The organism is Delftia sp. CH05, from assembly GCF_009827015.1.
Classification (GTDB): domain Bacteria; phylum Pseudomonadota; class Gammaproteobacteria; order Burkholderiales; family Burkholderiaceae_C; genus Comamonas; species Comamonas tsuruhatensis.
Window position 1 is genome coordinate 1 of the sequence record NZ_WUMG01000029.1, and the last position, 56,005, is coordinate 56,005.

51 protein-coding genes (1 of these 51 cut by a window edge) are annotated in these 56,005 nt (G+C 67.4%); 30 read left to right on the forward strand and 21 right to left on the reverse strand.

Annotated features, from left to right (window positions below; all coding sequences use genetic code 11):
* The 9 genes from GRX31_RS20050 to cydX form a co-directional block, all read left to right on the forward strand.
* Window positions 1–514 (forward strand): electron transfer flavoprotein subunit alpha/FixB family protein (locus GRX31_RS20050; RefSeq protein WP_202396653.1); only part of this gene is annotated, 514 nt, incomplete at its 5' end.
* Between the two features lie 157 nt (window positions 515–671).
* Window positions 672–1,814: an ABC transporter substrate-binding protein gene (locus GRX31_RS20055; RefSeq protein ID WP_016450177.1), complete on the forward strand. Its 1,143-nt coding sequence runs from the start codon at window positions 672–674 to the stop codon at window positions 1,812–1,814.
* Between the two features lie 97 nt (window positions 1,815–1,911).
* Entirely contained in the window at window positions 1,912–3,702 is a 1,791-nt protein-coding gene (locus GRX31_RS20060) for an acyl-CoA dehydrogenase (protein WP_026062604.1), read from the forward strand.
* 60 nt (window positions 3,703–3,762) lie between these two features.
* Window positions 3,763–4,722: an NAD(P)H-dependent flavin oxidoreductase gene (locus GRX31_RS20065; RefSeq protein WP_012204314.1), complete on the forward strand. Its 960-nt coding sequence runs from the start codon at window positions 3,763–3,765 to the stop codon at window positions 4,720–4,722.
* 292 nt (window positions 4,723–5,014) lie between these two features.
* Window positions 5,015–6,664, forward strand: a complete 1,650-nt coding sequence (gene cydD, locus GRX31_RS20070; protein WP_160854475.1) for a thiol reductant ABC exporter subunit CydD — start codon at window positions 5,015–5,017, stop codon at window positions 6,662–6,664.
* Window positions 6,661–8,346 (forward strand): amino acid ABC transporter ATP-binding/permease protein, encoded by a 1,686-nt coding sequence (locus tag GRX31_RS20075; RefSeq protein ID WP_160854433.1) that lies wholly within the window; start codon window positions 6,661–6,663, stop codon window positions 8,344–8,346. The genes cydD and GRX31_RS20075 overlap by 4 nt, the downstream gene beginning before the upstream one ends.
* Before the next feature lie 41 nt (window positions 8,347–8,387).
* Window positions 8,388–9,974: a cytochrome ubiquinol oxidase subunit I gene (locus GRX31_RS20080; protein WP_016450181.1), complete on the forward strand. Its 1,587-nt coding sequence runs from the start codon at window positions 8,388–8,390 to the stop codon at window positions 9,972–9,974.
* Between the two features lie 18 nt (window positions 9,975–9,992).
* A complete protein-coding gene (gene cydB / locus GRX31_RS20085; protein WP_160854435.1) occupies window positions 9,993–11,144 on the forward strand; it encodes a cytochrome d ubiquinol oxidase subunit II in 1,152 nt (383 codons plus the stop codon).
* A 49-nt stretch (window positions 11,145–11,193) separates the two neighbouring features.
* A complete protein-coding gene (gene cydX / locus GRX31_RS20090; protein ID WP_012204319.1) occupies window positions 11,194–11,319 on the forward strand; it encodes a cytochrome bd-I oxidase subunit CydX in 126 nt (41 codons plus the stop codon).
* Window positions 11,320–11,522: 203 nt separating this feature from the next.
* On the opposite strand, the gene GRX31_RS20095 is transcribed toward cydX, so the two are convergent.
* A complete protein-coding gene (locus tag GRX31_RS20095; RefSeq protein WP_026062606.1) occupies window positions 11,523–12,119 on the reverse strand; it encodes a GbsR/MarR family transcriptional regulator in 597 nt (198 codons plus the stop codon).
* A gap of 168 nt (window positions 12,120–12,287) precedes the next feature.
* On the opposite strand from GRX31_RS20095, the gene GRX31_RS20100 reads away from it, so the two are divergent.
* Window positions 12,288–13,445, forward strand: a complete 1,158-nt coding sequence (locus GRX31_RS20100) for an acyltransferase family protein (RefSeq protein WP_160854437.1) — start codon at window positions 12,288–12,290, stop codon at window positions 13,443–13,445.
* A gap of 73 nt (window positions 13,446–13,518) precedes the next feature.
* Here GRX31_RS20100 and rnk read toward each other — a convergent pair whose 3' ends face one another.
* Window positions 13,519–13,923 (reverse strand): nucleoside diphosphate kinase regulator, encoded by a 405-nt coding sequence (gene rnk, locus GRX31_RS20105; protein ID WP_160854439.1) that lies wholly within the window; start codon window positions 13,921–13,923, stop codon window positions 13,519–13,521.
* 294 nt (window positions 13,924–14,217) lie between these two features.
* Between rnk and GRX31_RS20110 the strand changes: the two genes are divergently transcribed.
* The gene (locus tag GRX31_RS20110; protein WP_016450186.1) at window positions 14,218–15,360 is read left to right on the forward strand and encodes a PA0069 family radical SAM protein; all 1,143 of its coding nucleotides are present in this window, start codon (window positions 14,218–14,220) and stop codon (window positions 15,358–15,360) included.
* Between the two features lie 37 nt (window positions 15,361–15,397).
* Here the strand turns inward: GRX31_RS20110 and GRX31_RS20115 are convergent, their stop codons facing one another.
* A complete protein-coding gene (locus GRX31_RS20115) occupies window positions 15,398–16,264 on the reverse strand; it encodes a LysR family transcriptional regulator (protein ID WP_160854477.1) in 867 nt (288 codons plus the stop codon).
* Between the two features lie 106 nt (window positions 16,265–16,370).
* On the opposite strand from GRX31_RS20115, the gene GRX31_RS20120 reads away from it, so the two are divergent.
* The gene (locus GRX31_RS20120; RefSeq protein WP_065347633.1) at window positions 16,371–17,495 is read left to right on the forward strand and encodes a mandelate racemase/muconate lactonizing enzyme family protein; all 1,125 of its coding nucleotides are present in this window, start codon (window positions 16,371–16,373) and stop codon (window positions 17,493–17,495) included.
* Between the two features lie 35 nt (window positions 17,496–17,530).
* A complete protein-coding gene (locus GRX31_RS20125) occupies window positions 17,531–18,505 on the forward strand; it encodes a Bug family tripartite tricarboxylate transporter substrate binding protein (RefSeq protein WP_013803447.1) in 975 nt (324 codons plus the stop codon).
* 30 nt (window positions 18,506–18,535) lie between these two features.
* Here GRX31_RS20125 and GRX31_RS20130 read toward each other — a convergent pair whose 3' ends face one another.
* A complete protein-coding gene (locus GRX31_RS20130) occupies window positions 18,536–19,387 on the reverse strand; it encodes a LysR substrate-binding domain-containing protein (RefSeq protein ID WP_160854441.1) in 852 nt (283 codons plus the stop codon).
* 181 nt (window positions 19,388–19,568) lie between these two features.
* Here GRX31_RS20130 and phnD point away from each other — a divergent pair, with 181 nt between their 5' ends.
* From phnD to phnX, 5 genes are read left to right on the forward strand one after another with little or no spacing between them, the layout of a single operon-like run.
* Entirely contained in the window at window positions 19,569–20,456 is an 888-nt protein-coding gene (gene phnD / locus GRX31_RS20135) for a phosphonate ABC transporter substrate-binding protein (protein WP_016450188.1), read from the forward strand.
* Window positions 20,453–21,331: a phosphonate ABC transporter ATP-binding protein gene (gene phnC, locus GRX31_RS20140; protein WP_160854443.1), complete on the forward strand. Its 879-nt coding sequence runs from the start codon at window positions 20,453–20,455 to the stop codon at window positions 21,329–21,331. The genes phnD and phnC overlap by 4 nt, the downstream gene beginning before the upstream one ends.
* Window positions 21,331–22,176 carry a phosphonate ABC transporter, permease protein PhnE gene (gene phnE, locus GRX31_RS20145; RefSeq protein WP_160854445.1) on the forward strand — a complete coding sequence of 282 codons (846 nt, stop codon included), beginning with the start codon at window positions 21,331–21,333 and terminating at the stop codon, window positions 22,174–22,176. The genes phnC and phnE overlap by 1 nt, the downstream gene beginning before the upstream one ends.
* Window positions 22,177–22,223: 47 nt before the next feature.
* Window positions 22,224–23,312, forward strand: a complete 1,089-nt coding sequence (gene psrA, locus GRX31_RS20150) for an iron-containing alcohol dehydrogenase PsrA (protein WP_046240397.1) — start codon at window positions 22,224–22,226, stop codon at window positions 23,310–23,312.
* Between the two features lie 54 nt (window positions 23,313–23,366).
* Window positions 23,367–24,215: a phosphonoacetaldehyde hydrolase gene (gene phnX / locus GRX31_RS20155; protein ID WP_160854447.1), complete on the forward strand. Its 849-nt coding sequence runs from the start codon at window positions 23,367–23,369 to the stop codon at window positions 24,213–24,215.
* Window positions 24,216–24,359: 144 nt separating this feature from the next.
* Here phnX and fghA read toward each other — a convergent pair whose 3' ends face one another.
* Window positions 24,360–25,232, reverse strand: coding sequence for an S-formylglutathione hydrolase (gene fghA, locus GRX31_RS20160; protein ID WP_160854449.1), 873 nt, complete (start codon window positions 25,230–25,232; stop codon window positions 24,360–24,362).
* Between the two features lie 248 nt (window positions 25,233–25,480).
* Window positions 25,481–26,590, reverse strand: coding sequence for an S-(hydroxymethyl)glutathione dehydrogenase/class III alcohol dehydrogenase (locus GRX31_RS20165; protein ID WP_012204334.1), 1,110 nt, complete (start codon window positions 26,588–26,590; stop codon window positions 25,481–25,483).
* Between the two features lie 238 nt (window positions 26,591–26,828).
* Here GRX31_RS20165 and GRX31_RS20170 point away from each other — a divergent pair, with 238 nt between their 5' ends.
* Complete coding sequence (locus GRX31_RS20170; protein ID WP_016453932.1) at window positions 26,829–27,866, forward strand: GlxA family transcriptional regulator; 1,038 nt, start codon at window positions 26,829–26,831, stop codon at window positions 27,864–27,866.
* A gap of 11 nt (window positions 27,867–27,877) precedes the next feature.
* Here GRX31_RS20170 and GRX31_RS20175 read toward each other — a convergent pair whose 3' ends face one another.
* From GRX31_RS20175 to GRX31_RS20220, 10 genes are all read right to left on the reverse strand, one after another.
* Window positions 27,878–29,194 carry a DEAD/DEAH box helicase gene (locus tag GRX31_RS20175; RefSeq protein WP_202396655.1) on the reverse strand — a complete coding sequence of 439 codons (1,317 nt, stop codon included), beginning with the start codon at window positions 29,192–29,194 and terminating at the stop codon, window positions 27,878–27,880.
* 292 nt (window positions 29,195–29,486) lie between these two features.
* Window positions 29,487–29,999, reverse strand: a complete 513-nt coding sequence (locus GRX31_RS20180; RefSeq protein ID WP_046987324.1) for a hypothetical protein — start codon at window positions 29,997–29,999, stop codon at window positions 29,487–29,489.
* Window positions 29,996–30,658 (reverse strand): peptidoglycan recognition protein family protein, encoded by a 663-nt coding sequence (locus GRX31_RS20185; RefSeq protein WP_237426735.1) that lies wholly within the window; start codon window positions 30,656–30,658, stop codon window positions 29,996–29,998. The genes GRX31_RS20180 and GRX31_RS20185 overlap by 4 nt, the downstream gene beginning before the upstream one ends.
* Before the next feature lie 240 nt (window positions 30,659–30,898).
* The gene (locus GRX31_RS20190; RefSeq protein WP_016450198.1) at window positions 30,899–32,209 is read right to left on the reverse strand and encodes a citrate synthase; all 1,311 of its coding nucleotides are present in this window, start codon (window positions 32,207–32,209) and stop codon (window positions 30,899–30,901) included.
* 25 nt (window positions 32,210–32,234) lie between these two features.
* Window positions 32,235–32,534 carry an FAD assembly factor SdhE gene (locus GRX31_RS20195; protein WP_012204343.1) on the reverse strand — a complete coding sequence of 100 codons (300 nt, stop codon included), beginning with the start codon at window positions 32,532–32,534 and terminating at the stop codon, window positions 32,235–32,237.
* Complete coding sequence (locus GRX31_RS20200; RefSeq protein ID WP_012204344.1) at window positions 32,534–33,238, reverse strand: succinate dehydrogenase iron-sulfur subunit; 705 nt, start codon at window positions 33,236–33,238, stop codon at window positions 32,534–32,536. Before GRX31_RS20200 ends, GRX31_RS20195 begins: the two co-directional genes overlap by 1 nt.
* Before the next feature lie 27 nt (window positions 33,239–33,265).
* Entirely contained in the window at window positions 33,266–35,071 is a 1,806-nt protein-coding gene (sdhA, locus tag GRX31_RS20205; protein WP_016450199.1) for a succinate dehydrogenase flavoprotein subunit, read from the reverse strand.
* Window positions 35,072–35,104: 33 nt separating this feature from the next.
* Window positions 35,105–35,470, reverse strand: coding sequence for a succinate dehydrogenase, hydrophobic membrane anchor protein (sdhD, locus tag GRX31_RS20210; RefSeq protein WP_012204346.1), 366 nt, complete (start codon window positions 35,468–35,470; stop codon window positions 35,105–35,107).
* 35 nt (window positions 35,471–35,505) lie between these two features.
* Window positions 35,506–35,928, reverse strand: a complete 423-nt coding sequence (gene sdhC / locus GRX31_RS20215; protein ID WP_016450200.1) for a succinate dehydrogenase, cytochrome b556 subunit — start codon at window positions 35,926–35,928, stop codon at window positions 35,506–35,508.
* A 134-nt stretch (window positions 35,929–36,062) separates the two neighbouring features.
* Entirely contained in the window at window positions 36,063–36,851 is a 789-nt protein-coding gene (locus tag GRX31_RS20220; protein ID WP_016453929.1) for a GntR family transcriptional regulator, read from the reverse strand.
* 218 nt (window positions 36,852–37,069) lie between these two features.
* Here GRX31_RS20220 and GRX31_RS20225 point away from each other — a divergent pair, with 218 nt between their 5' ends.
* From GRX31_RS20225 to acnB, 5 genes are all read left to right on the forward strand, one after another.
* Complete coding sequence (locus GRX31_RS20225; RefSeq protein ID WP_012204349.1) at window positions 37,070–38,056, forward strand: malate dehydrogenase; 987 nt, start codon at window positions 37,070–37,072, stop codon at window positions 38,054–38,056.
* Between the two features lie 14 nt (window positions 38,057–38,070).
* Window positions 38,071–38,877 (forward strand): trans-aconitate 2-methyltransferase, encoded by an 807-nt coding sequence (gene tam, locus GRX31_RS20230; RefSeq protein WP_013803434.1) that lies wholly within the window; start codon window positions 38,071–38,073, stop codon window positions 38,875–38,877.
* On the forward strand, window positions 38,874–39,893 hold the full coding sequence (locus tag GRX31_RS20235) for an HpcH/HpaI aldolase/citrate lyase family protein (RefSeq protein ID WP_012204351.1): 1,020 nt from the start codon (window positions 38,874–38,876) through the stop codon (window positions 39,891–39,893). Before tam ends, GRX31_RS20235 begins: the two co-directional genes overlap by 4 nt.
* Window positions 39,894–39,924: 31 nt before the next feature.
* On the forward strand, window positions 39,925–40,506 hold the full coding sequence (locus GRX31_RS20240) for a hypothetical protein (protein ID WP_016450203.1): 582 nt from the start codon (window positions 39,925–39,927) through the stop codon (window positions 40,504–40,506).
* Between the two features lie 63 nt (window positions 40,507–40,569).
* The gene (gene acnB / locus GRX31_RS20245; protein ID WP_016450204.1) at window positions 40,570–43,161 is read left to right on the forward strand and encodes a bifunctional aconitate hydratase 2/2-methylisocitrate dehydratase; all 2,592 of its coding nucleotides are present in this window, start codon (window positions 40,570–40,572) and stop codon (window positions 43,159–43,161) included.
* A 76-nt stretch (window positions 43,162–43,237) separates the two neighbouring features.
* Here the strand turns inward: acnB and GRX31_RS20250 are convergent, their stop codons facing one another.
* The gene (locus GRX31_RS20250) at window positions 43,238–44,056 is read right to left on the reverse strand and encodes a helix-turn-helix domain-containing protein (protein ID WP_160854455.1); all 819 of its coding nucleotides are present in this window, start codon (window positions 44,054–44,056) and stop codon (window positions 43,238–43,240) included.
* 131 nt (window positions 44,057–44,187) lie between these two features.
* On the opposite strand from GRX31_RS20250, the gene GRX31_RS20255 reads away from it, so the two are divergent.
* Window positions 44,188–44,610, forward strand: coding sequence for a hypothetical protein (locus GRX31_RS20255; protein ID WP_160854457.1), 423 nt, complete (start codon window positions 44,188–44,190; stop codon window positions 44,608–44,610).
* 175 nt (window positions 44,611–44,785) lie between these two features.
* On the opposite strand, the gene GRX31_RS20260 is transcribed toward GRX31_RS20255, so the two are convergent.
* A complete protein-coding gene (locus GRX31_RS20260) occupies window positions 44,786–45,058 on the reverse strand; it encodes a hypothetical protein (RefSeq protein WP_034368143.1) in 273 nt (90 codons plus the stop codon).
* A 455-nt stretch (window positions 45,059–45,513) separates the two neighbouring features.
* Between GRX31_RS20260 and GRX31_RS20265 the strand changes: the two genes are divergently transcribed.
* Window positions 45,514–45,933, forward strand: a complete 420-nt coding sequence (locus GRX31_RS20265; RefSeq protein ID WP_160854459.1) for a hypothetical protein — start codon at window positions 45,514–45,516, stop codon at window positions 45,931–45,933.
* A gap of 177 nt (window positions 45,934–46,110) precedes the next feature.
* Window positions 46,111–48,996, forward strand: a complete 2,886-nt coding sequence (locus GRX31_RS20270) for an aconitate hydratase (RefSeq protein ID WP_160854461.1) — start codon at window positions 46,111–46,113, stop codon at window positions 48,994–48,996.
* Window positions 48,997–49,138: 142 nt separating this feature from the next.
* Here GRX31_RS20270 and GRX31_RS20275 read toward each other — a convergent pair whose 3' ends face one another.
* Window positions 49,139–50,038: a LysR family transcriptional regulator gene (locus GRX31_RS20275; protein WP_034368145.1), complete on the reverse strand. Its 900-nt coding sequence runs from the start codon at window positions 50,036–50,038 to the stop codon at window positions 49,139–49,141.
* A gap of 136 nt (window positions 50,039–50,174) precedes the next feature.
* Between GRX31_RS20275 and GRX31_RS20280 the strand changes: the two genes are divergently transcribed.
* From GRX31_RS20280 to GRX31_RS20290, 3 genes are all read left to right on the forward strand, one after another.
* The gene (locus GRX31_RS20280; RefSeq protein WP_160854463.1) at window positions 50,175–51,878 is read left to right on the forward strand and encodes an acyl-CoA dehydrogenase family protein; all 1,704 of its coding nucleotides are present in this window, start codon (window positions 50,175–50,177) and stop codon (window positions 51,876–51,878) included.
* Window positions 51,879–51,953: 75 nt separating this feature from the next.
* Window positions 51,954–52,958, forward strand: a complete 1,005-nt coding sequence (locus GRX31_RS20285; RefSeq protein ID WP_016450211.1) for a Bug family tripartite tricarboxylate transporter substrate binding protein — start codon at window positions 51,954–51,956, stop codon at window positions 52,956–52,958.
* Window positions 52,959–53,115: 157 nt separating this feature from the next.
* Entirely contained in the window at window positions 53,116–54,231 is a 1,116-nt protein-coding gene (locus GRX31_RS20290) for a CaiB/BaiF CoA transferase family protein (protein ID WP_017407017.1), read from the forward strand.
* Between the two features lie 14 nt (window positions 54,232–54,245).
* Here GRX31_RS20290 and GRX31_RS20295 read toward each other — a convergent pair whose 3' ends face one another.
* Window positions 54,246–55,901 carry a GDYXXLXY domain-containing protein gene (locus GRX31_RS20295; RefSeq protein WP_160854465.1) on the reverse strand — a complete coding sequence of 552 codons (1,656 nt, stop codon included), beginning with the start codon at window positions 55,899–55,901 and terminating at the stop codon, window positions 54,246–54,248.
* Window positions 55,898–56,005 carry the final stretch of a DUF2157 domain-containing protein gene (locus GRX31_RS20300; RefSeq protein WP_126311703.1) on the reverse strand. The gene runs 864 nt beyond the window's last position, so only the last 108 of its 972 coding nucleotides appear in the window; the start codon falls outside the window, past its right edge — the gene reads right to left on this strand; it ends in the stop codon at window positions 55,898–55,900. Before GRX31_RS20300 ends, GRX31_RS20295 begins: the two co-directional genes overlap by 4 nt.

A 56,005-nucleotide genomic window follows, 5' to 3' on the forward strand; every position in this document is an offset into this window, starting at 1 on the left:
CAAGATCAAGGTCATCACCGTGCGCGGCACGGGCTTTGACGCAGCGGCCACCACGGGCGGCAGCGCCCAGGTGGAGCAGCTGGCGGCCGCTGGCGACAGCGGCAAGAGCAGCTTCGTGGGCCGTGAAGTGACCAAGAGCGACCGCCCCGAGCTGACGGCCGCCAAGATCATCGTCTCCGGCGGCCGCGCGCTGGGCAGCAGCGAGAAGTTCCAGGAAGTCATCACGCCCCTGGCCGACAAGCTGGGCGCGGCCATCGGCGCTTCGCGCGCTGCGGTGGATGCGGGCTATGCGCCCAACGACCTGCAGGTCGGCCAGACCGGCAAGATCGTCGCGCCGCAGCTGTACATTGCCCTGGGCATCTCGGGCGCCATCCAGCACTTGGCCGGCATGAAGGACTCCAAGGTGATCGTGGCGATCAACAAGGATCCCGAGGCACCGATCTTCTCGGTGGCCGACTACGGCCTGGAGGCCGACCTGTTCCAGGCCGTGCCCGAGCTGGTGCAGGCGCTGTAAGCGACCAAAGCTGAAAAATGAGGGGCACAAGGCCCCTCTTTTTCCGTCACGGATGCCGGGATGGCCCGCTGGTCATGGTTTGCGGCAACGACTACAACAACGGCTTTGGCCGCGCCAGCGGGTGCTGGCAATGGCATGAACCGAGAGGGAGATTGAAATGAAGATGATGCGCTTGCGCCTGGCCCGCACGGCCGTGGCCTTTGTCTGTGGCGCCATGGCGCTGGCCGCCGAGGCCAATGCCTGGGTGGTGGGGCAGGTGGCACCCATGTCGGGAGCCGGCGCGACGCAGGGCCGGGCCTATGCCCAGGGCATGCGCCTGTACTTCGACCAGATCAACAAGGCCGGCGGCGTGCAGGGCCAGCCCGTGCAACTGGTCACGGTGGACGATGTGGGCCACCCCGATGAAACCGTGGACAAGACCCGCAAGCTGCTGGACGAGTCCAAGCCCGTGGTGCTGGCCGGCTACTTCGGCAACCGCAACATGGCTTCGCTGCTGGACAGCAAGCTGCTCGACCAGTCCCAGATCTCCCTGGTGGGTTACCAGAGCACGGACACGCGGGTGCTGAGCCATCCCCAGATCTTCAGCACCCGCGCCAACCTGCCCGAGGAAATGGCCAAGATCGCCTCGCACCTGGCCACCGTGGGCATCACGCGCCTGGCCCTGCTGCATGACGAGCGCCCGGATGCCAAGGCCGTGGCTGAACTTGTGGACAAGGCGATTGCGCCTTCCAAGGCCAAGCTGGTGGTCAGCGCCTCGCTGAGCACGGGCAAGGGCGCCATGGACAAGGCCGTGTCCCAGTTGCAAAAGGCCCAGCCTTCGGCGCAGGCCGTGATGGTGGTGGCCTCCAGCCCCGTGACCTCGGCCTTCGTCGAGGCGTACCGCATGGCGGGTGGCACGGCCCAGATCTACGCGACGTCCGAAGCCGATATCGAGCAACTGGCCAAGCGCCTGCCCGTGGAGTTCATGAGCGGCCTGTCCATTGCCCAGGTCGTGCCCAGTCCCTACAAGGTGACCATGCGCCTGAACAAGGAGTTCAGGGACGCGGCCACCGCTGCCGGCAAGTCGCTGACCGTGCCGGTCAGCTACGCCATGATGGAAGGCTATGTGAACGCCCGCGTCATCGTGGAGGCCATGCGCCGCACCCAGCCGCTGACGCGCGAGAAGCTGGCCGCTTCGCTGCGCGGCCTGGACGCCTTCGATCTGGGCGGCTACTGGGTTACCTATCGTCCGGGCTCGCAGGCGGGCTCGAAATTCGTGGATTTGTCCATCGTCAACGCATCGGGCCGCGTCACGCAATAACGCAGCAATGCAGTAGTGCCGTGGCAGCGCGCCCGCTGTCCCAGGTCGCCGCGCGCTGCGCGCCGGCGGTCCAGGCTCTGTTCAGGAAGGTTCAACAATGACTTACTCGGCTCCCCTCAAAGACATGCTGTTCGCCATGGAGCATCTGGCGCAGATCGACCAGGTGGCACAGTTGCCCGGTTTCGAGGAGGCTGGCCTCGAGACCGCCCAGGCCGTGCTGGAGGAATGCGCCAAGCTGTGCGAAGGCGTGGTGGCGCCGCTGAACCTGCCGGGCGACGTGGCGCCTTCCAGCCTCAAGGACGGCGTGGTCACCACCACGGCGGGCTTCAAGCAGGCCTTTCGCCAGTACGCCGAAGGCGGCTGGCAGGGCCTGCAGCATCCGCAGGATTTTGGCGGCCAGGGCCTGCCCAAGACGATTGGCGCGGCCTGCGTGGAAATGCTCAACAGCGCCAACCTGAGCTTTGCGCTGTGCCCGCTCCTGACCGACGGCGCCATCGAGGCCCTGCTGACGGCGGGCAGCGATGAGCTCAAGGCCACCTATCTCGAGAAGCTGGTGACCGGCGAGTGGACCGGCACCATGAACCTGACCGAGCCCCAGGCCGGCTCCGACCTGGCCCTGGTGCGCACCAAGGCCGATCCGCAGCCCGATGGCAGCTACAAGGTCTTCGGCACCAAGATCTTCATCACCTATGGCGAGCACGACATGGCCGAGAACATCGTCCATCTGGTGCTGGCCCGCGTGGCCGGGGCGCCCGAGGGCGTCAAGGGCATCAGCCTGTTCGTGGTGCCCAAGTTCCTGGTCAACAAGGATGGCTCGCTGGGCGCGCGCAACGATGTGCACTGCGTGAGCATCGAGCACAAGATGGGCATCAAGGCCTCGCCCACGGCCGTGCTGCAGTACGGCGACAACGGGGGCGCCATCGGTTACCTGGTGGGCGAGGAAAACCGTGGCCTCGAATACATGTTCATCATGATGAACGCGGCCCGCTACGCCGTGGGCGTGCAGGGCATTGCCGTGGCCGAGCGCTCCTACCAGCATGCCGTGGCCTATGCCCGCGAGCGTGTGCAAAGCCGCCCCGTGGACGGCAGCGTCAAGGCCAGCGCCACCATCATCCACCACCCCGATGTGCGCCGCATGCTCATGACCATGCGCGCCTACACCGAGGGCTGCCGCGCCATGGCGGCCACGGCCGCCGCGGCCTACGACGCATCCCACCACCATGCCGATGCCCAGGTGCGCGAGGCCAATGCGGCCTTCTATGAATTCATGGTTCCCCTGGTCAAGGGCTACAGCACCGAGATGAGCCTGGAAGTCACCAGCCTGGGCGTTCAGGTGCACGGCGGCATGGGCTTCATCGAGGAGACGGGCGCCGCCCAGTACTACCGCGACGCCAAGATCCTGACCATCTACGAAGGCACGACCGCCATCCAGGCCAATGACCTGGTGGGCCGCAAGACGGCGCGCGATGGCGGCCAGACCGCGCTGGCCATCGCGGGCCAGATCGAGAAGACCGAGGCCGAGCTGGCCGCCAGCGGCACGCCCGAGGCACTGGCCGTGGCCCGCCAGCTGGCCGCCGCGCGCCAGGCCTTCGTGGAGGCGGTGCACTTCGTCTCGGGCCAGGCCAAGGCCGAGCCCAATGCCGTGTACGCCGGCAGCGTTCCCTACCTGATGCTGGCGGGCAACCTGGTGGCAGGCTGGCAGATGGGCCGCGCCCTGCTGGCGGCCGAGCAGCTGTTGCACAAGGGACAGGACGAGGCCTTCATGCGCGCGAAGATTGCGACGGCGCGCTTTTATGCCGAGCACATCCTCGTCAAGGCGGCGGGCCTGCGCGATGCCATCGTGCACGGCGCAGGCAGCGTGATGGCACTGCCCATGGACGCCTTCTGACCCGGCGCTCCCGCACGGCACAACGCAGACAGAGACACCGAGAACCAACGGAGACAACGCATGTCCAAGCTTCCCCCGGCGCTGAAGAAACTGGCCCTGCCAGTGATCGGCTCGCCGCTGTTCATCATCAGCAACCCCAAGCTCGTGATCGCCCAGTGCCAGGCCGGCATCGTGGGTTCCATGCCCGCGCTCAACGCGCGCCCGGCCGAGCAGCTCGAAGACTGGCTGGCCGAGATCACCGAGACCCTGGCCGCCTGGGACAAGGCCCATCCGGACCGGCCCTCGGCGCCGTTCGCCATCAATCAGATCGTGCACAAGAGCAATGACCGGCTCGAGCACGACATGCAGATGTGCGCCAAGTACAAGGTGCCCATCGTCATCACCAGCCTGGGTGCGCGCGAGGACGTGAACCAGGCCGTGCACAGCTGGGGCGGCGTGGTGCTGCACGACATCATCAACAACAAGTTCGCGCACAAGGCCATCGAAAAGGGGGCCGACGGCCTGATCGCCGTGGCGGCGGGCGCGGGCGGCCATGCGGGTGTCAAGAGCCCGTTCGCGCTGATCCAGGAGATCCGCGAATGGTTCGACGGCCCCGTGGCGCTGTCGGGCTCCATCGCCTCGGGCGGTGCCATCCTGGCGGCCCAGGCCATGGGTGCGGACTTCGCCTATATCGGCTCGGCCTTCATCGCCACGCATGAGGCGCGTGCGCACGACGCCTACAAGCAGGCCATCGTGGACGGCACGTCCGACGACATCGTCTACAGCAACCTGTTCACGGGCGTGCACGGCAACTACCTGGCGCCGTCCATCCGCGCGGCTGGCCTGGACCCCGACAACCTGCCCGAGTCGGACCCCAGCAAGATGAACTTCGGCGGCGACGCCAAGAAGGCCTGGAAGGACATCTGGGGCTGCGGCCAGGGCATTGGCGCCATTCGCGAAGTCACGGGTGCGGGCGAGCTGGTGGAGCGTCTCAAGCGTGAATACAACCAGGCGCGCGACCGCCTGCTGTCCACCCCGTAAGGTCGGCAGAGCCCAGGACGGGCTCTTCTCCTACTCTGCCAGACGGCGCCTTCGGGCGCCGTTTTCTTTGGGTATTACCCACGCTGTGCGGGTCCGGTCCTCGAAGTTGTTTGCGCAAAACCTCTTGCGCACGCTTGACTGCTTCACTCGGCTTCCCCCTACGAGCGACTTGCCTGGAGCAAGTTTGTTTAGAATTCTTTGCGTAATTTCAGTAAATACTGAAATTACAGAATAAATGAACAAACCTTGTACCCCGTCATTGCCTGAGTTCCACCAGCTGGCGCGTCGTCCGATGGCGGGTACGGGGCGCCTGGTGCTGGCCTCGCTGCTGTGGCTGCCCCAGGCGGCGCTGCTGGCGCTGGCCGTGCAGTCCATGGCCGATGGCGCAGGCGTGGAGCCGCTGTGGCCACTGTGGCCACTGTGGCAGCTTGCGGCCGGCGTGGCACTGCTGGGCGGGTTGCGCGCCTGGTGCGATGCCAGCGGCACGCGCCGCGCCAATCTGCAGGCGCGCAGCCTGGTGAGCGCGCTGCGCGCGCAGGTGCTGCGCACGCTGGCGGGCACCTCGCCGCTGGACCGCCAGCGCGCGGCCTCGGGCCAGGCGGCCAGCGCCATGGCCGAGCAGGCCGAGGCCATCGTGCCCTGGCTGTCGCGCTACCAGACCGCCATGTGGCGCGTGCGCACCGTGCCGCTGGTGATTGCGCTGGCCGTGGCCAGCCAGAGCTGGGTGGTGGCGCTGATCCTGGTGGTGGCCGCACCGCTGATCCCGCTGTTCATGGCCATCGTCGGCTGGCGCGCCAAGGCGGCCAGCCAGGCGCAGATGGTGGAGCTGGGCGGCATGAATGCCTTCCTGCTCGACCGGCTGCGCGGCCTGTCCACCCTGCGCGCCCTGGGCGCGGTGGATGCCACGGCGCAGCGGCTGCGCGCCAATGCCGAATCCCTGCGCGAACGCAGCATGCGCGTGCTGCGCATCGCCTTTCTGTCCTCTGCGGTGCTGGAACTGTTCTCGGCCCTGGGCGTGGCCATGGTGGCCGTCTACGTGGGGTTTCACCTGCTGGGCCATCTGCCCTTTGGCAGCTGGGGCCAGACACTGAGCCTGGGCCAGGCGCTGTTCGTGCTGCTGCTGGCGCCCAGCTTCTTCGATCCCCTGCGTGAGCTGTCTGCCGTCTGGCACGACCGCGCCAGCGGCGAGGCCGCACTGCAAGCCCTGGGCGAGCTGGGCCGCGATGCGCAGCCGCTGCCGGGCGCACTGGCTGCGCCCGGCAGGGCGGCCGGCCAGGCCTGCGCCCTGCACCTGGAGCAGGTGCGGCCCCAGGCGCCAGGCGGCGCGGTCACGCTGCCGGCGCTCACGCTGGACGTGCGGCCTGGCGAGCATGTGGCGCTGTGGAGCCCCAGCGGCAGCGGAAAGTCGCTGCTGCTGGCGCAGATTGCCGGCCTGCTGCCGGTGGCCGAGCCTGGGCGCATCCATATCGACGGCCAGCTGCTCGACGGCGAATCGGCCGGACGGCTGCGCGCGCGCATGGCCTGGATGGGGCAGAGCCCCCATGTGTTCGCCGGCTCGGTGGCCGAAAACCTCCGGCTGGGCCGCCCGGGATTCACCTTCGGCGAGCTACGCCAGGCCTTGCGGCTGGCCGGTCTGGGCAAGCTGGCCGAGGCCCGTGCCGGCGCCACGCTGGGCGAGGGCGGAGCCGGCCTGTCGGGCGGGGAGATCGTGCGCCTGGCACTGGCGCGCCTGGCCCTGTCGCGCGATGCAGGCCTGCTGCTGGTCGATGAACCCACGGCCCACCTGGACCCGGCCACGGCCGCCCAGGTCACCGATGCCCTGCTGCAACTGGCACGCGGGCGCACGCTGATCGTCGCCACCCACGATGCCGAGCTGGCCGCCGCCATGCACCGCGTGGTGGAGCTGGCGGGCCATGCCGCCCCGCAGGAGCTGGCCGCATGAAGCCCCGCTCCACCCTCCGGCCCGTGCTTGCCGCCCTGGCGCGCATGGCGCCCTGCCGCCTGTGGCTGGGCGGCGCGCTGCTGGCCCTGCTCACGGTGCTCATGGGCATGGCGCTGCTGGGCCTGTCGGGCTGGTTCATCACGGCCACGGCGCTGGCCGGGCTGGTGCCGGCCACGGCCATCGTCTTCGACGTCTTCATGCCCTCGGCCGGTATCCGCCTGCTGGCCCTGGGCCGCACGGGCACCCGCTATGCCGAACGGCTGGTCACCCATGACGCCACCCTGGCCGTGCTGGCCGCCCTGCGCGAGCGGCTGCTGCGCAGCTGGGCCACTCCCGCCGCCGCCCTGAGCCTGCGCCTGCGGCCCGCGCGCCTGCTGCAGCGGCTGACGGCCGACGTGGATGCGCTGGACAGCCTGTACCTGCGCCTGTTCGTGCCCTTGCTGGCCGCCACGGGTGCCACGCTGGTGGCCGCCCTTGCGCTGGGACTGATGCGCTGGTGGCTGGGCCTGGCCTTGGCTGCGTGGCTGCTGGCCACGGGCCTGGGCAGCGCCCTGTGGCTGGCCCGCAGTGCGCGCCGGCCCGCCGTGCGCCGCGCGCTGGCGCTGGAGTCCCTGCGCGCCCGCACGGCCGACCTGGTGGCCGGGCAGGCGGAGCTGGCCATGGCCGGCACCCTGGCCGCGCATTGCGAACGCATTGCCGCCCTGGACGCCCGCGTGGCCGAGGCCGACGCCGCACTCCACGGCCTGGAGGCCCGAACTTCCTTCGTGCAAGGCCTGTGCGGCGCCCTGGCCCTGGCCGGTGTGCTGCTGGCCGTAGGCTGGCTGGCCGAGGCCGGCCTGCTGGGCGCCCCCGTGGCTGCGCTGGCCCTGTTGCTGGCGCTGACGGCCATGGAGCCCTTTGCGGCATTGCGCCGTGGCGCGCTGGAGGCCGGCCGCAGCTGGCTGGCCGCGCGCCGGCTGGCGCCTGCCCTGCGCGATGGCGCTGCGCAAGGCGCCTGCGAACCGGCTGCGCCCAGGCAAGGCTTGGCGGTTGAGCTGGAGCAGGTCGTGGCACCCCGTGCCGCCGTGCTGGCCCAGGACATCCGTATCGCCGAGGGCGAGCGTGTCGCCCTGCTGGGCGCCAGCGGCGCGGGCAAGACCACGCTGCTGTCCCTGATGGCCGGCGAGCTCCAGCCGCTGGCCGGCGCCGTGCGTGCCCGGCGCTGCACCTGGATGACGCAGCGCACCGAACTGTTCGAGGACAGCCTGCGCGACAACCTTTTGCTGGCCTGCCCCGAGGCCGCCGAGGACACGCTGTGGGCGGCGCTGGAAGTCGCCGGGCTGGCCGGCGATGTGCGCGCCATGGCGCAGGGCCTGGACACGCGGCTGGGCGAGGGCGGGCTGGGCCTGTCCGGCGGCCAGGCACGGCGCCTGGCGCTGGCGCGGCTGCTGCTGAGCCCCGCGCGCTGCTGGCTGCTGGACGAAGTGACCGAAGGCCTGGATGCACGCACGGCCGCCGACCTGCTGGTGCGGCTGGACAGCGCAGCCCGGGGCCGCACCCTGGTGCTGGCCACCCACAAGCTGCGGGAGGCGCAACTGGCCGACCGGCTGCTGTGGGTGGAGCAGGGCCGCGTGGTGTCCGAGGCGCTGCGCGGCACACCGCCGTTCGATGCGGCCCTGGCGCGCCTGCGGCAGGACGGCTGATCAAGGATTTCACCAAGTACCCCGAGAGAAAGGATCTCACCATGGACCTCGACATCGTCGATCTATCGCGGCTGCAGTTCGCGGTAACGGCGCTCTACCACTTCCTGTTCGTGCCGCTGACCATCGGCCTGGCCGTGATCATCGCCATCATGGAGACCGTCTTTGTGATGACGGGCCGCACCATCTGGCGCGACATGACGAAGTTCTGGGGCACGTTGTTCGGCATCAACTTCGCCATGGGCGTGGCCACGGGCATCGTGATGGAGTTCCAGTTCGGCATGAACTGGAGCTACTACAGCCACTACGTGGGCGACATCTTCGGCGCGCCGCTGGCCATCGAGGGGCTGATGGCCTTCTTCCTGGAAGCCACCTTCGTGGGGCTGTTCTTCTTCGGCTGGGACCGCCTGAGCAAGGTCGGCCATCTGGTGACCACCTGGTGCGTGGCCCTGGGCTCGAACTTCTCGGCGCTGTGGATCCTGATCGCCAACGGCTGGATGCAAAACCCCGTGGGCGCGGCGTTCAACCCGCAGACCATGCGCATGGAGGTCACCGACTTCTTCGCGGTGCTGACCAACCCCGTGGCCCAGGCCAAGTTCGTGCACACGGTCTCGGCAGGCTACGTGACGGCCGCCATCTTCGTGCTGGGCGTCTCGGCCTGGTATCTGCTCAAGGGCCGGCACATCCAGCTGGCGCGCCGCTCCATGACGGTGGCCACCTCGTTCGGCCTGGCCGCTGCGCTGTCGGTGGTGGTGCTGGGCGATGAAAGCGGCTACCTGTCGTCGGAGCACCAGAAGATGAAGCTGGCCGCCATCGAGGCCATGTGGGATACCGAGCCCGCACCGGCCGCCTTCACGGCCTTCGGCTTCCCCGACAAGGCCGCACGGGAGACGCACTACGCCGTGCACATTCCCTGGGTCATGGGCCTGATCGGCACGCGCTCGCTGACCACCGAGATCCCCGGCATCAACGACCTGGTCCAGCGCACCGAGCAGTACATCCGCAACGGCATCGAGGCCTATGGCGCGCTGGAGGCCATCCGCGCCGCCGGCCCCACGGGCCAGGTGCCGGCCGAGGCCAAGGCCGTCTTCGAGGACAAGGGCGGGCAACTGGGCTACGCGCTGCTGCTCAAGCGCTACGTGGACGACCCGCGCCAGGCCACGGACGCGCAGATCGCCCAGGCCGCCTGGGACACCGTGCCGGCCGTGGGGCCGCTGTTCTGGGCCTTCCGCATCATGGTGGGGCTGGGCATGTTCTTCATCGCGCTCACGGCGGCCTTCTTCTGGCTGTCGGTGCGGCGCAGGCTGGACGCCCATCCGTGGATGCTCAAGCTGGCCGTGATCGCCATTCCCCTGCCTTGGATTGCGGCCGAGTGCGGCTGGATCGTGGCCGAGGTGGGCCGCCAGCCCTGGATCATCGAAGGCGTGCTGCCCACGGCGCTGGCCGTCTCCAACCTGGGCGCGGGCACGCTGCTGCTGACGATTGCAGGCTTCATCGCCATCTACTCCGTGCTCTTCGTCATCGAGATGAAGCTCATGGTGAAGGCCATCCGCAAGGGACCGCAGGAGGAAAGCGCACCGCACCTGACCACCTACTTCCCTCTGATGCAAAAACTCGCCCGCGGGCAATGACCAAGGGAGATTGTCACCATGATTCTTCACGAACTGATCAGCTACGACGTCCTGCGCCTGCTGTGGTGGGGCCTGCTGGGCGTGCTGCTCATCGCCTTTGCCGTCACCGATGGCTTTGACCTGGGCGCTGCCGCGCTGCTGCCGCTGGCGGCCAGGACCGACGTGGAGCGCCGCGTCGTCATCAACTCTCTGGGCCCGGTCTGGGAAGGCAACCAGGTCTGGCTCATCCTGGGCGGCGGCGCCATCTTTGCGGCCTGGCCGCAGCTGTATGCGGTCTCGTTCTCGGGCTTTTACCTGGCCATGTTCGCGGCGCTGGTGGCGCTGATCCTGCGGCCCGTGGCCTTCAAGTTCCGCAGCAAGCGCGAGGATCCGGCCTGGCGCGCGCGCTGGGATGCCGTGCTGTGCATGGCCGGCGTGGTGCCCGCGCTGATCTTCGGCGTGGCCCTGGGCAATGTGCTGCAGGGCGTGCCCTTCCGCCTGGCGCCCGACATGCGCATCTACTACGAGGGCACGTTCTTCGGCCTGCTCAACCCGTTTGCGCTGCTGGCCGGCCTGGTCTCGCTGTGCATGCTGCTCATGCATGGTGCGTCCTGGCTGGTGTTCAAGACCGAGGGCGATGTGGCCGCGCGCGCGCGCCGCCTCGGCATGGTGGCTGCCGTCGCCACCACGGTGCTGTTCGCGGCGGCCGGCGTGTGGCTGGCCGCGCTCAACGGCTACCGCATCACCAGCGAGATCAACACCACCGGACCGTCCAACCCGCTGTTCAAGACGGCTGCGCTGCAGGCGGGCGCCTGGTTCGCCAACTACCAGGCCCGGCCCGTGCTCTGGGCCGTGCCGGCCATCGGCCTGCTGATGCCGCTGATGGCGGCGCTGGGCCTGTGGCTGCGCCGCGAGTGGCTGGCCCTGCTGTCCAGCGGCCTGGGCATTGCCGGCATCATCGCCAGCGTGGGGGCGTCCATGTTCCCGTTCATCCTGCCCTCGTCGCTGAACCCGCAGCACAGCCTCACGGTCTGGGACTCTTCGTCCAGCCATGTGACGCTGTTCATCATGCTGGTGTGCGCGCTGATCTTCGTGCCCCTCATCGTGGCCTACACCAGCTGGGTCTACAGCGTGCTGCGCGGCAAGGTCGACCCGATGGCCATCATCGAGGGCCGCGGCCACTCGTACTGATCCACCGAATCAAGCAACGACAGTCAACGTCAAGAAAGGACACAACACCATGTGGTACTTCGCCTGGTTGCTCGGCCTGCCGCTGGCGGCCGCCTTCGCGGTGCTCAACGCGATGTGGTACGAACTGATGGACGACGAGGCCACGCGCCGCGAACTCCTGGCCCGGGAGAAATAAAGCTCCCCCTGAGGCGCTTCGCGCCTTCCCCCTCTCTCTTCGGGAGGGGGACGACACCCTCGCTGCGGGGGCGGGCGGCCCTTGCTCGGTGTCCCTCGCTTTGGGCTACGCCAGTTTTTGCACGCGCTTACCGCCAATGAAGCATTGCTGTAAACACGATGAGCTCCCTCGGGAGCTCATTTTTGTACGCAGGCTTGCCAGGTTCAATCGTCGGTGTCATCCGCCTTGGCGCGGCCCTTGCCGCCCGTGATGCGGTCCTTCAGATCCAGCAGCCGCGTCACGGCCGTGCCCATGCCCATGAGCTGCATGGCGGTCTCGGGCGACAGGCGCTGCACGTCGTCGAACCAGTTCATGAGCCGGTCGATCAGCTCGTACATGTCGCGCATGCGCTGCTGGGCGTAGCGTTCCTCTTCGGTGGTGACTTCCTCCAGCATGGCGGCGCGCAGCATGGACTGGGTGGGCTCGATCTCGCGGCGGCGGCGTTCCTCGGCCAGGCGGCGGAAGATTTCCCAGACATCCTGCGGCGCCTCGAAATACTCGCGCCGGTCGCCTGGCTGGTGGCGCAATTGCACCAGGCGCCAGGCCTGCAATTCCTTGAGCCCCATGCTCACGTTGGAGCGCGAGAACTCCAGCGTCTCGGCGATCTGGTCGGCATTGAGCGGCTCGGGCGAAAGAAACAGCAGAGCGTAGATCTGGCCTACCGTGCGGTTGATGCCCCAGCGGCTACCCATCTCGCCGAAGTGCGAGACGAACTGCCGGTTCAACGCCGGAAGAGGTTTGGGTTGCGTCATGGCATGCATTGTGCCCTCGCGTGCCGGCATGTCCTGTGCGGCTTGGAAAGCGGTGCGTCAGCTTTCTGCAAGACGCGGTCAAAAGGCGCACAATGGCGCCTTTGCGGGCTTGCGGCCAGGCGGCCCGGGCCCAGCGCCTCCCGCTTCCCGACCCGTTCGCAGATTGCAGATTGCCCCATGTCCCACGCTAGCCGCAGTGCGCTGATCGACTGCACCAAGGGCATGGCCTGTGCCGCCATCGTCTGGCACCACCTGGCCTTCTACGGCCCCATGTCCGATATCGCCCATCCGGCCGCGCCGGACCTCATCGACTGGCTCTATGAATATGCGCGCATGGCCGTGCAGATCTTCCTGGTGCTGGGCGGCTACCTGGCGGCAGCCAGCATGGCGCCGCAAGGCCACGGCTTGCACAGCGATCCGTGGTCGCGCATCGGGCGCCGCTTCGTGCGCCTGGTCGTGCCCTATGCCGTGGCCCTGGTCGTGGCCATCGTCGTCTCGGCGGCCGTGCGGCCCTGGTTCGACCATGCCTCGGTGTCGGGCGAGCCCGATCTCTGGCAGCTGGTGGCGCATGCGCTGCTGCTGCAGAACATCGTGGGCGAGGAGTCGCTGTCCGCCGGCGTCTGGTACGTGTCCATCGACTTCCAGCTGTTTGCGCTGACGGCGCTGCTGCTGGCCGGCACGCGCTGGGGCGGCGCCTTGCTGCGCCGACGCTTCGGTGGCCAGGCGCTGTCGCGCTGCTGGCCCTGGACGCTGAGCGTGGCGCAGGCGCTGGTGGTGATCGGCGTGGCGGCCTCGCTGCTGGGCTTCAATCTGGATGCGCAATGGGATGTGTGGGCGCCGTACTTCTTTGGCGCCTACGGCCTGGGCATGCTGGCCTACTGGGCCGCGCATGCGGACAAGTCCTCGACGGCCTGGAGCTGGTCCCTGCTGATCGTGGCCCTGGTCGTGGCGGCGCTGGCACTGGAGTGGCGCGACCGCATCGCGCTGGCCGGTGCCACGGCGCTGGCCCTGGTCGCGGCCATGCGCAGCCCCGCGTTTGCCCAGGCACAAGGCTGGGCGCCGCTGCGCCGGCTGGGCAAGATTTCGTACTCGGTGTTTCTCGTGCACTTCTCGGTCTGCCTGCTGGTCAATGCCGTGGAAAGCCATTTCTGGCCACAGTCCATTCCCGCCGCCCTGCTGGGCATGTGCACGGCCTTCGTGCTGTCGATTGCGGCCGGCCATCTGCTGTACGAGCGCGTGGAGCGCCACGTTCCCAGCTGGCACATGGCGCTGCGCTGGCAGGCCGGCCTGGTGGGCACCGGCCTGATCGCGGCATTTGTGGCGGGCCTGCGCTGAGGCGCGGTGCGTCAGCCCACAAACAACAAAGGCAGCCGGTGGGCTGCCTTTTTCGCTTCACGCCGGTCGGCGTTCAACGGTGCAGCTCGCCCGCGCTTTCCGGCTGGAACTCGATGGCATCCACGCGCACGGTGACCTGGCCCGAGGGGCCGGGCATGCGGGACTGGTCGCCCACGCTCAGGCCCAGCAGGGCAATGCCCACGGGCGCGAACACCGACACCTTGTCGGCGCTGCCATCCATCTCCTTGGGATAGACCAGGGTCAGCGTATTGGTCTTGCCCGACTCCAGCAGCGTGAAGCGCACCGTGGAATTCATGGTCACCACGTTGGGCGGCATTTCCCTGGGTTCGAGCACGTCGGCACGGTCCAGCTCGGCCTCGAGCGCCTCGCGGCCGGGAAAGGCGGGCTGCTTGTCCAGCAGGGCCTCGATGCGTTCCAGGTCCAGGGACGAAAGAATGATGTGGGGCTTGCGCTCCATGGTGTTGGCTCCCTTGTGTGCTTGCGCCGTGGCTGCAGTGAAGGGCAGCGGCGCCCAAACGGACAAAAGCCCGGGCAACGCGGTTGTCCGGGCCAAGGCATCTTCAGAAAAGAGAAAAGCACCAAGTTGGTGCGATAAGGCCATTGTGCAGGCCCGTGCGCGTTCTGCCAAGCGAACCCGCACGGTGCGGTGCGGATTGGCGCGGGCACTTGCCAAGCCGGCAAAACCCACTGCGCAACCGCAGGCATGCGGGGAGTGCTTGTTGGCATGGCTGTATTTTTATACAGTTTCTTCATGCTTTCCAGTCCTCCCACGCCTCATCACGACACGGCCCGGGTGCCCCTGCACGCCATCAAGGGCCGGGGCGCAGCCAGCCAACTGGCACACCGCTTCACCACCGATCCGCGCGAGGCCTTTGACGACGGCTGGGGCAGTCTTGAGGCGCCGGCCGAAGGCGAGGAAGCCGCGCCCCTGCGCACCGAACTGCGCTGGGAGCAGGCCCGCTCGGCGCTGAGCCGCCACCAGTCGCCCGACCTGCCGTTTCACATGGGGCTCAATCCCTACCGGGGCTGCGAGCATGGCTGCATCTATTGCTATGCCCGGCCCACGCACAGCTACCTGGGCTGGTCGCCGGGGCTGGACTTCGAGACCCGGCTCATCGCCAAGCAGAACCTGCCCGAGCTGCTGCGCGCCGAGCTGTCGCGCGCCAGCCATGTGGCCGCGCCCGTGATGCTGGGCTCGGTCACCGACTGCTACCAGCCCGTGGAGCGCGAGCTGGGGCTGACGCGCCGCCTGATCGAAGTGCTGGCCGAGGCGCGTCACCCGTTTTCCATCGTCACCAAGGGCAGCGGGGTGGAGCGTGACCTGGACCTGCTGGCCCCGCTGGCGCGCCAGGGCCTGGCCTCGGTGCACATCACGCTGACCACGCTGGATGCCGACCTGGCCCGCCACCTGGAGCCGCGCGCCGCCGCGCCGTACCGCCGGCTGCGCAGCATCCGCGCGTTGACCGAGGCGGGCGTGCCCGTGGGCGTGAGCCTGGCACCGCAGATTCCCTTCATCAACGAAGACCTGGAGAAGGTGCTGGAGGCGGCCGCCGACGCAGGCGCGCGCCACGCCTTCTATGCCGTGCTGCGCCTGCCCTGGGAAGTGGCGCCGCTGTTCGAGCAATGGCTGCAGGTGCACTACCCCGACCGCGCCCGCCGCGTGATGGAGCGCGTGCGCGACCTGCACGGCATCCAGGGCGAGCAGCGCGAGGCCGGCCGCGTGTACAACGCCGAGTTCGGCCAGCGCATGAAAGGTACCGGCCACTGGGCCGAGCTGCTGCGCCAGCGCTTCGCCCTGGCCTGCCGTCGGTACGGATTCAACCGCGAGCCGCTGCGGCTCGATTGCAGCCTCTACCACCCGTCGCTTTTGCTGCCGCAACGCAGCCTGTTCTGAGAGCCTGCGTGCCAGGCACAGGTCAGGGCATGGTCCGCTAGCGGGAATCGATCAGCTCTGACAAGGCGGCTGCCAGCGGGGAGCGCACCGAAGAGCGCAGCCACACCATGCCCACTTCGCGGGACGGGCTCGGAGGGGGCAGCGGCCATCGGCGCGTTCTGGCATCCGGCGGTCCCAGCACGGGCCAGTCCGGCAGGATGGAGACACCGAAGCCTTCCGCAACCAGCTGTGCGATCTGCTCGATGCCGTCCAGCTCGAAGCGGACCTTCGGCTTGATGCCGTGGCCCCGCAGGTATTCATCCGCCATTTTTCCTGCCACCACCTTGCGGTCGTACTGGATGAAGGGTTCGCGTGCGGCCGTGAGCAGCGGATCGCGCACCTTCATGTCTCGGGGCGCGAGAAGAATCAGCGCCTCGCTGCGCATCAGCCGCCATTCGCAGGTCTTGGGCATGGCGAAGGCCGGGTGCACAAGGATGGCCGCATCCAGACGGCCGGCCTGCACCTGGTCCAGCAGCAGTGAGGAGGTGCCGGGTTCGATGTAGACGCGCACGGCCGGATGGGCGCTCATCCACCGGCGCAGCAGCGGGGGCACGAGGCCCATCAGCGCCGTGGGCGTTGCCCCCAGCCTCAGGGGGCCTGCGGGGAGCTCGGTGGCCGAGGCGGCCGACCTCAGGTTCTCCACGGATTTGAGCACCTCCCGCGCATGCTCCACGATCCGGGCGCCCACGACGGTGGGCCGCACCGTCCGGCCCACCCGCGTGAGCAGTGCGCAGCCCACGTCGGCCTCCAGCGCACGCATCTGCTGGGCCACGGTGGTGGGCGGCAGGTCCAGCCTGCGCGCGGCGTCGGCCATCGAGCCGCAGTCCACGACGGCAATGAAGCTCTGGAGAAAGCGCGAATCCATGCGACGCATTTTGCGTCATCTGAACCATGGGACACCATCTTTGTTGCAGATCTCCTGAAGCGCAAAGTTCGCTCGTTCCCGCTTCCAAACCATGTCAGGAGAGCACATGCCCCTCATCGAATCCATTGAAGTCTGCGTTGCCCGCGTGCCGCTGGACAAGGTCACCTATCTGTCGAACCGCACCGTGGTCGACCGCCACTACGGGCTGGTCAAGGTCCGCAGCAGCGACGGCGTCGAAGGCATCGGCTTTTGCTATGTCGGCAATGCGGCGGGCGAGCTGTTCCGCGTAGCGGTCGAGCAGCTGCTCGGTCCTGTGCTGCTGGGCCGCGATTCCCTGGCCGTCGAAGGGCTGTGGAAGGAGATGTACCAGGAGGCGCTGCTGCAAGGCCGCATGGGCACCGTGATGCGGGCACTGAGCGCACTCGACATTGCGCTGTGGGATCTCAATGCCCGCACCGCCCAGCTGCCTTTGCACAAGTACCTGGGCGCGGTGGAGCTGGACACGGTGCCGGCCTATGCCAGCGGCGGCTACTACGTGGATGGCAAGACCGCCGGCCATGTCGGCGAGGAGATGGCCGGCTATGTCGAGCTGGGCTTTCAGGCCGTGAAGATGAAGACCGGCCGCTGGTCGCCCCAGGGCGAGGAGTCGCGCGTGAAGGCGGCGCGCGAGGCCATCGGCCCGGACGTGGAGCTCATGCTGGACTGCAACAACGGCTGGGTGGACACCGTGCAGGCCATGCAGTACCTGCGCCGCATGGAGGCATACGACCCCTATTTCATCGAGGAGCCGTTCAGCCCCGACGATGTCGAAAGCCACGCCCGCCTGGCAAAGCTCACCCGCATTCCTGTGGCCACCGCGGAAATCGGCTATGGCCGCTGGTACCACAAGCATCTGCTCGATATGGGCGCCGCATCCATCCTGCAGACCGACGCTGCAGTCTGCGGGGGCATTACCGAGTGGAAGCGTATTGCCGCCATGGCGGCGGGCTATGGGCTGCAGATGTGTCCGCACTGGTTCCACGATGTGCACGCGCCGCTGGTGGCCGCGACCCCCAATGCGCGCTATGTCGAGTTCTTCTGGGATGACCAGGTGCTGAACTTCCGCCGCCTGCTGGACCGCCAGCTGGCGCAGGAAAAGGGCCGTGTCGTGCTGCACCAGACGCCGGGGCTCGGCTTCAATTTCGACGAGGCGCAGGTGTCCCGGTTCGGCCGCTGGACCTCGGTGGCGTAAGACCGCCGCCAGCCCATCATCCAAGGAGACAAGCCATGCAACGCAGACAGTTCCTGACCTCGGCCGCCGCCGCCGCCGCCCTGCATGCCCATCCGGGCTTTGCACAGGCCAGGCCGCCAGCGGGCCCGGTCAAAATCCTCGTCGGCTTCTCGGCAGGCGGCGGCACGGACATCCTGGCGCGGATCATCGCCAACCGGCTCAACCAGCTGTGGGCCATTCCCGTCATCGTCGAGAACCGGCCAGGCGCGGCGGGGCTGATTGCCGCTGCCGAGGCCGCCAGGGCCGCGCCCGATGGGCAGACGCTCATGATGGGCCACATCAACGCGCTGGGCATTGCCCCTGCGCTCAACCCCAGGCTCGGCTTCTCGCCGGAGCGGGACTTCTCCGCCATCGCCCTGGTGGGCCAGACCCCGCAGGTCCTGGTTGCCAGCCCCAAGGCTTCCGCCACCATGCAGGGCCTGCTGGCCGCGTTGAAGCAAAAGCCGGGGGAGGTCAGCTTCGGCTCCTCGGGCACGGGGTCGGCCCAGCACCTCGCGCTGGCGCTGTTCGAGCAGACTGCGGCGGTGTCCGCGCTCCATATCCCGTACAAGGGCGCGTCGAACGTGATGACGGATCTGCTGGGCGGCCAGATCGACTACGCGTTCGAGGGGATGACCACGGCGGCGCCCTTCATCAAGGGCGGAAAAGTCCATGCAGTGGCTCAGACGGGCGTGAAGCGCGCCAAGGCCTTCGCGGAGATTCCCACCGTGGCGGAGCAGGGCTATTCCGGGTTCAACGCGAGCATCTGGTTCGGCCTGGTGGGCCCCGCAAGAATGCCCGCCGATCTGGTGGCCCGCATCAATGCGGACGTCAACCGCATCCTGGCCATGCCCGATGTGGTGGCCAAGCTCGAAGAGTTCGGCGCAGAGGATGGAGGGGGGACGCCGCAGCGCTTTGACGCCTTCATGCGCGATGAACGGGCGAAGTGGGCCCGGCTGATCCAGGCGCGCGGAATCAGGGTGGAGGGCTGAGGCGGGGGCCGAGGTGGCCCGGCGCGGTCCTCAAATCGCCTCCAGAAACGACCTCACCAGCAGGCTGTCGCTGCGCTCGCGCATGCAATAGACATAGGTGGTGGTGCTGGCCGGGTCGCCCGCGATGCGCAGCGGGCGAAAGCGCGGGTCGGGGATGAATTCGGCTTCGGACACGGCGCCCAGTCCCAGGCCGCGCGCCACGGCTTCGCGTATGGCTTCGCGGCTGCCGATCTCCAGTTCGGTGCGCGGCTGCACGCCGGCGGCCTGCAGCACCGATTCCAGCGCGGTGCGCGTGGTCGAGCCGTGCTCGCGCAGCAGCAGAGGCTGGCCCTGCAGTTCGGACAGCGCGATTTCGCTGCGCCGCGCGAAGGGATGGGCGACATGGGCGAACAGGATGATGGCGTGGCGCGCGTACTCGCGCGCCAGCAGCTCCGGGCGGTCGTAGAGGCCGGCGAGCACGGCCACGTCGGTGTCGTAGCGTTCCAGGTCGGCCAGCACCTGCTGCGAGTTGCCCATGCGGATGGACAGCTGCATGCCCGGGTGCCGTGCGCGGTAGGCGGCCACCATTTCGATCACATGGAAGGGCCCCACGGCGCCGATCTTGAGCTCGCCCTGGTGCAACTGCCCCGAGTCGCGCAGGAAGAATTCGGCCTCGGCCTCCAGCGCCATGATTTTCTGCGCCATGGGCAGCAGTCTGGCGCCTGCGCCCGTGAGCGTCATGCGGTAGCCGCGGCGGTGGAACAGCTCGATCTGGCTTTGGCGCTCCAGCGTGGCGATCTGGGTGGAGATGGTGGGCTGGCTCACGCCCAGTGCGCGGGCGGCGGCGCTGAGGCTGCCATGGTGGGCGACGGCGATGAAGGCGCGGTAGCGGGCGTTGCTCACGAAAGTCGGTATCTCAAGGTTTTGTCTATGGATGCTGTCAAAACCGATTCTGAAACTTTCACATGGCAGAAATATGTCGCTCCTAGCATTCAGCCATACCCACCCGCCTGGCGATTTGACCGGCGATTCACGGATCCACCGATCCGCCGATGTGCCTGACCTGATGCAAAGGAACGCTCCCATGAAGATGAACCGCAAGACCTGGCTGCGCCATGCCGGCGCCGTGCTGGCCCTGGCTGCCACCGCCTCCACCGCTACCACTGCCGCCTTTGCCCAGAGCGCCGAGCTGCGCGTGGGCCTGATCCCCTCGGAGGACGCGCAGGCCATGATCCGCGCCAGCCAGCAGGTCATGGACCAGCTGGCCACCCGCACCGGCATGAAGGTGCGGCCCTTCGTGGCCAATGACTACAACGGCGTGATCGAGGCGCTGCGCTCCAACAAGATCGACATCGCCTTCCTCGGCCCGTTCTCGTACGTGCTGGCCAACCAGGTGGCAGGCGCCGAGGCCTTTGCCGTGGCCGTGACCAAGAAGACGGGCAAGAGCGCGTACCACAGCATGGTGATCTCCCGCAAGGACAAGGGCCCGGCCAGCGTGGCCGATCTCAAGGGCCGCAGCTTTGCCTTTGTGGACCCGACCTCGGCGTCGGGCCACCTGTTTCCCAAGGCGGGTTTGATGGCCGAGGGCTTCGATGCGGACAAGGGCTTTTCGCGCGTGATCTTCTCGGGCTCGCACGACGCCAGCATCATGGCCGTGGCCAACGGCAAGGTGGATGCGGCGGCCGTGGCCGACCGCATCTTCGACTCCGCCGTGAACAAGGGCCTGGTCAAGCGCGAGGACTTCCAGATCGTCTGGCGCTCCCAGCCCATCCCCGAGTCGCCCATGACCTGGCGCAAGAACCTGGACGCCGGCACCAAGCAGAAGGTGGCTGCGGCCCTGGCCGAGGTCAAGGACCTGCCCTGGGGCGACCAGGGCGTGCTCGACGGCTTCGCGGCCACGGATGACAAGGCCTACGACGTGGTACGCCAGACGGCCAAGGCCCTGAAGCTGGACCTCGGGAGCATGAAATGATCCGCATCCGCCAATTGCGCAAGAGCTATGGCAGCAACCATGTGCTGCATGGCATCGACCTGGATGTGCAGCCCGGCGAGTTCGTCGTCATGCTGGGCCTGTCGGGGGCCGGCAAGTCCACGCTGCTGCGCTGCATGAACGGCCTGGCCCGCGCCGACAGCGGCACGCTGGAGGTGGGCGGCATGGACCTGATGCTGGGCGGCGGCAGGCACAGCCGGCGCGAGCTGGCTCGCCACGTGGCCATGGTCTTCCAGCACCACAACCTGGTGCCGCGCCTGTCGGTGCGCAAGAACGTGCTGACCGGGCGCCTGGGCCAGACCGGCACCCTGGCCTCGGTGCTGCAGCTGTTCCGCGAAAGCGATATCCGCCTGGCCGACCAGTGCCTGGAGCGCGTGGGCCTGGCCCACAAGGCGCTGGAGCGCACCGAGGCGCTGTCGGGCGGGCAGATGCAGCGCGTGGGCATTGCCCGCGCGCTGGCCCAGCAGCCCCAGGTCATCCTGGCCGACGAGCCCGTGGCCAGCCTGGACCCCAAGACCGCGCGCAGCGTGCTGCAGTACCTGCGTGATGCCACGCGCGAGCTGGGCATTGCCGTGGTCTGCAACCTGCACCAGGTGGACTACGCGCGGGAGTTCGGCGACCGCGTGCTGGGCCTGGCCCAGGGCCGCATGGTCTTTGACGGATCGCCGCAGGCGCTGGACGAGGCCGCGCTGCAGGCCATCTACCATGCGCAGCCCACTGCAGGGCAAGGATCAGGGCAGGGCGCAGAACCGGACACACCACCGGGCACGGCGGCCATAGGGCCTGCCGGCCTGCATGCGCAGGCGCCGGTGCCTGCCTCGTGGATGCGGGCCAGCGCGCCCGCAGGAGGACTGTGATGACCAGCGCCAATTCCTGGAGCCCCGAGCCGCGCGACCGCTGGCAATGGACCGCGCCGCGCCCCCACGGCACCCTGGGCTGGACAGGCTATGCGGCTGCGGCCCTGGCCATCGCCTGGGTGCTGCACTGGAGCGCGGGCGGCGCGCAGATGAGCTGGGGCGAACTGGCGGCAGGCATGCCCCAGATCGCAGACTTCGTGGCGCGCTCCGTGCCGCCGGACTGGAGCATGCTGCCGCGCCTGATGGCGCCCGCGCTGGAGACGGTGCAGATCGCCATCTGGGGCACGCTGCTGTCCGTGGTGCTGGCGCTGCCGCTGTCCTTCATCGCGGCCAGCAACCTGCATGGCTGGCACTGGCTGCGGCGCATCACGCGTCAGTTCCTGAACGTGGTGCGCAGCATCAACGAGCTGATCCTGGCGCTGGTCTTTGTCTCGGCCGTGGGCCTGGGGCCGTTTCCCGGCGTGCTGGCCCTGGCCCTGCATGGCATGGGCATGCTGGGCAAGTTCTTCGCCGAGAGCATCGAAGAGATCGACGACGGCCCGCTGCAGGCCCTGCGCAGCGCAGGCGCCACGCAATTGCAGCTCATCGTCTTCGGCGTGATACCGCAGGCCATCACGGCCTGGATCGCGGTCGTGCTCTACCGCTTCGAGGTCAATCTGCGCTCGGCCACGGTGCTGGGCATGGTGGGCGCGGGCGGGCTGGGGTTCGAGCTGGTCGGCAGCCTCAAGCTGTTCCGCTACCAGGAGACGGCCACCTGCATCGTGGTCATCACCGTGATGGTGATCGCGGCCGATCTCATCTCCCACTGGCTGCGCCGTCGCATCCAGCAGGGCACCCGCCATTGAGGGCCGCGCTTTTCCCGGCGCCCCCGTTTCATTCAAAGGACCGATTTGTGTGGACCTATCACAACCCCGTTGCCATCCATGCCGGCCCCGGCCGCCTGGACCGCCTGCCCGAGCTGCTGGCCGGGCGCGACTGCCTGCTGGTGACGTTTCCCGAGGCCGAATCCCTGGGCCTGGTGCAGCAGCTGCGCCAACGGCTGGGCAGCCAGCTGCGCGGCGTGGTGGACGGCATTGCGCCCAATCCCGATGTGCAGTGGCTGGCCCCGCTGTATGACCGCGTGCACCGCGAATACGCCGAGGTCCCGTGCATCGTGGCCTTGGGCGGCGGCAGCGCCATCGACTCGGCCAAGGCGCTGATGTGCGCTACGCCCACGCGGCGTTTCGGCGAACTGCTGCAGGCTCTGGAGCAGGGGCTGGCCCTGCCGGCCGCAGGCCACAAGGCGCTGATCGCCATTCCCACCACGGCCGGCACGGGCAGCGAGGTCACGCCCTGGGCCACGATCTGGGACCAGGCCGCTGGCCGCAAGCACTCGCTGCATCAGCACTGGACCTGGCCCGAGGCCGCCATCATCGACGCGCAGCTCATGCAAAGCCTGCCGGCCGGCGCCACGCTGGCCTCGGGGCTGGACGCGCTGTCGCATGCGCTGGAGTCCATCTGGAACCGGCACCGCAATCCCGTCTCCACCACCTTGGCCGTGGGCGCCGCGCGCCGCACCCTGGCCACGCTGCCCGCGCTGATGCAGGACCTGGGCAGCCTGCCGCTGCGAAGCCGCATGGCCGAGGCCGCCCTGATGGCCGGCCTGGCCTTCTCCAACACCCGCACGGCGCTGGCGCATTCGCTGTCCTACGACATCACGCTGCGCCATGGCGTGGCCCACGGCATTGCCTGCTCGTTCAGCCTGCCGCTGGTGCTGGAGATGGCCCTGGGCGCTGACGATGAGGCCGATGCGGCCCTGCTGTCCATCTTCGATGCCGCCACGGGCGAGCTGGCCGTGCAGCGCCTGCGCAACTTCCTCGAAGGCCTGGGCGTGGCCACCGATCCCGCCCACTACGGCGTGCCTGGGGATGAGTGGCAGCAGCTGCTGCAGTCGGCCGCATCCGGCCCGCGCGGGCGCAATTTCATCCGCACGCTGGAATGAACAGGCGCGTGCGGCCCTCTTCTGTTTGAACCTCTTTCCTTGTCAAAAAGCACCATGAACCACACCACCGTCTCCACCGCCGCCGCCGTCGATCTGTCGCCGCTGCAGGCCGTCATCTTCGACTGGGCCGGCACCCTGGTCGATTTCGGCTCGCTGGCGCCCACGCAGATCTTTGTCGAGGCCTTTGCCAGCTTCGGCATCACCATCACCCTGGCCCAGGCACGCGGCCCCATGGGCCTGTCCAAGTGGCAGCACATCCACGAGCTGCTGCAGGACGAGGGCATCCGCGCGCAATGGCACAAGGCCTTCGGCCAGCCGCCTGGCGACGCCGACGTGGATGCCATCTACGCCCGCTTCATGCCCATGCAGATCGCCAAGGTCGGCGAGTTCTCGGCACCCATCGAAGGCGCGCCTGAATTGCTGGGCTGGCTGCGCGCGCAGGGCCTGAAGGTGGGCTCGTGCTCGGGCTATCCGCGTGAAGTCCTGAACCAGCTGCTGCCCCAGGCAGCGGCCAACGGCCTGGCTCCCGACCATGTGGTGGCCGGCGATGAAATGGCCGCAGGCGGCCGCCCCGGCCCCTTCATGGCGCTGGCCAATGTGCTGGCGCTGGGCATCGGCGACGTGCGTGCCTGCGTGAAGGTGGACGACACCGTGCCCGGCATCGAGGAAGGCCGCAACGCCGGCATGTGGACCGTGGGCCTGACCCTGTCCGGCAACGAAGTCGGCTACTCCCCCGCCGAACTGGCCGCCGCCCCCGCCGAAGAAGTGCGCGAGCGCGTGGCCCGCGCCGAGGCCAAGCTGCGCGCAGCCGGCGCCCACCACGTGATCGCCAGCGTGAAGGAGCTGCCGCAGGTACTGGAGCGTATTGCGCAGGACATGCGCGCTGGCCATAGGCCAGGTTGAGGCAAGCTGCCCTGCACCTGTTGGGCGCATCACCCTTTGAAACTGGCGCGGCCAAAAAAACAGGGACGCCGAGCAAGAGCCGCCTCGCGGCGATGGCGTCGTCCCCCTCCCGCGAAGCGAGAGAGGGGGAAGGCGCGAAGCGCCTCAGGGGGTGTTCAGTTGTTCTGCATGATGACGCAGATGGTCATCAATGAAGCTCTGGATGAAGTAGTAGCCGTGGTCGTAGCCGCCGTGGCGGCGCAGCGTCAGCGGCTGGCCGGCCTGGGCGCAGGCGGCCTCGAAGGCTTCGGGCAGCAGCTGCTTTTCGATCAGGAACTTGTCGGCCAGGCCCTGGTCCACGAGGATGCCGGCCGGGTAGGGCGCCTGAGTCTGGGCGGCCATCAGGCAGCTGGCGTCATGGGCTTCCCAGGCCTTGCGGTCATCGCCCAGATAGCCTGAGAAGGCTTTCTGGCCCCAGGGGCAGTTGACGGGGTTGGCGATGGGCGCGAAGGCCGACAGGCTCTTGAAGCGGCCCGGATGGCGCAGCGCCAGCGTGAGCGCGCCGTGGCCGCCCATGGAGTGGCCGAAGATGCCCAGCCGCTGCGCGTCAATAGGCAGGCGTGCGGCGATCAGCGGCAGCAGCTCGCCCAGCAGATAGCTTTCCATGCGCCAGTGCAGCGCCCAGGGCTTGGTGGTGGCGTCCAGGTAGAAGCCCGCGCCCACGCCGAAGTCCCAGGCATCGGCCTCGCCGGGCATGCCTGCGCCGCGCGGGCTGGTGTCGGGCGCGATCAGCGCAATGCCCAGTTCGGCGGCCAGGCGCTGGGCGCCGGCCTTGGTCATGAAGGTCTCTTCGGTGCAGGTCAGCCCGGCCAGGTAGAGCACGGCGGGCACCTTCTCGCCGGCCACGGCCTTGGGCGGCAGGAAGACCGAGAACTTCATGTTCAGGCCGATCTCGGCGGAGAAATGCTCGTAGAAACGCTGTGCGCCGCCGAAGCAGGCATGGGCGTTCTTGAGTTCCAGGGGCGGCAGTGCGGACATGGTGTTCCTCAAAAAGAAAAATGCTACGGGCACCTTGGCAAGCGGTGCATGCAGCATTCAAAGATGGGAGTTGATACGCTATACACGGTCAACGGCCCATGAAACTGGCGCTGCCCAGGCGAGAGGCGCCGAGCAAGAGCCGCCTCGCGGCGGGGGCGCCCAGCCGAGGGCGTCGTCCCCCTCCCTCGCGTAGCGAGTAGAGAGGCGCCGTGCAACGGGGGAGGGCGCGCAGCGCCTCAGGGGGAGCTTCAGTACACGACGACGGAGCGGATGGACTTGCCTTCGTGCATCAGGTCAAAAGCCTCGTTGATCTCCGGCAGGCCCATGGTGTGCGTGACGAAGGGGGCCAGCTGGATCTCGCCGCTCATGGCCTGCTCGACCATGCCGGGCAGCTCGCTGCGGCCCTTGACGCCGCCGAAGGCCGTGCCCAGCCACTTGCGGCCCGTCACCAGCTGGAAGGGGCGTGTGGAGATTTCCTGGCCCGCGCCGGCCACGCCGATGATGACCGACTGGCCCCAGCCGCGGTGCGCGCATTCCAGGGCGGCACGCATCACGTTGACGTTGCCGATGCATTCGAAGCTGTGGTCCACGCCCCAGCCCGTCATCTCGACGATGACCTGCTGGATGGGCTTGTCGAAATCCTTGGGATTCACGCAGTCGGTGGCGCCGAAGGTGCGTGCCAGGTCGAACTTGGAGGGGTTGGTGTCCACGGCGATGATGCGGCCGGCCTTGGCCAGCTTGGCGCCCTGGATCACGGCCAGGCCGATGCCGCCCAGGCCGAACACGGCCACGGTGTCGCCTTCCTGGACCTTGGCGGTGTTCTTGACGGCACCCAGGCCCGTGGTCACGCCGCAGCCCAGCAGGCAGACCTGCTCGGGGTTGGCATCGGGGTGGATCTTGGCCAGCGAGACTTCGGCGACCACGGTGTATTCGCTGAAGGTGGAGCAGCCCATGTAGTGGTAGATGGGCTCGCCGTTGTACGAAAAGCGCGTGGTGCCGTCGGGCATCACGCCCTTGCCCTGGGTGGCGCGCACGGAAACGCACAGGTTGGTCTTGCCGCTCTTGCAGAACAGGCATTCGCCGCATTCGGCGGTGTACAGCGGGATGACGTGGTCGCCGGGCTTGACGCTGGTCACGCCTTCGCCGACCTCGACGACGATGCCCGCGCCTTCATGGCCGAGCACGGCGGGGAAGATGCCTTCCGGGTCGTCGCCCGACAGCGTGAACGCGTCGGTGTGGCAGACGCCGGTGTGGGTGATCTTGATCAGGACCTCGCCCTTCTTCGGGGGGGCCACGTCGATCTCGACGATCTGCAGGGGTTCTCCAGCCTTGAAGGCGACGGCGGCTTTGGATTTCATGGGCGTGTCTTTCTGTCGGGGTGGCTCAGGAACGGCAGTGCGCGCGCTCCGCGAAGCCTTGAATGTAGGCCATGGCCGGGCGGCCCGGCCGCATCATGGCCGCAGCCCCAGGTGATATGTCCGAATCTGAGGGGTGTGGCCGGCGTCGGCCGGGCCTGCTGGCCGTGGGTGCTTGCGTCTTTTCGTATAGTCCGCCCCATTCTTTCCACCCTGACCGCCTCCGAGCCCGCCGTTTCCCATGGACCACCGCCACGCCAGCGCCCACCGCATCGATCTTGTCGTCTACCCCGGCTTCAAGGCGCTGGAGGCCATAGGACCCATGTCGGTGTTCGACTATGCCAACGTGCACCTGCGCGCGCGCGGCCAGAGCGACGGCTACGAGGTGCGCGTGGTCTCGCAGCGGCAAGGGCCCGTGCGCTCGGACACGCTGATGTCGCTGGAGGCCACCCACACGCTGGCCGGGCTGGAGGCTGCAGGCATGGGCTGCACCGTGGTCGTCGTGGGCTCGCGCCATATCGAGCAGGTGCTGGGCGGCTCGGCCGAGCTGGTCGCCTGGCTGGGCCGCGTGGCGCCACGCGTGCAGCGGCTGATTGCGCTGTGCTCGGGCAGCTTCTTCCTGGCCGAGGCGGGCTTGCTGGACGGCCGGCGCGCGGCCACGCACTGGAGCGTGACGGCGCAACTGGCCCAGCGCCATCCGCGCGTGCAGGTCGATGCCGATGCCATCTACCTGCGCGAGGAGATCCGCGATGGCGAAGGCAGCCGCCAGCTGTGGACCTCGGCCGGCGTGACGGCCGGCATCGACCTGGCCCTGGCCGTGGTCGAAGAAGATTTCGGCCACGCGCTGGCGCTGGAGGTGGCGCGTGACCTGGTCATGTACCTCAAGCGTCCCGGTGGCCAGTCGCAGTTCAGCGTGCCGCTGGCGGCCCAGGCCGCGCAGCACGGCGGCGTGCAGGCCGTGCAGCAGTGGGTGATGACCCATCTGGCCGAGCCTCTGACCCTTGCGCAGATGGCCGAGCAGGCGCACATGAGCGAGCGGCACCTGCGCCGCGTGTTCCAGCAGGAAACCGGGCAAAGCCCCACGGCCTTTGTGGAGAGCGCGCGGCTGGAGGCGGCCAAGCAACTGCTGGAAAGCCAGGCCCATCTGCCGCTCAAGACCGTGGCCGCGCGCGTGGGCCTGGGCTCGGAGCAGGCGCTGCGCCACCTGTTCGTGCGCCACCTGGGCATTACCCCGGTGGCGTACCGGGATCGCTTTGGCGGGCGCGGCGGCGCGGGCTGAACCGGAAACGCTTAGTTCTTTTTTGCGGTCTCGGCTGCTTCGGCGGCCGCGGCACGCAGCTTGTCCTTCTTGCTGGGGCGGCGGCCCTTGATGCCGCCGTTGCCGTCCTGCGCCACCGGGGGCGGCGGCACGGGCTCGGTAGGCTCGAAGCCCGGCAACTGCTCCAGCGCCAGGTCCAGCTGGTTGCGCTTGCAGATCAGCGCCCAGTGCGCCTGGTCGGCCGGCGTCACGAAGCTGATGGCCGTGCCATCCTCGCCCGCCCGGCCCGTGCGGCCGATGCGGTGCACATAGTCGGTGGCCGAGCGCGGCAGGTCGTAGTTGACGACCAGGGGCAGCTGGGTGATGTCGATGCCGCGCGCCGCCAGGTCGGTGGTGATCATCACCTGCCAGCGCCTGGCCTTGAAGTCGGCCAGCGCTTCCTTGCGTGCGCCCTGGCTCAGGTCGCCATGGAAGGCCGTGGCGAAGATTCCGGCCTTGTAGAGCTTTTCCGCCACCAGTTCGGCCGTGTGCCGCGTGGCCACGAAGACCAGGGCGCGCTCCAGCGTGGCGGGGTCGGTGCCGGGCGCCGTCTCCCCCTGTACCAGTGTGCGCAGCAGCTGGGTGCGGCGCGCACGGTCCACGGCAATGGCGCGCTGGGCAATGCTCTGGGGGCTGGCGGCATCCTGGCCTTCGGCGGCATCGACGCGGGCCTGAACGGGATCGTGCAGCAGGCCTGTGGCCAGCGATTGCACGGCATCGGGATAGGTGGCCGAGAACAGCAGGGTCTGGCGCTGCTTCGGCAGCAGGGCCAGCACGCGCTGCAGCTCGTCCTGGAAGCCCAGGTCCAGCAGGCGGTCGGCCTCGTCCAGCACCAGATGGCGCACGGCGGACAGGCGCACGGCGTTGTGCTCCACCAGGTCCAGCAGGCGGCCCGGCGTGGCCACCAGGAAGTCGGCACTGCCGCGCAGCATCATCATCTGCGGGTTGATGGACACGCCGCCATAGACCACGCCGATGCGCGGCGGCTGCTTGAGCGCGCGGCCCAGGTCGGACAGCGTCTCGCCCACCTGCTGGGCCAGCTCGCGCGTGGGCACCACGATCAGCGTGGTCAGGGTGCGCACAAAGCCGCCCTGGGCACCCTGGGCCTTGCCGCCATCCATCCAGCGCTGCAGCAGCGGCAGCAGGTAGGCGGCCGTCTTGCCCGAGCCCGTGGGCGCACAGGCCCAGAGGTCGCGGCCCGCAAGCACGGGGGCGATGGACTGGGTCTGTATGGGCGTGGGATCGACCAGGCCCAGGTCTTGGAGGCTGGAGACCAGCGCCGGGCTCAGGCCGAGGGAGGCAAAGTTCATGGTGTACAGGGAGTGGCTGGGGCCGGAACCCCGGCGCAAGAAAGGCCCGGCCACGAGGGCCGGGGGGGCATTGTCGGCGAAACCGCGCCGCTGCGTGAAGCAGGGGGCTTGGCCCGGGCGCTCAGGCCAGGCGGCGCGGCCGACCAGCAGGCTGTTCACCACGCCGCCAGCCGTTGCAGCCGGGCCGGTGGCGCGTGCCTGAGCGGCTATCTGGCTTCGGCCGCATGAAGCGTTGAGTAAAGCGTCAGAGCCATTGCCAAAACAGGCGCGCAAGAGAAGACCAGACCGTGACTCAAGGCGGGAGCCGGCCCTGCCTCTTCAGCTCCTTGAGCCGCCTTTCCGTGGCGCGGTCCAAGGCGTCTTGCAGCAGGTTCATCTTGCGTTTGTTGCAAGGAGCGCAGTCGTAGTAGCGTGAGGGTACTCCAAGGGGTTCAAGCTTCCTGTTCGCCTCGAAGATTCTGATTCGCCCTGTTGGCTCGATATCCATGACGATGATCTTTCCGCTCTTGAACGTGACGGACGCACCTCCGGAGCATCCGGATCTATCCATGTTTTCTTCGCTGAAATAGGCTTTTTCCGAAATTCGGCGTATATGCTGCAATGCATATCGCACATCCTCCTCGGTCAGGATCACATCGTCGCAATCGAGCCATTTTTTATCCTCCCAAGCGGGGTTGCTTGATGAGGGGACGAAGATATTGATTTTCTGGATGTTCTTTGCAGAATACCGGGCGTCAGCAGCATGAATCGTTGAGGCCACGACCATCGCTGAAGTTATTGCCCAAAAAAATTGGTGGTACTTCATGGTGTGTTCGTAGGAAGGTTCCAGTTTGCACCTTCTGCTTCGGTCAGATTTTTCCAACTTACCTCGGGATGTTTGAAGACTTCACCGGGCGACAGTTGCATGGAGTCCTGCAGTGCTTCAACAAGCCATGTCAGTGACCGGTTCTGAGCTTGGGTCGGGGCGGGATAGAGGCCGCGCTCTCCTCGCAATCTCTCGGGGGGCAAATCCGCTTCGTTGGAGGAAGGTTTGAACCCCTTCGGCAACTCCGCTCGGCCGACCATCTCGATACCTATGGCCTCCATATTGCTCGGATAGCGTTCACCAGGAGCCTTCATCATCTCGATGCGGTGTACCCCTTTTGCCTTCAGTCCTTCATAGTCCCTGGCCCTGCATTTCCCCACAAGCAGGCATCTTGCCTTCAGCGGCCCCACATGGTTGGTGCGCTGGTAGATGGCCGCCGTCTGGTAGATGGTGCCGTCCTTGTCGATGAGAAAGTGTGCCGCATTGGCCTTCGGGTTTTTGTAGCTGTTGAGCGAAGACTGGGCCGTGTTGGCATCGGTCTGGTGCACGACGATGCCGGTGATGGCGGCGGTCCGCTTTCCTCTCTCGATGGCGGGGCTGCGCGCATTCTTGACGCGCGCATGGATGAGCATTCCGTCCTTGGTGATTTCGACAAGCATGTGAGTCCCGGGGTTGCGTTGAACGGCAGCGGGCATTGCGCTGCGCCTCCATCCCGTTTCAGGGAGGGTCAACGGTCACCTTAGGGTAGATGTGATCAATCGAGATCCATGCCACGATAGCCAGAATGGTGTTCCTAGGAGTGGCGTGGCCTTCTGGAACGGTGGACTCGCCCATGAAAAAAGCCCCATGCAAAGGCATGGGGCTTTTGGGTGCCGGGCCGCTGATGCCCGGACCTGCGATCAGCGCTGGCCGATCGGCTTGACGTCGCGGGACACGGAGCCCGTGAACAGCTGGCGGGGACGGCCGATCTTGTACTCGGGGTCGGCCATCTGCTCGTTGAGCTGGGCGATCCAGCCCACGGTGCGGGCCAGGGCGAAGATGCCGGTGAACAGGTTCACGGGCACGCCGATGGCGCGCTGCACGATGCCGGAGTAGAAGTCCACGTTCGGGTAGAGCTTGCGCTGCACGAAGTAGTCGTCTTCCAGGGCGATCTTCTCGACTTCCTTGGCCAGGGCGAACAGGGGGTCCTTTTCCAGGCCCAGTTCGGCCAGCACTTCATTGCAGGTTTCCTGCATGAGCTTGGCGCGGGGGTCGTAGTTCTTGTAGACGCGGTGGCCGAAGCCCATCAGCTTGACGCCGCTGTTCTTGTCCTTGACCTGTTCCATGAACTCGCCGACCTTGGCAACGCCGCCGTTGGCCTGCAGGTATTCCAGCATGTTCAGGCAGGCTTCGTTGGCGCCGCCGTGGGCAGGGCCCCACAGGCAGGCCACGCCGGCCGAGATGGCGGCGAAGGGGTTGGTGCCCGACGAGCCGCACAGGCGCACGGTGGAGGTGGAGGCGTTTTGCTCGTGGTCTGCGTGCAGGATGAAGATGCGGTCCAGCGCGCGCTCGACCACGGGGTTCACCTTGAACTCCTCGCAGGGGTTGCCGAACATCATGCGCATGAAGTTGCCGGCGTAGCTCAGGTCGTTCTTGGGGTACATGTACGGCGCACCGATGCCGTACTTGTAGGCCATGGAGACCAGCGTGGGCATCTTGGCGATCAGGCGGATCGCGGCGATGTCGCGGTGCTCGGCGTTGTTGATGTCCATGTTGTCGTGGTAGAAGGCCGACATGCCGCCGACCAGACCCGTCAGGACGGCCATGGGGTGGGCGTCACGGCGGAAACCACGCAGGAAGAACTGCATCTGCTCGTTGACCATGGTGTGCTTGGTCACGCGCTCGACGAAGTCGGCCTTCTGCGACTCGTTGGGCAGCTCGCCGTACAGCAGCAGGTAGCAGGTCTCGAGGTAGTCGCAGTTCTTGGCCAGCTGCTCGATGGGGTAGCCGCGGTACAGCAGCTCGCCCTTGTCGCCATCGATGTAGGTGATGGCGGACTGGCACGAGGCGGTAGAGAGGAAGCCCGGGTCATAGGTGAACATGCCGGTCTGCGCGTACAGCTTGCGGATGTCCACCACGTCGGGACCGACGTTGCCCTGGTAGACGGGCAGCTCGACGCTGGGGGCGCCGTTGCTGAAAGACAGCGTTGCTTTGTTGTCTGCGAGTTTCATTTCCAAACTTCCTTCTCTAGATTGCCTAGCCTACTAGCGGGAGAGAACCGGGCTTGCGCTTGCGCACCAGTTCCAGAACTTCCCTGATTTCTTGGGTATCGAGTTCACCTTCAGGCTCCTTGCGGCGCAAGAAGAGGTCCATCAGGTCGTTGTCTGCCAGGTCCATCAAGGCAGACAGACCGCTCGCGTGTCTCCGCGTGAGCTGGTCTCCGTAGGTGGCGAAGAACTGCGCGATGAACAGGTCGTTCTCGACCAGGCCGCGCCGGCAGCGCCAGCGCAGCAGGTCTCGCTCGCGTTCGTCGAGCAGAGTATTCGTCATGGTCATCAGATGGCCCGGCGGACCATCAGTTCCTTGATCTTGCCAATGGCCTGCGTGGGGTTCAGGTGCTTGGGGCACACGTCCACGCAGTTCATGATGGTGTGGCAACGGAAGAGGCGGTACGGATCTTCCAGGTTGTCAAGGCGGTCACCCGTGGCCTCGTCGCGGCTGTCCGCGATGAAGCGGTAGGCCTGCAGCAGGCCGGCCGGGCCCACGAACTTGTCGGGGTTCCACCAGAAGCTGGGGCAGCTGGTGGAGCAGCTGGCGCACAGAATGCACTCGTACAGGCCGTTGAGCTCTTCGCGCTCTTCAGGCGACTGCAGGCGTTCCTTGGTGGGAGACGCGAAGCTGTCGTTCTGCAGGTACGGCTTGATCGAGTGGTACTGCTTGAAGAACTGCGTCATGTCCACGATCAGGTCGCGGATCACGGGCAGGCCGGGCAGGGGCTTGAGAACGATGTCGCCCTGCAGGGTCTTCATGTTCGTCAGGCAGGCCAGGCCGTTCTTGCCATTGATGTTCATCGCGTCCGAGCCGCACACGCCTTCGCGGCAGGAGCGGCGGAACGAGATGGAGGGGTCCATCTCCTTGAGCTTGACCAGGGCGTCCAGCAGCATGCGCTCGTGGCCGTCCAGCTCGACCTCGACGGTCTGCATGTAGGGCTTGGCATCCTTGTCCGGGTCGTAGCGGTAGATCTTGAAAGTGCGCTTCATTTGTCTGTTCTCTCGTGGGCTGCTGGATTAGAACGTGCGGACCTTGGGCGGCACGCTGTCCACCGTGAGGGGCTTCAGGTTCACGGGCTTGTAGTCCAGGCTGTTGGTGGCGCTGTACCACAGGGTGTGCTTGAGCCATTCCTTGTCATTGCGGCCCAGCGGGAACTCGGCGTGGTCGGCAGGATGCTCGTAGTCGTACACGGTGTGGGCGCCGCGGCATTCGTGGCGGGCAGCGGCCGAGATCATGGTGGCCTGGGCCACTTCGATCAGGTTGTCCACTTCCAGCGCTTCCATGCGGGCGGTATTCCAGACCTTGGACTTGTCCTTGAGAGTCACGGAGCCCACGCGTTCGCGGATGGCGTTGATCTTGACTTCGCCTTCGTCCATGCTCTTTTGCGTGCGGAACACGCCGGCATGCTGCTGCATGGTGGCGCGGATGTCGCCAGCCAGGTCCTGGGCGTAAGTGCCTTCCTTGGAGTCGTCGAGCTGGTTCAGGCGCGTGAGCGTGCGCTCGGAGCCATCGGCCGGCACGGGCTTGTGGTCGCCGAAGCCGTTGACGAACTGCACGATGTGCTTGCCGGCCGACTTGCCGAAGACCAGCAGGTCCAGCAGCGAGTTCGTGCCCAGGCGGTTGGCGCCGTGCACCGACACGCACGAGCATTCGCCCACGGCATACAGGCCATTGACCACGTTGTTCTGCTGGCCGTCCCACACCACGACCTGGCCGTTGATGTTGGTGGGAATGCCGCCCATCTGGTAGTGGATGGTGGGCACCACGGGAATCGGTTCCTTGGTGATGTCCACGTTGGCGAAGTTGTGGCCGATCTCTTCCACCGAAGGCAGGCGCTTGCGGATGGTATCGGCGCCCAGGTGGTCCAGCTTCATCAGGATGTAGTCCTTGTTGGGACCACAGCCACGGCCTTCCTTGATTTCCTGGTCCATGGAGCGGGACACGAAGTCGCGCGGTGCCAGATCCTTCAGCGTGGGAGCGTAGCGCTCCATGAAGCGTTCGCCTTCGCTGTTGAGCAGGATGGCGCCTTCGCCGCGGCAGCCTTCGGTCAGCAGCACGCCCGCGCCGGCCACGCCGGTGGGGTGGAACTGCCAGAACTCCATGTCCTGCAGCGGGATGCCTGCGCGTGCAGCCATGCCCAGGCCGTCGCCGGTGTTGATGAAGGCATTGGTCGATGCCTGGAAGATGCGGCCAGCGCCACCCGTGGCCAGCAGCACGGCCTTGGCGTGCAGCTCGTACAGGTCGCCGGTTTCCAGTTCGATGGCGGTCACGCCGACCACGTCGCCCTGGGTATTGCGGATCAGGTCCAGCGCCATCCACTCCACGAAGAAGTTGGTCTTGGACTTGACGTTCTGCTGGTACAGCGTGTGCAGCATGGCGTGGCCGGTACGGTCGGCCGCGGCGCAGGCGCGCTGCACGGGCTTTTCACCGTAGTTGGCCGTGTGGCCGCCGAAGGGGCGCTGGTAGATGGTGCCGTCGGGGTTGCGGTCGAACGGCATGCCGAAGTGTTCCAGCTCGATCACGACGTTGGGCGCTTCGCGGCACATGAACTCGATCGCATCCTGGTCGCCGAGCCAGTCGGAGCCCTTGATGGTGTCGTAGAAGTGGTAGTGCCAGTTGTCCTCGCTCATGTTGCCCAGCGAAGCGGACACGCCGCCTTGCGCGGCCACGGTGTGCGAGCGCGTGGGGAAGACCTTGGACAGCGAGGCCACGGACAGGCCGGCGCGCGACAGTTCCAGCGCGGCACGCAGGCCGGAGCCGCCAGCGCCGACGATGACGACGTCAAACTTGCGCTTGGTGATGTTTGCTTTGGAGTAGCTCATTCTTAACCTTCAATCGTGGAGACCGAGTCTCTATCAGATACGCCACAGGATCTGGATGCCCCAGCCGGCGCAGCCGACGAGCCAGACCAGGGTGAAAACGTTCAGCACCAGGCGCAGGCCCACGGGCTTGACGTAGTCCATCCAGATGTCGCGCACGCCGACCCAGACGTGCCAGGCCAGCGAGACGATCACGGCGAAGGTCAGGAACTTCATCCACTGCGGGGCAAAGATGCCGGCCCACAGGTCATAGCCGACGGAGCCGGTGCTGAAGATCAGCTTGGCCAGCAGCACGATGGTGAACAGTGCCATCAGCACGCCGGTGACGCGCTGCACCATCCAGTCGCGGATGCCGTAGTGCGCACCGACCACGGTGCGCTTGGAGCCGTAATTCACGGACATGGTTCTTTTTCCTTATCGTGAGGGGAGATCGTCTATCAGTACAGGCCGAACAGCTTGGCGCCCAGGATCAGGGTCAGGCCCACGCTCAGCACCAGCACCACCAGGGCGGAGGTCTTGCCGAACTGCTTGTTGACCGCATGGTGGTTCACGTCCATGAACAGGTGGCGCAGGCCGGCGCAGAAGTGGTGCAGGTAGGCCCAGATCAATGCCAGGCACACGAGCTTGAGGAACCATCCGAAGGGACCCGCGAAAACCGAGGTGAAGCCGTCGAAGGAGATCTCCGAGGTCAGCGACATGTCCATCATCCACAGGATGAAAGGCAGCAGGATGAACATCAGCAGGCCGCTGATGCGGTGCAGGATGGACACGATGCCGGCCGGCGGCAACCGGTAGGTGGGGAGGTCCTTGAAGAAGTTGATGTTGCGGAACTCTGGCCGCTTTTTGGCTTGCTCAGTCATGGCAGGGTACTTTCGTGGATGTAACTGCTTCGTAATCGCTCAGGGGCGGCGATGCAAAATTCTATTGCAATGCAATAAAAACAGCTTTGCTGGGAATTGCGTATTTTCGCCCGCTTCTCTGGGGAACGGATCGTTCAGCTCAACGCGTTGCGGTAGTGATGGGTGTCGGTGCGGTACAGGCCACGGCGTAACTCCATGGGAACATCGTTGTATGTGTAAGCGGTGCGCTCCACGCTCAGCAGGGGCGTGGTGCTGGGCACGTCCAGCAGCAGGGCCTGTTCGGCCTCGGGCAGGACGGCGCGGATCTTTTCGTCGGCGCGCACCATGCGCACGCCGTAGTCCAGCTCGAACATGGCGTAGGTGGGGCCCTGGTAGGCGGACATCTGCTCGGCGGTCAGGCCCTTGAAGGCGTGGCCCGGCAGCCAGATGTCTTCCAAAATGGTCGGGATTGCGGAGAACGACAGCACGCGGCGCACGTGCATCACGGCATCGCCGCTGCGCAGCGCCAGGCCGCGCGCCACGTCGGCCGATGCGCGCAGGCGCCGGCAGTCGATGATGCGGCGCTCGGCACGGCCCTCGCCCTGCTGGTCGCCGGCGTCGGGCTGCAGCTTGAGGAAGCGGTACTGCACATGCTGGGCCGCGTGGGTGGCCACGAAGGTGCCCTTGCCCTGGCGGCGCATCACCAGGTTTTCCGCGGCCAGCTCGTCGATGGCCTTGCGCACCGTGCCCTGGCTCACGCGAAAGCGCGCGGCCAGCTCCATCTCGCTGGGAATCAGTTCGCCGGGCCGCCATTCGCCCGCTTCCAGGCTTTGCAGTATCAGTCCCTTGATCTGCTGATACAAAGGGCTGAAGGCCGGGGTCGATGCGCCCGCGCCGATGGTGGGAGCGGCGTTGTCTGAGGCGAGGGGAGGCAGGACTGGCATGGAAAAGTTCGGGGTGGGGAGGCTCCCGGCGACGCAGATGAAAGACTTGGAAACAGACGTCGATCATATCTTATATAAGACATAAGACAAATTGACCGGGCTTCGAAATCGGGAGTACACTTTCGCGTTGTTTGCGGAGCACGGGCTGCTGGTTTCTGACGCTGGTGCGACCTGGCGCCGATAACACCTGATTTTTTCCCCATCCCTGGAGTTTCATCATGAGCAAGAAGCCCGTTCGTGTCGCCGTCACCGGTGCCGCCGGTCAAATTGGTTACGCCCTGCTGTTTCGCATCGCCTCCGGCGAAATGCTGGGTAAGGACCAGCCCGTCATTCTGCAACTGCTGGAGATTCCCGACGAGAAGGCCCAGAACGCGCTCAAGGGCGTGATCATGGAACTCGAAGACTGCGCCTTCCCCCTGCTGGCCGGCATCGAAGCCCACTCCGACCCCCTGCAAGCCTTCAAGGACACCGACTACGCCCTGCTGGTCGGCGCGCGTCCCCGCGGCCCCGGCATGGAACGTGCCGACCTGCTGGCTGCCAACGCACAGATCTTCACGGCCCAGGGCAAGGCGCTGAACGCCGTGGCCTCGCGCAACGTGAAGGTGCTGGTCGTCGGCAACCCCGCCAACACCAACGCCTACATCGCCATGAAGTCGGCTCCGGACCTGCCGGCCAAGAACTTCACCGCCATGCTGCGCCTGGACCACAACCGCGCTGCATCGCAGCTGGCTGCCAAGGCCGGCTTCAAGGTGGGCGACATCCGCAAGCTGACCGTCTGGGGCAACCACTCGCCCACGATGTACGCCGACTACCGCTTCGCCACCGTCAACGGTGAAAGCGTCAAGGCCAAGATCAACGACCAGGCCTGGAACAAGGACGTGTTCCTGCCCACCGTCGGCAAGCGTGGCGCCGCCATCATTGCAGCGCGCGGCCTGTCCTCGGCTGCCTCGGCTGCCAACGCCGCCATCGACCACATGCGCGACTGGGCCCTGGGCTCGGGTGGCGAATGGGTCACCATGGGCGTGCCCTCCAACGGCGAATACGGCATCCCCGCCGGTATCGTCTTCGGCTTCCCGGTCACCACCGAGAACGGCGAGTACAAGATCGTCGAAGGCCTGGAAATCGACGCCTTCTCGCAAGAGTGCATCGACAAGACCCTGGCCGAGCTGCAAGGCGAACAGGACGGCGTCAAGCACCTGCTGTAAGCCGCCGGCAAGCCATGCTCGACTGGAATCCCGCGCTTTACCTGCGTTTCGCCAATGAGCGTACGCGCCCCGCAGCCGAGCTGCTGGCGCGTGTGCCCTTGGCCCAGGCCCGCCATGTGGTGGACCTGGGATGCGGGCCGGGCAATTCCACCGAGCTGCTTGCACAGCGCTATGCCGGTGCCACGATCACCGGCATAGACAACTCCCAGGCGATGCTGGCCACCGCGCGCCAGCATCTGCCTGAGGCCCGCTTCGCGCTGGCCGACATTGCTTCCTGGACGCCCGCCCCCGGCGAGAGCGCTCCCGACCTGATTTATGCCAATGCCTCCCTCCAGTGGGTGGGGGAGCATGAAACGCTGATACCCCGCCTGTTCGCCCAACTGGCGCCAGGGGGCGTGCTGGCGATACAGATGCCCGACAACCGGCAGGAAGCCACGCACCGCGTGATGCGCGAGATTGCCAGCCTGCCCAAGTTTGCCGCCTACATCGGCGATGCCGCCAAGGTGCGGGCCGACATCCTGCCCATCCGCAGCTACTACGACCTGTTGGCCGGCCCGCAGGAGCAGGCCGGCGTCGAGGCCGGCGCCGTCGATGTCTGGCACACCGTCTACCAGCATCCCATGGACTCGGCCGGCGCCATCGTCCAGTGGCTGCGCGGCACCGGCCTCAAGCCCTTCGTCGAAGGCCTGCCCGAAGCCCTGCAGGCCGACTTCCTCACCGAATACGAAAACCGCGTGGACGCCGCCTACGGCGTGCGCGCCGACGGCCGGCGCCTGCTGGCTTTTCCCCGCCTGTTCATCGTCGCCCAGCGCAAGCCATGACCGCCGCCACGTCCACACCCTCTCGCGCACACCCGGCCCAGGTGCTGCTCGATGCGCAGGGCGGTGCCCTGCACCTGCCCGTCTGCGACCACTACAGCGGCGTGGAAGTGCGCATGCGCAAGAGCCTGCAGCTGCAGGCCGAGATGATGGCCGAGTTCGGCACCTGCGTGTTCGACGTCACGCTGGACTGCGAGGACGGTGCCCCCGTGGGCCAGGAGGCCGCCCATGCGCGCCTGGTGGCCTCGCTGGCGCGCGATGCCGCGCCCGGTGCCCGCGTGGCTGCGCGCGTGCATGCCGTGGACCACGCCAGCTTCGCGCAGGACCTGGACATCATCGTCGGCGAGGCCGGCGACCGCCTGTGCCACCTCATGCTGCCCAAGGTGGAAAGCGTGGACGACGTGCTGCTGGCCGAGCGGCATCTGGGCCGACTGGGCTGCCGCGAACTGCCGCTGCATGTGCTCATCGAGTCGCCCGCCGCCGTGCACCGTGCCTTCGACATCGCCGCACACCCGCGCGTGCAGAGCATTTCCTTCGGCCTGATGGACTTCGTCTCGGCCCATGGCGGCGCGATTCCCGCCTCGGCCATGGGCTCGGCCGGCCAGTTCGACCATCCGCTGGTCGTGCGTGCCAAGCTGGAGATCGCAGCTGCCTGCCACGCGCACGGAAAGGTGCCTTCGCACTGCGTGGTCACCGAGTTCAGGAACCCACAGGCGCTGCAGGCCGCTGCCACACAGGCGTCACGGCGGCTCGGCTATACCCGCATGTGGAGCATCCACCCGGACCAGATCCGTCCCATCCTCGCCGCGTTCGCGCCCCAGGCCGACGAAGTGGCGCAGGCCGCACAAATACTTACCGCCGCCGAGGCCGCCGACTGGGCGCCCGTCAGCGTGGATGGTGTATTACATGACCGGGCGAGCTACCGCTATTTCTGGCAGTTGCTCACACGTGCCCACCAGACCGGCCAGGCGCTGCCCCCGCAGGTGCAGCCCTGGTTTGCATCAGAATCACTTGCTTAGCCCACACCGGGAATTTGCAGGAGCCCAACGTATGAAGACAGCTATCGCCTCCATCCTGATCGCAGCCCCCTTGCTTGCCATGGGCCTGGGCGCCAGCGCCGCCGAACCTGCCAAGAAGGCTCCGGCCAAGGCCGCCGCCAAGCCTGCGGTCAAGAAGGCTCCCGCCAAGAAGGCCACCGCGGCCAAGGCCGCTGCCGGCGCTGCCGCAGTCGGCGGTGCGGCGGCCGTGGCAGCTGCTGCCCAGCAGCCGCTGTCCGCCGAAGACCTGGCCATCTCGGAGCGCGTGCACACCGGCCGCATTCCCTGCGAGCTGGGCGCCTTCGTCAATGTGACGGCCGACCAGTCCAACCCCGGCTACTTCAACATCGACGGCAAGGGCTTCAAGTACCACATGGCGCCCGTCAAGACCTCGACCGGCACCGTGCGCCTGGAAGACAAGCATGCCGGCGCCGTCTGGCTGCAGATCGCCAACAAGTCCATGCTCATGAACCAGAAGGTCGGCCAGCGCCTGGCCGACGAATGCATGAGCCCTGACCAGCTTCAGGTGGCCGAGGCCATCAAGAAGAACCCGCCTCCCAGCCTGCTGGAAGCACCCAAGCCCGCCGGCCAGTAATCCAGGCCCGGACCTGAGCGTCCCGCAAGCAGCCCCACTTTAGAAAACCATGGAGAGAGAATCATGTTGAAAGCCTACCGTGACCACGTGGCCGAACGCGCCGCGCTCGGTATCCCCCCGCTGCCGCTGGATGCCAAGCAGGTTGCCGAACTGATCGAGCTGATCAAGAACCCGCCCGCTGGCGAGGACGCCTTCCTGCTCGACCTGCTCACGCACCGCGTTCCTCCGGGCGTGGACGATGCCGCCAAGGTCAAGGCCAGCTTCCTGGCGGCCGTGGCCCACGGTGACATCCAGGTGGCTCTCATCTCCAAGGCCAAGGCCACCGAGCTGCTGGGCACCATGGTGGGCGGCTACAACGTGCACCCCCTGATCGAGCTGCTGGACGATGCCGAAGTCGCCGGCGTCGCTGCCGACGCGCTGAAGAAGACGCTGCTGATGTTCGACTTCTTCAACGACGTGGCCACCAAGGCCAAGGCCGGCAACGCCAAGGCCCAGGAAGTCATGCAGAGCTGGGCCGACGCCGAGTGGTTCACCTCGCGCCCCGAAGTGGACAAGAAGATCACCGTCACCGTCTTCAAGGTGCCCGGCGAGACCAACACCGACGACCTGTCGCCTGCACCCGATGCCTGGAGCCGTCCGGACATCCCGCTGCACTACCTGGCCATGCTCAAGAACACCCGTCCCGACGCGGCCTTCAAGCCCGAAGAAGACGGCAAGCGCGGCCCGATGCAGTTCATCGACGACCTCAAGAAGAAGGGCCACCTGGTCGCCTACGTGGGCGACGTGGTCGGCACCGGCTCCTCGCGCAAGTCGGCCACCAACTCCATCGTCTGGGCCACGGGCCAGGACATCCCCTTCGTGCCCAACAAGCGCTTCGGCGGCGTGACCCTGGGCGGCAAGATCGCCCCCATCTTCTTCAACACGCAGGAAGACTCCGGCTCGCTGCCCATCGAAGTGGACGTCTCCAAGCTGGAGATGGGCGACGTCATCGACGTGCTGCCCTATGACGGCAAGCTGGTCAAGAACGGCGAGACCGTCGCCGAGTTCCAGCTCAAGAGCGACGTGCTGTTCGACGAAGTGCGCGCCGGCGGCCGCATCAACCTGATCATCGGCCGTTCGCTGACCGCCAAGGCCCGCGAATTCCTGGGCCTGTCTGCCTCCACCGTGTTCCGTCTGCCCCAGGCGCCCGCTGCTTCGAACGCCGGCTTCACGCTGGCCCAGAAGATGGTCGGCCGCGCCGTCGGCCTGCCGGAAGGCCAGGGCGTGCGCCCCGGTACCTACTGCGAGCCGCGCATGACCACCGTGGGTTCGCAGGACACCACCGGCCCCATGACCCGCGACGAGCTCAAGGACCTGGCCTGCCTGGGCTTCTCGGCCGACATGGTCATGCAGTCCTTCTGCCACACGGCCGCCTACCCCAAGCCCGTGGACGTCAAGACCCACCGCGAGCTGCCCGCCTTCATCAGCAACCGCGGCGGCGTGGCCCTGCGTCCCGGTGACGGCGTGATCCACTCCTGGCTCAACCGCTTGCTGCTGCCCGACACCGTGGGCACGGGCGGCGACTCGCACACGCGCTTCCCCATCGGCATCTCCTTCCCTGCAGGTTCCGGCCTGGTGGCCTTCGGCGCCGCCACGGGCGTGATGCCCCTGGACATGCCCGAGTCCGTGCTCGTGCGCTTCAAGGGCGAAATGCAGCCCGGCGTCACCCTGCGTGACCTGGTGCATGCCATTCCCCTGTACGCCATCAAGGCAGGCGCGCTGACCGTGGCCAAGGCCGGCAAGAAGAACATCTTCTCGGGCCGCATCCTGGAAATCGAAGGCCTGCCCGACCTCAAGGTGGAACAGGCCTTCGAGCTGTCCGACGCCTCGGCCGAGCGCTCGGCTGCCGGCTGCACGATCAAGCTCAACCCCGAGCCGATCAAGGAGTACCTGACCTCGAACATCGTTCTGATGAAGAACATGATCGCCGACGGCTACGCCGACGCCAAGACGCTGCAGCGCCGCATCGAGAAGGTCGAAGCCTGGCTGGCCAAGCCCGACCTGCTCGAAGCCGACAAGGACGCCGAATACGCTGCCGTGTTCGAGATCGACCTGGCCGACATCAAGGAACCCATCGTCTGCTGCCCCAACGATCCCGATGACGCCAAGTTCCTGTCCGAAGTGGCCGGCACCAAGATCGATGAAGCCTTCATCGGTTCGTGCATGACCAACATCGGCCACTTCCGCGCAGCAGCCAAGCTGCTGGGCGGCCAGCGCGACATCCCCGTCAAGCTGTGGGTGGCTCCGCCCACCAAGATGGACCAGAACGAGCTGATCAAGGAAGGCCACTACGCCGCCTTCGGCACGGCCGGTGCCCGCACCGAAATGCCGGGCTGCTCGCTGTGCATGGGCAACCAGGCCCAGGTCCGCGAAGGCGCGACGGTGATCTCCACCTCGACCCGCAACTTCCCCAACCGCCTGGGCAAGAACACCAACGTGTTCCTGGGCTCGGCCGAGCTGGCCGCCATCGCATCGCGCCTGGGCAAGCTGCCCACCAAGGAGGAATACCTCAAGGAAATGGGCGTGATCGATGCCGACAAGTCCAGCGTCTACCGCTACATGAACTTCGACCAGATCGAAGAGTACGCGGACGTGGCCAAGGGCGTGAGCGCCTGAGTCCGGCCTGATCCGGCTCCATGAGCAAAGCCCGCTTCGGCGGGCTTTGCTGCTTTCTGGCTCTGTACTTTCCAGTTTACGCAGCCTGCCTCAACCGCCCCAGCACCTCCTGCGTCTGCGCATCCGCCGGAAAGAACGACTCCACGGCCAGCTCCTGCAGCGTCACATCCACCGGCGTGCCGAAGATGGTGATGGTGCTGATGAAGTTCAGCCGGCCATGGTCGGTGTCCAGCGCGAAGGGCACGGCAATGTGGCTGGCAGGTGCTGCGCCATGTGAGTCCGCTTCATCTTCCTTGAACGGGTAGGCGGCAATCTCGTCGTGCAGCGCCTGCAACTGCACATCCGACGTGGCGGCAATCTGCTGCTGCAGGCGGTGCAGCAGATGCGCGCGCCAATGGGCTGCATTGGCCAGGCGCGGGCCCAGGCCTTCGGGGTGCAGGCTCAGGCGCAGCACATTGACGGGCGGCTCCAGCAGCCAGGGCGCCACGCCGGCCAGCAGCAGCGGCACGATGGCGTTGGCGGCCACCAGGTTCCAGTGCCGGTCCACGGCCAGGGCCGGATTGGGTTCGTGGCCCTTGAGCACCAGGCCCACGGCCTGGCGCGCGGCGGCCAGATCCGGGTGGTCCAGCGGCCGGGCCTGGTACATGGGCGCATAGCCTGCGGCCACCAGCAGCGCGTTGCGCTCGCGCAGCGGCACGCCCAGGCGCTCCACCAGGCGCAGCACCATCTCGCGGCTGGGCTGGGCGCGGCCGGTTTCCACATAGCTCAGGTGGCGCGTGGAGATCTCGGCCTCCAGCGCCAGGCCCTGCTGGCTCAGGCGGCGGTGCTGGCGCCAGTGGCGCAGATGGTCGCCGAAGGGCGAGCGCGCGGACGGTGGATGGGCGGTGGAGGTCATGGTCCGCATCGTAGCGGCGGGGCTGGCGTGGCGGCCATGACCTGCGAGGTTATCGACCCTGTGCAGCCTGCGGCGGACCATGCAGTCCATGGCATGCACGGTGTGTGCCTGTTGCTCTCAAGGAGTTCGCCATGTCGATGTTCGCTTCCCCCCGTTTCCTGCCCCGCGTGATGTGGGCCGATGCTGCTTCCTGCGCCGCCTCGGGCGCCTTGCAACTGGTGGCGGGGCTGCCGCTGGCGGATGTGACGGGGTTGCCTCTGGCGCTGCTGCAGTCCACAGGCTGGTTTTTGCTGGGCTATGCGCTGCTGGCTGCGTGGATGGCGGCGCGCTCGCCTGTGCCGCGGCGGTTGATCGGGCTGGTGGTTGTGGGGAATTTCGGGTGGGCTGTGGGCTGTGTTGCGCTGTTGGCGTTTGGTGGGTTGGGGTTGTCTGCCTGGGGGGTGGCGTGGGTGTTGGCTCAGGCGTTGGTGGTTGTGGTGTTGGCTGAGTTGCAGTGGACTGGGTTGCGGCGCACGCGCGATGTGGTTGGCGGTGCGCGTGTTGCCATGTCATGACTACAGCGGGCTTGTTTTGACCCTGCCGGGCCGTTGTTTTTCGAGGCCGGGTCTCGGCCCGGCAGCCGACTGCCCTTTCTTGATTCGCCAAGAAAGGTCAGATCAAAGAAGGCGGCCCGACGCAGGCGCTGGCATACGGGGAGCTGGTGCGGGCCTTTGCTGCGCTCGGCCGGGTTCAGGGGGCTGCGCTGCTTTTGACGTGGTGGGAGCAGCCCACGGCGACGACTTCGCCGCTGGTTTCGCTGGCCAGCATGTCGGCGCTGTTGCGGATGGTGCGCAGGGCGCTGGCGAGCACCTCCAGGCGGTTGCTGGTCTCGGGCGTTTCCAGCCACAGCAGGGCCATGCGGGAGAGTGCCGAGATCTCGGCACAGCCTTGCTGCACCAGGCGGTCCACCTCGGTCACGACCTGGGTGAAATGCTCGGCGCTTGGTGGGGGTCTGGGTGTCATGGCTCGGCTCTCCATGCAAGGTTGAGAGAGGCCGTGGAAAGGCAAACGTTGCGCATGCTTCCGTGCTCCTAGTCGAGGCTTGAGACCACCGGGTTGCGTTTTCAAGCGCAGGCAGGTGGGCGGGATGTTGAAAACACGAGACTAGTCGTGCGGGCAGCCTTGCGGTGAGCCCCATCCCGCCCGAAATCGCACAGACGTGGACAAGCGCCCACGAATACAGGATTCAGACGTGACAAAGCCTCGCTGACGGGGAGGCTGCACCGCTAGTCTTGGAAAAGGTGTTTTCAAGCACCGGCCCCGTGACAGGGGGCTGGTGCGGATTGTGGCATAGCGACTGGAGTTGCTCCAGCGGGGCTGGCATGACCTGGCAGGTCATGGACTCGGGGGCTGTGGCGGCGGAGCATCGGCAGGGCCGGCTTGCGAGGTGCATGCCCGGCAATCCACAAGGAGTGCTGATGCCGATGTTTTCCCATGCCCGTTTCCTGCCCCGCACCCTGTGGGCCGACTCCATCTGCTGCGCCGCCGCGGGTGCGGTGCAACTGGCCTTCGCGCAGCCACTGGCCGTTGTCACGGGGTTGCCGCAGGCGCTGCTGCTGGGCACGGGGTGCTTCTTGCTGGCCTGGGCCTGCGTGGCTGGCTGGGGCGCGTGCCGCATGCCGCGCAGCCGGGGGCTGGTGGCCATTGCCGTGTTCGGCAACTTCGGCTGGGCCCTGGCCTGCGGGGTTGTGCTGTACAGCGGCGTGCTGGAGCCTGCGCCCGCAGGCTGGGCATGGGTGCTGGGCCAGGCGGCCATCGGCGTGGCGCTGGGCGATCTGCAGTGCGTGGGGTTGTGGCGCAGCAGGGCTTCGCTGGCCGGTTCGATGACAGCCCTGTGAAAGCCTGCCGCTTTTTCCGCGCGGACAGCGTTGTCCGCGTGTGACTATCGCCAATGGACCACAGCATCCGCGGGCACTTCTGGGCACAATGGAAATCAGAGTCTTGGTACATGCCCAGCAGCCCGGAAAAAGGCGGCGCGCATGTGCCTTCCCAGAGTTTCATCCAGGAGTCTCACGATGCGCCACGAATATGAAAACACCCTCAAGTCCTTTGCTGCGGCGGGGGGCAAGAAGGGCAAGTTCTTTTCCCTGCCTGAACTGGCAAGGCAATATCCACAGGTCCGGCGATTGCCCGTGTCGCTGCGCATCGTGCTGGAGTCCGTGCTGCGCAACTGCGATGGCAACAAGGTGACGCGCGAGCATGTGGAGCAGCTGGCGAACTGGAAGCCCCAGGCCGAGCGCGTGGACGAGATCCCCTTCGTGGTATCGCGCGTGGTGCTGCAGGATTTCACGGGCGTGCCGCTGCTGGCCGACCTGGCCGCCATGCGCAGCACGGCCGCCAGGCTGGGCAAGAAGCCCAAGTCCATCGAGCCGCTGGTGCCCGTGGACCTGGTGGTGGACCACTCCATCATGGTGGACTACTTCGGCACCAAGAAGGCGCTGGACCTGAACATGAAGCTGGAGTTCCAGCGCAACAAGGAGCGCTACCAGTTCATGAAGTGGGGCATGCAGGCCTTCGACACCTTCGGCGTGGTGCCGCCGGGCTTCGGCATCGTCCACCAGGTGAACCTGGAGTACCTGGCGCGCGGCGTGCACAAGACCAAGGACGGCGTGCACTACCCCGACACCCTGGTGGGCACGGACAGCCACACGACCATGATCAACGGCATCGGCGTGGTGGGCTGGGGCGTGGGCGGCATCGAGGCCGAGGCCGCCATGCTGGGCCAGCCCGTGTACTTCCTCACGCCCGATGTGGTGGGCTTCGAGCTGTCGGGCCAGCTGCGCGAGGGCGTGACGGCCACCGACCTGGTGCTGTCGGTGACCGAGATCCTGCGCCGCGAGAAGGTGGTGGGCAAGTTCGTGGAGTTCTTCGGCGAAGGCACGCGCACCCTGGCGCTGCCCGACCGCGCCACCATCGGCAACATGGCGCCCGAGTACGGCGCCACCATGGGCTTTTTCCCCGTCGATGAAAAGACCATCGACTACTTCAGGGGCACGGGCCGCAGCAAGGCCGAGATCGAGGCCTTCGAGGGCTATTTCCGCGCACAGGAACTGTTCGGCGTGCCGGCCGCCGGCGAGATCGACTACTCGCATGTGGTGCGCCTGGACCTGGGTACGGTGGCGCCCAGCCTGGCCGGACCCAAGCGCCCGCAGGACCGCATTGAGCTGGGCAATGTGTCGTCCAAGTTCGATGAGCTGTTCAGTGCCCCTGCGGCGCACAACGGGTTCAACCAGCCGATCGAACGGCTGGGCCGGAGCTTTCCCGTAGGCGGTGGCGGCGAGGGCGAGGTGGCTCCCGAGACGCCGGCACATCCGCCCGGCGCGCAGCGCTCGCTGGCCGAGATGGAGGCCAACAAGCCCAAGCTGGAGGCCGCTCACAGCGAGGCGCCGGTCGATGCCCCCACGCCGCCCAAGCGCCTGAGCATCGCCAACGGCGACGTGCTGATTGCCGCCATCACCAGCTGCACCAACACCTCCAACCCCAGCGTGATGCTGGCCGCCGGCCTGCTGGCCAAGAAGGCGGTGAAGGCCGGGCTCACGGTGCAGCCGCACATCAAGACCTCTCTGGCGCCGGGCTCGCGCGTGGTGACCGAGTATTTGACCGAAGCTGGCCTGTTGCCCTACCTGGAAAAGCTGGGCTTTGCGCTGGCCGGCTACGGCTGCACCACCTGCATCGGCAACGCGGGCGACCTCACGCCGGAGCTCAACGAGGCCATCACCAGCAACGACCTGGTCTGCGCGGCCGTGCTGTCGGGCAACCGCAACTTCGAGGCGCGCATCCACCCCAACATCAAGGCCAACTTCCTGGCCAGCCCGCCCCTGGTCGTGGCCTATGCCATTGCCGGCACGGTGCGCCGCGACCTGATGACCGAGCCCGTGGGCCAGGGCAAGAACGGCCGTGACATCTACCTGGGAGACATCTGGCCGACCAGCGAAGAGATCCACGCGCTGATGAAGTACGCCATGAACGGCAAGGCCTTCCGCGAGAACTACGAGAAGGTGCGCTCCGAGCCCGGCAAGCTCTGGGAAAAGATCCACGGCGTGACGGGCGCCACCTATACCTGGCCCGAGAGCACCTACATTGCCGAGCCGCCGTTCTTCGACGGCTTCCGGCTTGAGCTGGAAGCGCCCGCCGCCGGTGCTGCCGGCGCCGAAGGCTCCAACCCCTACGTGGTGCACGGCGCGCGCGTGATGGCGCTGTTCGGCGACTCCATCACCACCGACCACATCTCGCCGGCCGGCTCCATCAAGGAAAGCTCGCCCGCAGGCCAGTGGCTGCTGGCCCACGGCGTGCAAAAGGCCGACTTCAACAGCTACGGCTCGCGGCGCGGCAACCATGAGGTGATGATGCGCGGCACCTTTGCCAACGTGCGCATCAAGAACCTGATGATTCCGGCGCAGGCCGATGGCTCGCGCGAGGAGGGCGGCCTGACGCTGTACCGCGACGGCACGGGCCAGGTCACCAAGATGCCCATCTACGACGCGGCCATGAAGTACCAGGCCGAAGGCCGTGCCACCGTGATCTTCGCGGGCGAGGAATACGGCACGGGATCGAGCCGCGACTGGGCCGCCAAGGGCACGCAGCTGCTGGGCATCAAGGCCGTGGTGGCGCGCAGCTTCGAGCGCATCCACCGCTCCAACCTGGTGGGCATGGGCGTGCTGCCGCTGCAGTTCCTGGGCACGGACAGCTGGCAGACCCTGGGCCTGACGGGCGAGGAGTTCGTGGAAGTGATTCCCGCCGCCGACCTGGCACCGCAAAGCGAGGCCCAGCTGGTGATCACGCGTGCCGATGGCAGCAAGCAGACCGTGGTGGTCAAGCTGCGCATCGACACGCCCATCGAGGTGGACTACTACCGGCACGGCGGCATCCTGCCGTACGTTCTCAGGCAGCTCCTGGAATGAAGTTGGAAACCCCCTGAGCCGCTATGCGGCTTCCCCCTGGAAGGGGGACGACATCCTGGCAGCGGGGCGGCCCTTGCTCGGTGTCCCTCGCTTCTGGGTCACGCCAGTTTTGGACAGAGTGAACTGAGCAAGGGTGTGGCGTTTAGGGCTGCTGTCCCAGCCTGCCCACGCTGTCGCGCAGATGGGCCAGCAGCGATTCGACCAGGGGCTGCACATGGCCCGGATGCCACATGGCCTGCATCTGCGACTGCGGGTGCCGGCCCTGGATGGGCACGAAGGCCAGCCCCGGGAAGCCCACGCGCTGCAGGCAGGCCGGCACCAGGGACACGCCCTGACGCAGCGAAACCATGGACAGCACGGACAGCCAGTGCCTCACCTCATGGTGAAGGTCGGGCGTGAAGCCTTCGCTCTGGCAGATCTGCCATATCTGCTGGTGGTAGTCGGGCGAGACCTGGCGCGAGAACAGCACCATGCGTTCGCCCGCCAGCTGGCGCACCTGCAGCTTGCGCAGTCCGGCCAGCGCGTGGCTGTCCGGCAGGCAGGCCATGAACGGCTCGCTCACCAGGGTGTGTGATTGCAGGCCTGGCGCGGGGCGCGTGGCGTGCAGCAGGCCCAGGTCCAGCCGCTCCTGCTGCAGGCCGGCGATCTGCTCTGCGCTGTTGAGCTCCAGCATGTCGATGCGCACCAGCGGGTGCCGGGCGCGAAAGCTCTCCAGCGCCTCGGGCAGCCCGCGGTAGATGGCCGAACCCACAAAGCCCAGCCGGATGCGGCCCTGCACGCCGTCGGCGATGGCGCGCATGTCCTGGCGCACGCGCTGGGCCTGTTCCATGATGTCCTGGGCCTGCACGCGCAGGTGCTTGCCGGCGGCCGTGAGCCGCACCTCCTTGCTGGTGCGCTCGAACAGCTGGGCACCCAACTCTTCCTCCAGCTGGCGGATGGCCACGCTCAGCGGCGGCTGGGAGATGGACAGGCGCTGGGCTGCGCGGCTGAAGTGCAGCTCCTCGGCCAGCACCAGAAAGTACCTCAGTTGTCTCAGCTCCATGGCGTTCTATCCGGTTTGACTATTGATCAATACGTTATCGATATTTGACTCGAATAGGACTGTTTCCAAGAATGGGGGCATCCCCAAGACCCGGAGCCCATGCGCCCGGGCCCGGTTCCCACACAGGAGACAGACCATGAACCCCGAACCGCAGGCGCTGGCCGCCATGCAGTCTTCCCCCGCCCAGGCTTTCCAGGCCGTGCCCGACCGCCACGGCAGCAATCTGTACACCACCGATTCGCAGTTGCAGCCGCTGCTGGCGCTGTACCTGCCGCCCGAGGTGAACGCGCACCTGCAGCCCTATCTGGAGCGCATGGGTGCCCTGGCCGGCCGCGAGATCGATGAATGGGCGCTGACCGCCGACCGCAACCCGCCCGAGCTGGAGCACCGTGACCGCACGGGGCGCGATGCGCAGCGCATCGTCAAGCATCCGGCCTATGTGGAGATGGAGCGCGTGGCCTACGGCGAGTTCGGCCTGGCCGTCATGTCGCACCGCACGGGCGTGCTGGGCTGGGATGGCAAGCTGCCGCCGCTGGCCAAGTACGCGCTGACCTATCTGTTCGTGCAGGCCGAGTTCGGCCTGTGCTGCCCGCTGTCCATGACGGACTCGCTGGCGCGCACGCTGCGCAAGTACGGCGAGCCGGCCCTGGTCGAGAAGTACTGGCCGCGCATGACGCAGCTGCGCTTCGAGGACCAGGCCCAGGGCGCCATGTTCATGACCGAGCAGGCGGCCGGCTCGGACATCTCCAACACCCAGACGCTGGCCCGCCCGGCCGCCGACGGCAGCTGGCGCCTGTCCGGCGACAAGTGGTTCTGCTCCAACCCCGATGCCGACTTCGCCATGGTGCTGGCGCGCGTGGAAGGCGCGCCCGCGGGCATGAAGGGCATCTCGCTGTTCCTGCTGCCGCGCCGGCTCGATGACGGCTCGGCCAACCACTACCGCATCGTGCGGCTCAAGCACAAGCTGGGCACGCGCTCCATGGCCAGCGGCGAGATCGTGCTCGACGGCGCCGTCGCCTACCTGGTGGGCGAGCAGGGCCGGGGCTTCGTGCAGATGGCCGACATGGTCAACAACTCGCGCCTGTCCAACGGCGTGCGCTCGGCCGGGCTGATGCGCCGTGCCGTGGCCGAGGCCGAGTACGTGGCGCGCGAGCGCCGCGCCTTCGGCAAGGCCCTGCAGGACATGCCGCTGATGCAGCGCCAGCTCGACAAGCTGCGCATCTACTCCGAGCAGGCCCGCACCATGGTGCTGCAGACGGCCCAGGCGCTGCAGCGTTCGGACGCAGGCGAAGACGGCGCCTACGCGCTGCTGCGCATCCTCACGCCCATGATCAAGTTCCGCGCCTGCCGCGACGCGCGCAAGGTCACGGGCGATGCCATGGAGGTGCGCGGCGGCTGCGGCTACATCGAGGAGTGGAGCGATCCGCGCCTGGTGCGCGACTCCCACCTGGGATCGATCTGGGAAGGCACCAGCAACATCGTGGCGCTGGACGTGATCCGCGCCATCAAGAGAGAAGGCTCGCTGCCCGTGCTGTGCGACCACGCGGCCCAGCTGCTGGCCCAGACCGAGGCGGCCACGGAATTCAAGGCCGCGCTGTCGGCCAGCATGGACAAGGCTGCGGCCCTGGCCCTGCGCGCGGCCGAGGAGGGCGGTGACCGCCTGGCGCGCGCCGCCGCCTCGGGCCTGTACCACTGCTTCACGGCCACGGCCATGGCCTGGGAGGCCTCGTGCACCGGCAGCGCCGAGCGCATGCGCTGGGCCCAGCTGGTGCTGCTGCACCGCGTGCTGCCGCGCGACCCGCTGGCGGCAGGCGACCTGCCCGAAGGCTGGACACGCTGAGCCCATCGACCGCATCGACCCAGAACACACATCCCGTCCACAGGGATGACCGCACAAGTACCGGAGACAAACACCATGCCTTGCACTGACCCGAAGCCGTCCTTCCAGAAACGCCGATTCCTGTGCGCCTGTGCGCTCGCCGCCACCGCCGCGCTGCCGGCCGCCGCACTGGCCGAGCGCTTTCCCGAGCGGCCCATCAGCTTCGTCGTTCCCTTCCCGCCCGGCGGGCCCACGGACGCCATGGCACGCGTGCTGGCCACGGCGCTGACCGAGACGCTGGGCCAGAGCGTGATCGTGGAGAACAAGGCCGGCGCAGGCGGCAACATCGGCGCCGACTTCGTGGCCCGCGCCAGGCCGGACGGCTACACCATCATGTTCGGCACCTCGGGGCCGCTGGCCATCAACAAGCACCTGTACCGCAAGATCAACTACGACCCGCAGACCAGCTTCGCGCCCATCATCCGCGTGGGCCACCTGCCCAACGTGCTGGTGGTCAATCCGGCCACCAAGGCCACCACCGTGCAGGAGCTGATCGCGCAGGACAAGGCCAAGCCGGGCAGCCTGGACTATGCGTCCTCGGGCAACGGCGCCTCCTCGCACCTGGCCGGCGTGCTGTTCAACAAGATGGCCGGCACCTCGCTGCAGCACATCCCGTACAAGGGCACGGGCCCGGCGCTCAACGACCTGCTGGCGGGGCAGGTGAACATGACCTTCACCGACATCCTCACCGCCATGCCCTACATCAAGGCCGGCAAGTTCAAGGCCATTGGCGTGGCCACGGAAAAGCGCTCCCAGGCCATGCCCGATATTCCCACCATCGCCGAGCAGGGCCTGCCCGGCTACGACGTGAGCGTGTTCTTCGGCGTGGTGGCACCGGCCGGCACGCCGGCCGACCGCATCGAGACGCTGAACGCGGCCTTCCGCAAGGCCCTGGGCAGCGAGCGCATCCGCAAGACCTTTGCCGACCAGGGGCTGGAGCCGGCATCGGATCTGTCGCCAGCAGGGCTGTCGACCTTCATCGCGCAGGAGGTCACGAAATGGAAGGCCGTGGTCGATGCCTCCGGCGCCAAACTGGATTGAATAGATGGAGAACACCCCCTGAGCGGCTACGCCGCTTCCCCCTCTCTCGCACGCGGGAGTGGGACGGCGCCTTCGCTGCGGGGCGGCCCTTGCTGGGCGCCCCAGTGGCTTGAAACACGCCAGTCTTGCACCTTGTGCCAATGAAGAAAGAAACTTTATGAGCAGAGCCAATGGTGCCCTCCAGGGCATCCGTGTCCTCGACCTCTCCCGCATTCTTGGCGGCCCGCTGTGCGGCCAGATCCTGGGCGACCACGGCGCCGACGTGCTCAAGGTGGAGCCGCCGCAGGGCGACGATACGCGCGCCTGGGGGCCTCCGTTCCAGGACGGTGTGTCCTCCTACTACCGGGGCCTGAACCGCAACAAGCGGCTGCAGTTCCTGGACCTGTCCCAGCCCGAAGGCCAGCAGGCCGTGCTGGCGCTGATGGAGCAGGCCGACGTTGTGGTGGAGAACTTCAAGATCGGCACCATGGAAAAGTGGGGCATTGGCTGGGAGCAGGTGCGCGAGCGCTTTCCGCGCCTCATCTGGTGCCGCGTCAGCGGCTTCGGCGCCGATGGTCCGCTGGGTGCCTGGCCCGGCTATGACGCGGCCATCCAGGCCATGACGGGGCTGATGAGCGTCAACGGCGAGGCCGGCGGCGATCCGCTGCGCGTGGGCCTGCCCGTGGTGGACATGGTCACGGGCATGAACGGCGTCATCGGCGTGCTGCTGGCGCTGCAGGAGCGCCAGCGCAGCGGCCTGGGCCAGCTGGTTGATGTCTCGCTGTACGACAGCGGCATCTCGCTGCTGCACCCGCATGCGGGCAACTGGTTCATGAGCGGCAGGACGCCAGGGCGCTCGGGCAACGCCCATCCCAACATCTATCCCTACGACAGCTTTGCCACGGGCACCACGCCGGTCTTCCTGGCCGTGGGCAACGACCGCCAGTTCCGCCTGCTGTGCGAGCACCTGGGATGCCCGCAACTGGTGGCCGACGAGCGCTTTGCCACGGCCGGCCAGCGCTCGCACCACCGCGATGCGCTCAAGCCGCTGCTGGAGCAGGCCCTGCAGTCCTGCGACGGCCCCGCGCTGGCCGATGCGCTGATGGCCATCGGCGTGCCCGCCGCACCCGTACTGGGCGTGGACGCGGCGCTCAACCACCCGCATACCCTGCACCGCGAGATGGTGGTGGAGATGGAGGGCGGCTACCGGGGCCTGGGCGCGCCCGTCAAGCTCAGCCGCACGCCGGCCAGCTACCGGCATGCGCCGCTGGCCGAGGGCGACAGTTTCGAGTGATTTGCGTGGTGCGCTCAGGGCACGATGGGGCGCAGTTGCGCGTCAGCCATGCCCACCAGCAGCGCACGCCCGTCGGGTTCCACGCGGAACTCGCCGTAGCGGGCCTGCTCCCAGCGCTGGCCATCGCCTTCGCGGAAGTACCAGGCATCGGTCACCAGCGTCCACCGGCCGCCGCGCGGGGTGAGTTCAAAGCGCTGTTCGCCGGGCGCCAGCGGCTCGCTGGCCGTGCCGGTGCGCAGCCACTGCACCACGCCCTGCTCATCGAGCTTGCCGATGGCGTAGAGGCGTCCGCTGCGCAGGTTCTCTTTCTCCACGTCCCTGTCCTCGGAAGGCAGGCGGAAGTTCAGACGCATGTAGTCGCCCTGCATCAGGGAGCGCGGGTCCACCGGCGCCAGTTCCACGAACACCTTGCGTCCCTGGGCGATGGTGCGTTCCTTCTGCGCAATGCCGATATTGGCCACCGCCAGCGTGCAGGCCGCCGTCAGCACCACCAGCCACGGCGCCCAGCGCTGCAGGGGCACGGCGCCCGATGCGGCGGCGGTCTCCGCGCTGCCTGGCAGGGCTGCGGCGCGCGGCCCTGCCCAGGCCAGCAGGCCCAGCAAGGCGCCGCAGCCGGCCAGCACCATGGCTTTGGTGGCCAGTGGCCAGGCCAGCTGGTAGTAGAAGCTGCCCACGATCCAGGCCGCAGCCAGGGCGGCCGCTGCGGCCTGCCGCCAGCGGCCGCTGGTGCCGGTCACCGCCAGCGCCAGCAGGCAGGCGCCCAGCCAGGGCAGAAAGGCACTCAGCACGGCCAGCACCACGGCAGCCACGGCGGCGCGCGGCTGCCGCAGCGTGGGCCATGCGCGCTGGGCGAACCAGGCGGCTGCCAGGGCCAGCACGGCCGAGCCGGCCTGCGTCAGTACGCCCATGGAGATGTTCGGGGCGGCTTCCTGCGCCAGCTCGCCCGCCAGGCCGCCGCCCAGCACGCCGGCCACCATGAAGCTCCTGCCGGACAGAAAGGCCAGGCCAGCCAGCACCGCCAGCAGCCAGCCTGTGGCAAAGGGCTCCAGCGCCGCCGCCATGCGGGTCTGTGCCGCAGACTGCCCCAGCGCGCGCCACTGGGCTGCCAGCAGCAGCATCCAGAGCAGCAGTGCCGCATGCACGATGACCCAGGTCGGCAGGCCTGCGTACAGGGTGGATGGATCGTTGTCCGGCCAGAGCATGGTGCAAAACAGCAGCGCGCAGGCGGCGCCCAGCAGCACGCGCAGCCAGGGCCTTGCAATGGCGGCCGTGCAGGCCAGCGCAATGGCCAGGCCTATCGCGGCCGCAGCCTGCCCCGACAGGTCGCGCGCCAGGCCAAAGCCCAGCAGGCCGGCGCCGGTCAGCATGGCAGGCAGGGCCAGCTGCTCCAGGAAGACGGGCAGCTCCTCGGCGCGCAGCACGGCCACGGCTGCGGCCAGCATCATGGCGCCGATCACATAGGTGCCGGCGCCGCGCTCTATCCAGTCGGACAGGGCAAACGCAAACAGAATCAGCAAGGGAAGAAGGGCCAGCCAGGCGCCCAGCGCCGTGAGCAGCACCACCGCCCAATGGCGGTCGTTGGCGGCAGGGCGGCGGTCCTGCAAGGCGGCAGGCGGCAGGATGCCCTGGTCCACGGCCTGGCGCAGCAGGGTGTCGTGTCCGTGGCTCATTGAAGGCCTCCTTCCGCGTTGCGTGACATTCGAAGCACCAGGCTGACCGTGGCCGCCAGCAGGCACGCAGCGCCCAGGCCCACGAGCAGCAGCATGCCCGTGAA

Excerpts from the sequence above, each read along its gene's own strand:
- GRX31_RS20055 (WP_016450177.1), top strand. The coding sequence starts at position 672 with ATGAAGATGATGCGCTTGCGCCTGGCCCGCACGGCCGTGGCCTTTGTC.
- GRX31_RS20060 (WP_026062604.1), top strand. The coding sequence starts at position 1,912 with ATGACTTACTCGGCTCCCCTCAAAGACATGCTGTTCGCCATGGAGCAT.
- GRX31_RS20065 (WP_012204314.1), top strand. The coding sequence starts at position 3,763 with ATGTCCAAGCTTCCCCCGGCGCTGAAGAAACTGGCCCTGCCAGTGATC.
- cydD (WP_160854475.1), top strand. The coding sequence starts at position 5,015 with ATGGCGGGTACGGGGCGCCTGGTGCTGGCCTCGCTGCTGTGGCTGCCC.
- GRX31_RS20075 (WP_160854433.1), top strand. The coding sequence starts at position 6,661 with ATGAAGCCCCGCTCCACCCTCCGGCCCGTGCTTGCCGCCCTGGCGCGC.
- GRX31_RS20080 (WP_016450181.1), top strand. The coding sequence starts at position 8,388 with ATGGACCTCGACATCGTCGATCTATCGCGGCTGCAGTTCGCGGTAACG.
- cydB (WP_160854435.1), top strand. The coding sequence starts at position 9,993 with ATGATTCTTCACGAACTGATCAGCTACGACGTCCTGCGCCTGCTGTGG.
- cydX (WP_012204319.1), top strand. The coding sequence starts at position 11,194 with ATGTGGTACTTCGCCTGGTTGCTCGGCCTGCCGCTGGCGGCCGCCTTC.
- GRX31_RS20095 (WP_026062606.1), bottom strand. The coding sequence starts at position 12,119 with ATGCATGCCATGACGCAACCCAAACCTCTTCCGGCGTTGAACCGGCAG.
- GRX31_RS20100 (WP_160854437.1), top strand. The coding sequence starts at position 12,288 with ATGTCCCACGCTAGCCGCAGTGCGCTGATCGACTGCACCAAGGGCATG.
- rnk (WP_160854439.1), bottom strand. The coding sequence starts at position 13,923 with ATGGAGCGCAAGCCCCACATCATTCTTTCGTCCCTGGACCTGGAACGC.
- GRX31_RS20110 (WP_016450186.1), top strand. The coding sequence starts at position 14,218 with ATGCTTTCCAGTCCTCCCACGCCTCATCACGACACGGCCCGGGTGCCC.
- GRX31_RS20115 (WP_160854477.1), bottom strand. The coding sequence starts at position 16,264 with ATGGATTCGCGCTTTCTCCAGAGCTTCATTGCCGTCGTGGACTGCGGC.
- GRX31_RS20120 (WP_065347633.1), top strand. The coding sequence starts at position 16,371 with ATGCCCCTCATCGAATCCATTGAAGTCTGCGTTGCCCGCGTGCCGCTG.
- GRX31_RS20125 (WP_013803447.1), top strand. The coding sequence starts at position 17,531 with ATGCAACGCAGACAGTTCCTGACCTCGGCCGCCGCCGCCGCCGCCCTG.
- phnD (WP_016450188.1), top strand. The coding sequence starts at position 19,569 with ATGAAGATGAACCGCAAGACCTGGCTGCGCCATGCCGGCGCCGTGCTG.
- phnC (WP_160854443.1), top strand. The coding sequence starts at position 20,453 with ATGATCCGCATCCGCCAATTGCGCAAGAGCTATGGCAGCAACCATGTG.
- phnE (WP_160854445.1), top strand. The coding sequence starts at position 21,331 with ATGACCAGCGCCAATTCCTGGAGCCCCGAGCCGCGCGACCGCTGGCAA.
- phnX (WP_160854447.1), top strand. The coding sequence starts at position 23,367 with ATGAACCACACCACCGTCTCCACCGCCGCCGCCGTCGATCTGTCGCCG.
- fghA (WP_160854449.1), bottom strand. The coding sequence starts at position 25,232 with ATGTCCGCACTGCCGCCCCTGGAACTCAAGAACGCCCATGCCTGCTTC.
- GRX31_RS20165 (WP_012204334.1), bottom strand. The coding sequence starts at position 26,590 with ATGAAATCCAAAGCCGCCGTCGCCTTCAAGGCTGGAGAACCCCTGCAG.
- GRX31_RS20170 (WP_016453932.1), top strand. The coding sequence starts at position 26,829 with ATGGACCACCGCCACGCCAGCGCCCACCGCATCGATCTTGTCGTCTAC.
- GRX31_RS20175 (WP_202396655.1), bottom strand. The coding sequence starts at position 29,194 with ATGAACTTTGCCTCCCTCGGCCTGAGCCCGGCGCTGGTCTCCAGCCTC.
- GRX31_RS20180 (WP_046987324.1), bottom strand. The coding sequence starts at position 29,999 with ATGAAGTACCACCAATTTTTTTGGGCAATAACTTCAGCGATGGTCGTG.
- GRX31_RS20185 (WP_237426735.1), bottom strand. The coding sequence starts at position 30,658 with ATGCTTGTCGAAATCACCAAGGACGGAATGCTCATCCATGCGCGCGTC.
- GRX31_RS20190 (WP_016450198.1), bottom strand. The coding sequence starts at position 32,209 with ATGAAACTCGCAGACAACAAAGCAACGCTGTCTTTCAGCAACGGCGCC.
- GRX31_RS20195 (WP_012204343.1), bottom strand. The coding sequence starts at position 32,534 with ATGACCATGACGAATACTCTGCTCGACGAACGCGAGCGAGACCTGCTG.
- GRX31_RS20200 (WP_012204344.1), bottom strand. The coding sequence starts at position 33,238 with ATGAAGCGCACTTTCAAGATCTACCGCTACGACCCGGACAAGGATGCC.
- sdhA (WP_016450199.1), bottom strand. The coding sequence starts at position 35,071 with ATGAGCTACTCCAAAGCAAACATCACCAAGCGCAAGTTTGACGTCGTC.
- sdhD (WP_012204346.1), bottom strand. The coding sequence starts at position 35,470 with ATGTCCGTGAATTACGGCTCCAAGCGCACCGTGGTCGGTGCGCACTAC.
- sdhC (WP_016450200.1), bottom strand. The coding sequence starts at position 35,928 with ATGACTGAGCAAGCCAAAAAGCGGCCAGAGTTCCGCAACATCAACTTC.
- GRX31_RS20220 (WP_016453929.1), bottom strand. The coding sequence starts at position 36,851 with ATGCCAGTCCTGCCTCCCCTCGCCTCAGACAACGCCGCTCCCACCATC.
- GRX31_RS20225 (WP_012204349.1), top strand. The coding sequence starts at position 37,070 with ATGAGCAAGAAGCCCGTTCGTGTCGCCGTCACCGGTGCCGCCGGTCAA.
- tam (WP_013803434.1), top strand. The coding sequence starts at position 38,071 with ATGCTCGACTGGAATCCCGCGCTTTACCTGCGTTTCGCCAATGAGCGT.
- GRX31_RS20235 (WP_012204351.1), top strand. The coding sequence starts at position 38,874 with ATGACCGCCGCCACGTCCACACCCTCTCGCGCACACCCGGCCCAGGTG.
- GRX31_RS20240 (WP_016450203.1), top strand. The coding sequence starts at position 39,925 with ATGAAGACAGCTATCGCCTCCATCCTGATCGCAGCCCCCTTGCTTGCC.
- acnB (WP_016450204.1), top strand. The coding sequence starts at position 40,570 with ATGTTGAAAGCCTACCGTGACCACGTGGCCGAACGCGCCGCGCTCGGT.
- GRX31_RS20250 (WP_160854455.1), bottom strand. The coding sequence starts at position 44,056 with ATGACCTCCACCGCCCATCCACCGTCCGCGCGCTCGCCCTTCGGCGAC.
- GRX31_RS20255 (WP_160854457.1), top strand. The coding sequence starts at position 44,188 with ATGTCGATGTTCGCTTCCCCCCGTTTCCTGCCCCGCGTGATGTGGGCC.
- GRX31_RS20260 (WP_034368143.1), bottom strand. The coding sequence starts at position 45,058 with ATGACACCCAGACCCCCACCAAGCGCCGAGCATTTCACCCAGGTCGTG.
- GRX31_RS20265 (WP_160854459.1), top strand. The coding sequence starts at position 45,514 with ATGCCGATGTTTTCCCATGCCCGTTTCCTGCCCCGCACCCTGTGGGCC.
- GRX31_RS20270 (WP_160854461.1), top strand. The coding sequence starts at position 46,111 with ATGCGCCACGAATATGAAAACACCCTCAAGTCCTTTGCTGCGGCGGGG.
- GRX31_RS20275 (WP_034368145.1), bottom strand. The coding sequence starts at position 50,038 with ATGGAGCTGAGACAACTGAGGTACTTTCTGGTGCTGGCCGAGGAGCTG.
- GRX31_RS20280 (WP_160854463.1), top strand. The coding sequence starts at position 50,175 with ATGAACCCCGAACCGCAGGCGCTGGCCGCCATGCAGTCTTCCCCCGCC.
- GRX31_RS20285 (WP_016450211.1), top strand. The coding sequence starts at position 51,954 with ATGCCTTGCACTGACCCGAAGCCGTCCTTCCAGAAACGCCGATTCCTG.
- GRX31_RS20290 (WP_017407017.1), top strand. The coding sequence starts at position 53,116 with ATGAGCAGAGCCAATGGTGCCCTCCAGGGCATCCGTGTCCTCGACCTC.
- GRX31_RS20295 (WP_160854465.1), bottom strand. The coding sequence starts at position 55,901 with ATGAGCCACGGACACGACACCCTGCTGCGCCAGGCCGTGGACCAGGGC.